The 56843-nt window shown below is 70.3% G+C and carries 56 protein-coding genes and 1 pseudogene (2 of these 57 cut by a window edge); 17 read left to right on the top strand and 40 right to left on the bottom strand.

Features of this window, described 5'->3' with window-relative positions; all coding sequences use genetic code 11:
* From O7600_RS28500 to O7600_RS28470, 7 genes are all read right to left on the bottom strand, one after another.
* Positions 1 to 73 carry the beginning of a DUF2461 domain-containing protein gene (locus O7600_RS28500; protein ID WP_281591442.1) on the bottom strand. Its footprint begins 608 nt before the window's first position, so the window shows 73 of its 681 coding nt (coding positions 1-73); the start codon lies at positions 71 to 73; its stop codon lies off the left edge, out of view.
* A gap of 5 nt (positions 74 to 78) precedes the next feature.
* Positions 79 to 510 carry a TfoX/Sxy family protein gene (locus O7600_RS28495; protein ID WP_281591441.1) on the bottom strand — a complete coding sequence of 144 codons (432 nt, stop codon included), beginning with the start codon at positions 508 to 510 and terminating at the stop codon, positions 79 to 81.
* Between the two features lie 139 nt (positions 511 to 649).
* Positions 650 to 2260 (bottom strand): DHA2 family efflux MFS transporter permease subunit, encoded by a 1611-nt coding sequence (locus O7600_RS28490; protein WP_281591440.1) that lies wholly within the window; start codon positions 2258 to 2260, stop codon positions 650 to 652.
* 111 nt (positions 2261 to 2371) lie between these two features.
* Positions 2372 to 2704, bottom strand: coding sequence for a YciI family protein (locus tag O7600_RS28485; RefSeq protein WP_281591439.1), 333 nt, complete (start codon positions 2702 to 2704; stop codon positions 2372 to 2374).
* 127 nt (positions 2705 to 2831) lie between these two features.
* Positions 2832 to 3614, bottom strand: a complete 783-nt coding sequence (locus O7600_RS28480; protein ID WP_281591438.1) for a class I SAM-dependent methyltransferase — start codon at positions 3612 to 3614, stop codon at positions 2832 to 2834.
* Positions 3615 to 3660: 46 nt separating this feature from the next.
* Positions 3661 to 3993 carry an SCP2 sterol-binding domain-containing protein gene (locus tag O7600_RS28475; protein ID WP_281591437.1) on the bottom strand — a complete coding sequence of 111 codons (333 nt, stop codon included), beginning with the start codon at positions 3991 to 3993 and terminating at the stop codon, positions 3661 to 3663.
* A gap of 128 nt (positions 3994 to 4121) precedes the next feature.
* Entirely contained in the window at positions 4122 to 5024 is a 903-nt protein-coding gene (locus O7600_RS28470; protein ID WP_281591436.1) for a BTAD domain-containing putative transcriptional regulator, read from the bottom strand.
* A 740-nt stretch (positions 5025 to 5764) separates the two neighbouring features.
* Here O7600_RS28470 and O7600_RS28465 point away from each other — a divergent pair.
* Positions 5765 to 6139, top strand: a complete 375-nt coding sequence (locus O7600_RS28465; protein WP_281591435.1) for a nuclear transport factor 2 family protein — start codon at positions 5765 to 5767, stop codon at positions 6137 to 6139.
* Positions 6140 to 6166: 27 nt separating this feature from the next.
* Here the strand turns inward: O7600_RS28465 and O7600_RS28460 are convergent, their stop codons facing one another.
* The 14 genes from O7600_RS28460 to O7600_RS28395 all read right to left on the bottom strand — a co-directional run bounded on the left by O7600_RS28460 (position 6167) and on the right by O7600_RS28395 (position 26629).
* A complete protein-coding gene (locus O7600_RS28460) occupies positions 6167 to 7078 on the bottom strand; it encodes a BTAD domain-containing putative transcriptional regulator (protein WP_281591434.1) in 912 nt (303 codons plus the stop codon).
* Between the two features lie 72 nt (positions 7079 to 7150).
* Entirely contained in the window at positions 7151 to 7420 is a 270-nt protein-coding gene (locus tag O7600_RS28455) for a 4Fe-4S binding protein (protein WP_281591433.1), read from the bottom strand.
* A 66-nt stretch (positions 7421 to 7486) separates the two neighbouring features.
* Positions 7487 to 8728, bottom strand: a complete 1242-nt coding sequence (locus O7600_RS28450; protein WP_281591432.1) for an NAD(P)/FAD-dependent oxidoreductase — start codon at positions 8726 to 8728, stop codon at positions 7487 to 7489.
* A gap of 96 nt (positions 8729 to 8824) precedes the next feature.
* Positions 8825 to 9760 (bottom strand): DUF1702 family protein, encoded by a 936-nt coding sequence (locus tag O7600_RS28445; protein WP_281591431.1) that lies wholly within the window; start codon positions 9758 to 9760, stop codon positions 8825 to 8827.
* A complete protein-coding gene (locus O7600_RS28440) occupies positions 9757 to 10788 on the bottom strand; it encodes a DUF1702 family protein (RefSeq protein WP_281591430.1) in 1032 nt (343 codons plus the stop codon). The genes O7600_RS28445 and O7600_RS28440 overlap by 4 nt, the downstream gene beginning before the upstream one ends.
* 13 nt (positions 10789 to 10801) lie before the next feature.
* Positions 10802 to 12136: a cation:proton antiporter gene (locus tag O7600_RS28435; protein ID WP_281591429.1), complete on the bottom strand. Its 1335-nt coding sequence runs from the start codon at positions 12134 to 12136 to the stop codon at positions 10802 to 10804.
* A complete protein-coding gene (locus O7600_RS28430; RefSeq protein ID WP_281591428.1) occupies positions 12133 to 13101 on the bottom strand; it encodes a DUF1702 family protein in 969 nt (322 codons plus the stop codon). Before O7600_RS28430 ends, O7600_RS28435 begins: the two co-directional genes overlap by 4 nt.
* Before the next feature lie 36 nt (positions 13102 to 13137).
* The gene (locus O7600_RS28425) at positions 13138 to 14076 is read right to left on the bottom strand and encodes a DUF1702 family protein (protein WP_281591427.1); all 939 of its coding nucleotides are present in this window, start codon (positions 14074 to 14076) and stop codon (positions 13138 to 13140) included.
* Positions 14073 to 19727, bottom strand: a complete 5655-nt coding sequence (locus tag O7600_RS28420; protein WP_281591426.1) for a type I polyketide synthase — start codon at positions 19725 to 19727, stop codon at positions 14073 to 14075. Before O7600_RS28420 ends, O7600_RS28425 begins: the two co-directional genes overlap by 4 nt.
* Positions 19720 to 20622 (bottom strand): alpha/beta fold hydrolase, encoded by a 903-nt coding sequence (locus O7600_RS28415; RefSeq protein ID WP_281591425.1) that lies wholly within the window; start codon positions 20620 to 20622, stop codon positions 19720 to 19722. Before O7600_RS28415 ends, O7600_RS28420 begins: the two co-directional genes overlap by 8 nt.
* Positions 20610 to 22382: an FAD-dependent monooxygenase gene (locus O7600_RS28410; RefSeq protein ID WP_281591424.1), complete on the bottom strand. Its 1773-nt coding sequence runs from the start codon at positions 22380 to 22382 to the stop codon at positions 20610 to 20612. Before O7600_RS28410 ends, O7600_RS28415 begins: the two co-directional genes overlap by 13 nt.
* Complete coding sequence (locus O7600_RS28405) at positions 22382 to 24136, bottom strand: tryptophan 7-halogenase (protein WP_281591423.1); 1755 nt, start codon at positions 24134 to 24136, stop codon at positions 22382 to 22384. Before O7600_RS28405 ends, O7600_RS28410 begins: the two co-directional genes overlap by 1 nt.
* A complete protein-coding gene (locus O7600_RS28400; RefSeq protein ID WP_281591422.1) occupies positions 24102 to 25940 on the bottom strand; it encodes an NAD(P)/FAD-dependent oxidoreductase in 1839 nt (612 codons plus the stop codon). The genes O7600_RS28405 and O7600_RS28400 overlap by 35 nt, the downstream gene beginning before the upstream one ends.
* Before the next feature lie 263 nt (positions 25941 to 26203).
* Positions 26204 to 26629 (bottom strand): VOC family protein, encoded by a 426-nt coding sequence (locus tag O7600_RS28395; protein WP_281591421.1) that lies wholly within the window; start codon positions 26627 to 26629, stop codon positions 26204 to 26206.
* A gap of 418 nt (positions 26630 to 27047) precedes the next feature.
* Here O7600_RS28395 and O7600_RS28390 point away from each other — a divergent pair, with 418 nt between their 5' ends.
* From O7600_RS28390 to O7600_RS28380, 3 genes are read left to right on the top strand one after another with little or no spacing between them, the layout of a single operon-like run.
* The gene (locus tag O7600_RS28390) at positions 27048 to 27467 is read left to right on the top strand and encodes a PPOX class F420-dependent oxidoreductase (protein WP_281591420.1); all 420 of its coding nucleotides are present in this window, start codon (positions 27048 to 27050) and stop codon (positions 27465 to 27467) included.
* 37 nt (positions 27468 to 27504) lie between these two features.
* Complete coding sequence (locus O7600_RS28385) at positions 27505 to 28095, top strand: DinB family protein (RefSeq protein WP_281591419.1); 591 nt, start codon at positions 27505 to 27507, stop codon at positions 28093 to 28095.
* Between the two features lie 44 nt (positions 28096 to 28139).
* Positions 28140 to 28709 carry a hypothetical protein gene (locus tag O7600_RS28380; protein WP_281591418.1) on the top strand — a complete coding sequence of 190 codons (570 nt, stop codon included), beginning with the start codon at positions 28140 to 28142 and terminating at the stop codon, positions 28707 to 28709.
* Here O7600_RS28380 and O7600_RS28375 read toward each other — a convergent pair.
* Positions 28675 to 29172 carry a YcxB family protein gene (locus O7600_RS28375; protein ID WP_281591417.1) on the bottom strand — a complete coding sequence of 166 codons (498 nt, stop codon included), beginning with the start codon at positions 29170 to 29172 and terminating at the stop codon, positions 28675 to 28677. The two genes, O7600_RS28380 and O7600_RS28375, sit on opposite strands and share 35 nt — an antisense overlap.
* A 383-nt stretch (positions 29173 to 29555) precedes the next feature.
* On the opposite strand from O7600_RS28375, the gene O7600_RS28370 reads away from it, so the two are divergent.
* Both O7600_RS28370 and O7600_RS28365 read left to right on the top strand, forming a co-directional pair.
* Positions 29556 to 30851, top strand: coding sequence for a cellulose binding domain-containing protein (locus tag O7600_RS28370; protein ID WP_281591416.1), 1296 nt, complete (start codon positions 29556 to 29558; stop codon positions 30849 to 30851).
* A 143-nt stretch (positions 30852 to 30994) separates the two neighbouring features.
* Positions 30995 to 31330: a nucleotide pyrophosphohydrolase gene (locus tag O7600_RS28365; protein WP_281591415.1), complete on the top strand. Its 336-nt coding sequence runs from the start codon at positions 30995 to 30997 to the stop codon at positions 31328 to 31330.
* A 58-nt stretch (positions 31331 to 31388) separates the two neighbouring features.
* Here the strand turns inward: O7600_RS28365 and O7600_RS28360 are convergent.
* The 4 genes and pseudogenes from O7600_RS28360 to O7600_RS28345 form a co-directional block, all read right to left on the bottom strand.
* Positions 31389 to 31739: pseudogene (locus tag O7600_RS28360) on the bottom strand (transposase); the annotation flags it as partial.
* The gene (locus O7600_RS28355) at positions 31723 to 32304 is read right to left on the bottom strand and encodes a DinB family protein (protein ID WP_281591414.1); all 582 of its coding nucleotides are present in this window, start codon (positions 32302 to 32304) and stop codon (positions 31723 to 31725) included. The pseudogene O7600_RS28360 and the gene O7600_RS28355, both read right to left, overlap by 17 nt.
* A 26-nt stretch (positions 32305 to 32330) precedes the next feature.
* On the bottom strand, positions 32331 to 33377 hold the full coding sequence (locus O7600_RS28350; protein WP_281588100.1) for an IS30 family transposase: 1047 nt from the start codon (positions 33375 to 33377) through the stop codon (positions 32331 to 32333).
* A gap of 229 nt (positions 33378 to 33606) precedes the next feature.
* Positions 33607 to 35484, bottom strand: a complete 1878-nt coding sequence (locus O7600_RS28345; RefSeq protein ID WP_281591413.1) for a BTAD domain-containing putative transcriptional regulator — start codon at positions 35482 to 35484, stop codon at positions 33607 to 33609.
* Positions 35485 to 35798: 314 nt separating this feature from the next.
* Between O7600_RS28345 and O7600_RS28340 the strand changes: the two genes are divergently transcribed.
* From O7600_RS28340 to O7600_RS28330, 3 genes are all read left to right on the top strand, one after another.
* The gene (locus O7600_RS28340; RefSeq protein ID WP_281591412.1) at positions 35799 to 36773 is read left to right on the top strand and encodes a zinc-dependent metalloprotease family protein; all 975 of its coding nucleotides are present in this window, start codon (positions 35799 to 35801) and stop codon (positions 36771 to 36773) included.
* Positions 36774 to 36896: 123 nt separating this feature from the next.
* Positions 36897 to 37448, top strand: coding sequence for an RNA polymerase sigma factor (locus O7600_RS28335; RefSeq protein WP_281591411.1), 552 nt, complete (start codon positions 36897 to 36899; stop codon positions 37446 to 37448).
* A 140-nt stretch (positions 37449 to 37588) separates the two neighbouring features.
* Positions 37589 to 38236: a hypothetical protein gene (locus tag O7600_RS28330; RefSeq protein WP_281591410.1), complete on the top strand. Its 648-nt coding sequence runs from the start codon at positions 37589 to 37591 to the stop codon at positions 38234 to 38236.
* 104 nt (positions 38237 to 38340) lie between these two features.
* Here O7600_RS28330 and O7600_RS28325 read toward each other — a convergent pair whose 3' ends face one another.
* Positions 38341 to 39606, bottom strand: a complete 1266-nt coding sequence (locus O7600_RS28325; RefSeq protein ID WP_281591409.1) for a cellulose binding domain-containing protein — start codon at positions 39604 to 39606, stop codon at positions 38341 to 38343.
* 115 nt (positions 39607 to 39721) lie between these two features.
* Between O7600_RS28325 and O7600_RS28320 the strand changes: the two genes are divergently transcribed.
* Together O7600_RS28320 and O7600_RS28315 are read left to right on the top strand one after the other, a co-directional pair.
* A complete protein-coding gene (locus O7600_RS28320; protein WP_281591408.1) occupies positions 39722 to 40108 on the top strand; it encodes a hypothetical protein in 387 nt (128 codons plus the stop codon).
* A gap of 48 nt (positions 40109 to 40156) precedes the next feature.
* On the top strand, positions 40157 to 40588 hold the full coding sequence (locus O7600_RS28315; RefSeq protein WP_281591407.1) for a hypothetical protein: 432 nt from the start codon (positions 40157 to 40159) through the stop codon (positions 40586 to 40588).
* Between the two features lie 92 nt (positions 40589 to 40680).
* Here O7600_RS28315 and O7600_RS28310 read toward each other — a convergent pair whose 3' ends face one another.
* Positions 40681 to 41340: a DUF6082 family protein gene (locus tag O7600_RS28310; protein ID WP_281591406.1), complete on the bottom strand. Its 660-nt coding sequence runs from the start codon at positions 41338 to 41340 to the stop codon at positions 40681 to 40683.
* Between the two features lie 318 nt (positions 41341 to 41658).
* Between O7600_RS28310 and O7600_RS28305 the strand changes: the two genes are divergently transcribed.
* The 4 genes from O7600_RS28305 (at position 41659) to O7600_RS28290 (ending at position 44348) form a co-directional block, all read left to right on the top strand.
* Entirely contained in the window at positions 41659 to 42273 is a 615-nt protein-coding gene (locus tag O7600_RS28305; protein ID WP_281591405.1) for a hypothetical protein, read from the top strand.
* Positions 42274 to 42373: 100 nt separating this feature from the next.
* Positions 42374 to 42910 (top strand): PadR family transcriptional regulator, encoded by a 537-nt coding sequence (locus tag O7600_RS28300; RefSeq protein ID WP_281591404.1) that lies wholly within the window; start codon positions 42374 to 42376, stop codon positions 42908 to 42910.
* The gene (locus O7600_RS28295; protein ID WP_281591403.1) at positions 42891 to 43532 is read left to right on the top strand and encodes a GyrI-like domain-containing protein; all 642 of its coding nucleotides are present in this window, start codon (positions 42891 to 42893) and stop codon (positions 43530 to 43532) included. Before O7600_RS28300 ends, O7600_RS28295 begins: the two co-directional genes overlap by 20 nt.
* Before the next feature lie 255 nt (positions 43533 to 43787).
* Positions 43788 to 44348, top strand: a complete 561-nt coding sequence (locus O7600_RS28290) for a peptidoglycan-binding domain-containing protein (protein ID WP_157779099.1) — start codon at positions 43788 to 43790, stop codon at positions 44346 to 44348.
* A gap of 118 nt (positions 44349 to 44466) precedes the next feature.
* Here O7600_RS28290 and O7600_RS28285 read toward each other — a convergent pair whose 3' ends face one another.
* From O7600_RS28285 to O7600_RS28230, 12 genes are all read right to left on the bottom strand, one after another.
* On the bottom strand, positions 44467 to 45276 hold the full coding sequence (locus tag O7600_RS28285) for an SAM-dependent methyltransferase (RefSeq protein WP_281591402.1): 810 nt from the start codon (positions 45274 to 45276) through the stop codon (positions 44467 to 44469).
* A gap of 97 nt (positions 45277 to 45373) precedes the next feature.
* Entirely contained in the window at positions 45374 to 46621 is a 1248-nt protein-coding gene (locus tag O7600_RS28280; RefSeq protein ID WP_281591401.1) for a DUF6357 family protein, read from the bottom strand.
* Between the two features lie 7 nt (positions 46622 to 46628).
* Positions 46629 to 47282 (bottom strand): hypothetical protein, encoded by a 654-nt coding sequence (locus O7600_RS28275; protein ID WP_281591400.1) that lies wholly within the window; start codon positions 47280 to 47282, stop codon positions 46629 to 46631.
* Positions 47230 to 47706, bottom strand: a complete 477-nt coding sequence (coaD, locus tag O7600_RS28270) for a pantetheine-phosphate adenylyltransferase (RefSeq protein WP_281591399.1) — start codon at positions 47704 to 47706, stop codon at positions 47230 to 47232. Before coaD ends, O7600_RS28275 begins: the two co-directional genes overlap by 53 nt.
* A gap of 44 nt (positions 47707 to 47750) precedes the next feature.
* Positions 47751 to 48284 (bottom strand): DUF6817 domain-containing protein, encoded by a 534-nt coding sequence (locus O7600_RS28265; protein ID WP_281591398.1) that lies wholly within the window; start codon positions 48282 to 48284, stop codon positions 47751 to 47753.
* A 131-nt stretch (positions 48285 to 48415) separates the two neighbouring features.
* Positions 48416 to 49348 (bottom strand): carbohydrate kinase, encoded by a 933-nt coding sequence (locus tag O7600_RS28260; protein ID WP_281591397.1) that lies wholly within the window; start codon positions 49346 to 49348, stop codon positions 48416 to 48418.
* Positions 49349 to 49350: 2 nt separating this feature from the next.
* Positions 49351 to 50430 (bottom strand): glycosyl hydrolase family 32, encoded by a 1080-nt coding sequence (locus O7600_RS28255; protein ID WP_281591395.1) that lies wholly within the window; start codon positions 50428 to 50430, stop codon positions 49351 to 49353.
* A gap of 140 nt (positions 50431 to 50570) precedes the next feature.
* A complete protein-coding gene (locus tag O7600_RS28250; protein WP_281591394.1) occupies positions 50571 to 51605 on the bottom strand; it encodes a LacI family DNA-binding transcriptional regulator in 1035 nt (344 codons plus the stop codon).
* 72 nt (positions 51606 to 51677) lie between these two features.
* Positions 51678 to 52805, bottom strand: a complete 1128-nt coding sequence (locus O7600_RS28245) for a glycoside hydrolase family 172 protein (protein WP_174526161.1) — start codon at positions 52803 to 52805, stop codon at positions 51678 to 51680.
* A gap of 31 nt (positions 52806 to 52836) precedes the next feature.
* Positions 52837 to 53673 carry a carbohydrate ABC transporter permease gene (locus tag O7600_RS28240; RefSeq protein WP_281591393.1) on the bottom strand — a complete coding sequence of 279 codons (837 nt, stop codon included), beginning with the start codon at positions 53671 to 53673 and terminating at the stop codon, positions 52837 to 52839.
* Entirely contained in the window at positions 53673 to 54635 is a 963-nt protein-coding gene (locus O7600_RS28235; protein ID WP_281591392.1) for a sugar ABC transporter permease, read from the bottom strand. Before O7600_RS28235 ends, O7600_RS28240 begins: the two co-directional genes overlap by 1 nt.
* Complete coding sequence (locus tag O7600_RS28230; RefSeq protein ID WP_281591391.1) at positions 54632 to 55960, bottom strand: sugar ABC transporter substrate-binding protein; 1329 nt, start codon at positions 55958 to 55960, stop codon at positions 54632 to 54634. The genes O7600_RS28235 and O7600_RS28230 overlap by 4 nt, the downstream gene beginning before the upstream one ends.
* A 320-nt stretch (positions 55961 to 56280) precedes the next feature.
* Between O7600_RS28230 and O7600_RS28225 the strand changes: the two genes are divergently transcribed.
* Positions 56281 to 56568, top strand: a complete 288-nt coding sequence (locus tag O7600_RS28225) for a DUF5984 family protein (protein ID WP_281591390.1) — start codon at positions 56281 to 56283, stop codon at positions 56566 to 56568.
* A gap of 50 nt (positions 56569 to 56618) precedes the next feature.
* Positions 56619 to 56843, top strand: partial view of a transposase gene (locus O7600_RS28220; protein ID WP_281591389.1) — the 5' portion only. The gene runs 672 nt beyond the window's last position; the window shows 225 of its 897 coding nt (coding positions 1-225); its start codon is at positions 56619 to 56621; the stop codon falls past the right edge of the window.

Here is a 56843-nt window from a genome sequence, read left to right as displayed (position 1 = left end):
CCTTCGTGTTGTCCTTCTCCAGGCCCTCGTAGAACGTGAACGCTTCCTGCGGAAATCCCGTGAACTCACCCATCCGGCTCACTCCCCGGTTGATCTGCGGCCGGACTTCGCCGTCGCCTTCTTCGCCGTCGCCTTCTTCGCCGTCGCCTTCTTCGCCGTCGCCTTCTTCGCCGGCTTCCCGCCGGTGACCTTGGCGTTGAACTCCAGCGCCACCTCGACCCAGAAATCGAGGTCGGCGTCCTCAGCGACCTCGTCGGCCGCCACCACGAGCCAGCCCTTGCTCATCGTGCGGCCACTCATCTGCGCCCACTGCGCCGGTGTCTCGTCGACGAGCGCGTCGACCCGGGCCGGGTCGCATCGGACCATCAGGTCGCCACTGGTGTTCGCACCGATGGTCATCTTCTCGTTGACCATGAAGGAAAGGCCCCCGAACATGCTCACTTCCCGGACGACCGGCTGCGTGGAGAGCGCCGCTCGGATTCGCTCGGCGAGGTCTCTGTCGTAAGCCATGCTCGGGGGCCTTTCTCACATCGATCTGCTGGCGGAGGGATGGGCACCATGCCGGGTTTCATCCCCGTCTATTCTCCCATCCACCACGAGATCGCTTCAGGACGACGCGCGTGTCGGCGGGATTTCTCCGACTGCCGGCTCACGCCCTGGCATCAGCCCGCTCGGATGCCTCCTCGGGCCCGGAGGACCGCGCACCCGCGCCGGGACCCGACGTCCCGCCGGGAGCGCCGGGCCGCGCCCGGCCCAGGAACAGCGCCGCGAGCACCCCCGCCACCAGCATGCACACCGCGCAGATGACGAATACGGTGCGCACGGAGTCCACGAACGCCGCGTTGATCGCGGCGGACGCGTCGGCGGGAGACAACGGCACCCGATCGCCCAGCGGCAGGCTGCTGGCGTAGGCCCCCGAGTCGGCGATCTGCGAGGCCACGGCGTCGCCGACCGGCGTTGGCACGCCGCGCTCGCTCAGCCTGCTCGGGATCGCGTCGGTGAACCGGGCCAGCACCACCGTGCCCAGGATCGCGGCGCCCGCGGTGAACCCGACGATCCGGAAGGTGTTGATCATCGACGAGCCGAGTCCGGCGCGGGCCTGCGGCGTCGCGGCCATGACCGCCACCGTCAGCGGCGCGAACATGCAGCCGATCCCGATGCCGACCAGGCCCAGCCGCCACCACACGCTGCCGTAACTCGACCCGGGTTCGATCGTCGACAACAGGGCGAAGCCGATCGCGACCAGCACCGCGCCGACGACGATGGGCGGCCGTGGGCCCACCCGACCGGTGATCCGGCCGGCCGGCGGCGACATCACGAAGATCCCGAGCGTCAGCGGCAGCAGCCGCAGGCCGGCATCGAGCGCGCTGCCGCCCTGCACCGCCTGGAAGTACTGCGCCATGAAGAACATCGCACCGACGGTGATGAAGCCGAGCAGGCTGGCGATCAGGCAGGTGACCGAGAACGAGGCGTTGCCGAACAGTTCCAGCGGCAGCAACGGCTCGCGCACCCTGGCCTCGACCACGACGAACGCGACCAGGAGCACCCCGGCGGCGACGAGCAGGGTCAGGATCGGCGCCGAGGCCCAGCCCTGCCGCTCGCCCTGGATCAGCGCGTACACCAGGCAGATCAGCCCGCCGGTGACGAGGATCTGACCGGACACGTCGACCCGGCGTGCGTCCGGGTTGCGCGACTCGATCAGCTTGGGCAGGCCGAGAATCAGCGCCAGCGCACCGATGGGCAGGTTCATGAAGAAGATCGACGGCCAGTCGAACGCCTCGATCAGCGCGCCACCGACGAGCGGACCGGTCGCCAGCGACACGCCGGACACCGCCGTCCAGATACCGATGGCCTGAGCCCGCTCACGCGGGTCGGTGAAGGTCGACACCAGCAGCGAGAGGCTGCCCGTCGAGATCGCCGCGGCCCCGATTCCCTGGACGATCCGGCCGAAGATCAGCCAGGCCAGGGTGGGCGCGAACCCACACAACGCGGAGCCGATAAGGAACAGGAAGAGTCCGACGAGAAAGACTCGTTTTCGGCCCAGTCGATCGCCGAGCGTTCCGGCCGCCAGCATCAGCGCCGCGAAGGGCAGGGTGTATGCGTCCACGGTCCACTGCAGATCGGCGAGCTGCGCCTGGAGGTCTGCCTGAATGGTCGGCAGCGCCACCAGCACGATCGAGCCGTCCAGCAGGACCATGAAGGACCCGAGGCTCGTCACCAGCAGTGTGACCACTTTGCTGAGGCGGGTTGAACTCTCCATCAATTGTGTCCTTAGGTGGGTGTGACTAGGGTGACTGTCACTGCCGCACCCGGCGCATGCGCCACAATCGCCCCGTCACGAGGAAGCGATCGCGGCGCACGCGCCGGATCATCAGGCTGCGGCCTCCTGCGGCTGATGATTCGGGAACAGGCTCAGGAACTGGGGCGGCACGAGGAACGGGTGCACCTCGACCCGCTCCCACACCTTGTTGACGATGTAGGGCTCCTCCTTGAGCCACTCGTCAACCTGCTCCCGCCGGTCGAACTTGACGACCAGGACGCCACCGGCCATCTTCCCGGCGCCGTCGATGATGGCACCACCGAAAAGGAAGTTGCCATTGGCCATCATCTTCTCGCCGTTGGCCATGTGCTCAGGCCGAATCGCCATTCGTCGCTCCTGCGTGCCGGGCGCCGTTCCGTCGTGTGCGATGACTACGTAGAGCATCTTGCCCCTCCCATGTGCTGTGCACCAGGTCTTCTGTCCGGTGATTTCCAACCGACCGTCCCTATCGGACTTCGCCATCCGGATCGACCGATGTGAGAAGCCTTCACGGAACATTCGGTAATCGTTCTCAGAACGGCTTCCGACCCCAGACCGACACCGTGATCGGGGTGTAGACGGTCAGGTCGGAGGGCTGCTCCAACAACTCGAAGGCGCGTCCCACCTCGCCCTCGCTCATCAGCCCGGCCTGAATGATCACCGGCGCGAGCTTCGCCAGGCTCAGCGAGATCGTCTGCATCTCGGGCGTTCCCGCCTGCACGGCGGTGAGCTGGCAGTCGGTGCCGACATCGACCAGCCCGGTCTTCTTCACCGCCGGCATCAGCGTCAGCCCGTAACCCGGATCCGCGCCGCCGAAGTAGAAAAACGTCGCCAGCGCGCTGGCCGCCCGGGTCAGCAGCGGCTCGGGCGGGGCGCAGGTCTGGATCGAACGGATGTCCGCCTCCTCGACCAGCAGGTAGCCACCCGGCTTGAGCGCCGCGACGAGCTGCTGGAGGACCTGCTCACGCTCGGGCAGGTGCATCAGGAGGATCTTCACGTGCACGAGGTCGTAGCTGCCCGGTTCCAGCGGCGTGACCACGATGTCCTGCTCGCGCACCTCGAGATTGGGCGCGCTGAGGTGGGTCAGATAGTCGGTGTTGATGTCGACGGCGACCACCTGACCGTCGGCGCCGACGCGCCGCGACAGCCATTCGGCGATCGAGCCGGCGCCGGCACCCACCTCGGCGCATCGCCAGCCGGCGGTCACGCCGATCTTCTCCAGGTAGCGAATCGTCGCCGGGTCGGTGAGCAGGGCGATGCTCTCCAGCCGCTCGCGCTCGGAGTCGGCGGTCGGCTCCAGCACACTTTGGGTCATGTGGCTTCCTCTCACGCGTGGATTGCCGGGCGAAGGCCTGTCGGCGCTACGCCTGCTGCACCTTGAACAGCTGAGGCACCTTCATGGCGAGCATCATGTCGCCGTTGACCTTGAGCTTTCCGGTCATGAACGCCTTCATCGCGTCCTGCCGGCCCTCCGCGATCGACATCCAGGTGGCCGCGGTGGTCGTGAAGGTGGTGTCCGGCTTGTCGACGCCCCCGGGGATCAGCCGCCCCTCACCGTTGACGATCTCGAACGCCCAGACACCCGGATCCTCGTCCTTGATGTGCCACTGCAGGGTCTTGTTCATCCCCGCAGCGGCGGAGCTGTTGAAGCGGGTCGACAGAGCTTCGAAGAGCTCACCCACCGTCATGGTCATGACTGGTCCCTTCCCGGTCTCTCCAGGCCGCCGGCTCCGGAGCTCGCCGAACTTCCGGACTCGGACGCACCCCTTCCGTCCGACGCCGTGCGTGCCACACACGGCGCGGTCACGGTACGAAGGACGGCTTACGCCGGAGTTACCGCACGGGAAAGTGCCGATTCGCCCGGGCGCACCCCACGCGACAACGCCGATCGCACGCGCGCACGCAACTCACGCAGCTCCCCGGTGGGGCACACCCCCAACTCCCGCTGCACGCCCTCCCAGAAGACCTGCAGCCGGCGGTGCGCCTGCGCGGGTTGGTCCAGCTGCAGGAGCGCATCGACGACGATGCGCGTGGCGGCCTCGTTGTACCGATCGATGTCGAGCATCTGATAGGCGTACTCCAGCAGTTCCTCCGGCTCGCCGCTCTCGGCGCTGAGCTGCATCAGCCTCGTCAGCGCCTGACTGTGCATCTCCCGGAAGCGCCGGCGGTGCGGCAGCAGCAGCTCCTCCGTGGTGTCGTCCTCGGGGAGCAGGCCACGGGCGCAGTAGCCCGCCACCCGGCGGTAGTAGAAGCGGGCACGGTGACGCAGGTCCACGGCGTCGCTGGCCTGCGCCTGGTCGAACAGGCTCTCCGCGTCACCGACATCGGTCCACCAGCGATCGCTCCGCTCGAAGCGGTAGAAGTTGTGTGGGCTGCGCCGGATGAACGTCGACTCCTGCCGGGCAGTCAGGTCGGACTCCAGAATCCGCCGCAGCCGGTGCATGGTGACGTGGAAGTTCGTCAACGCCCTCTGCGGTGGGCTGTCGGGCCAGAACAGCTCGATGAACTCGTCGGCCGAGCAGGGCTTGCCCGGGTTGAGCAGGAACCATTTGAGGATCAGCAACGCCTTGGTGCGCCGCGGCGACTCGTCGACGAGTTGCCGCCCGCCCCGGTAGATCCGGAACTGTCCGAACAGGTACGCGCGGTAGGCGGCTTGCGCCTCCCGCTCGTGGAGCTGCACCAGCTCTCGCGCAGCTGACGGCAACGTCAGGTAGTCGGTCCTCATCTGGCCCCCGGGTTCGTCCCGCCGACCCGGCCGCCGGCCGCCCGAGGCGGGCTCGCACGCTGCGTTTCGTGGCACGCAGACGTTGACCGGGGCCTGTCCGGCTCATTCTGCTGAATCGCCGATTAATTTCTCGAATAATTGAGTCGGGAATTAGGGCGCCCACGCCATTTCGATATCGACAATTCCCGACGATACAGCCGTCGCCGAGGCAGGCGCAATACTTGCGAGGAGGACTATCCGTTGCTCCACGGCACGACCCCGAAAGGACCATTGACGGTGCCACGAAAGCGCATAACACCTGATCAGGGCGCATGCGTCCCGCCCGCCCGAACATGGTTGGCTTTCCTCGACGAATCGAACCATCATCATCGGACATTGACCGCCTTATACAACTATTACCGCCCGTCAGTCATCGCCTGCCCACTCAACGTGACGATTGCCGTGAGTAATCTTCAAGGGCCGAGTTGGGGGGAATGCAGAAATTCGACACCTCCCTCGGTGACCGTGGGTGTCGGCGAGATCCGGTGACCGATGCCGATACGGGTTGCGCCGGGGGCGCCGCCCGGCCCGGGAGAGTCGGATCCGCAACCCGGCGCCGTACACGGAAGCCAACCCGGGAACTGGCCCCCGGCGGCCAGCAAAGTGTCGGCATAGGCGAACCCGCCCGGCGTCACCGATTTGTGGGCCATCCGTTATGTCTGCGACAGGTCAGCCCTCAAGTCGTAGAAGGCGGAACAGCGATGGAAGACAACAGCACGCCTGCCCTCAAGGTGGCCCTCGCCTACCACCAGGCGTGGACCAACAAGGACACCGAGCTGGCGATGAGCTACATCTCGCCGAACATCGTCTGCGAGGCGCCGGCCGGACGCATCGAGGGCCTGCACGCCTATCGAGGCTTCATGGGCCCGTTTATCCAGATGCTCGTCGACTCGCGCCTGATCGCGGCATTCGGTGACGAGGAGAAGGCACTGGTCATGTACGACACCAAGACGGCACTGGTGGACCGGGCACCCGGCGCCGAATGTGTGGTCGTGCGCGACGGCAAGATCGTGCAGAGCACCTTCATCTTCGATCGGACCCCGTTCGACGCCGCCCGCAAGGCCATGGCGCGGTAACGCCCGACCCACGGACCACCGCGACGGCTACGACATCGTCAGGCGATAGCGAAGCGCCTGGAGCTTGGTGTCCGGATCGACGCCGAGATGCTCGCGCAGCACACGCAGGTAGTCGTCCAACTGGCGGATGGCCGCGGTCAGATTGCCCTGGCGTCGGTGGACGTCGACGATCGAGAGCACCGCACGCTCGTGGTACGGATCGATCGCCAACACCGCCGACGCGCACGTCAGTGCCCGGGGCAACTGGTCCGCGGCCAGATGCAGTCGCGTGAGCTGCACCAGGGCGTCGACGTGCGCGGTCTCGAACTGGGTCCGATAGGTGGCGAAGACATCCTCGTAGACGTCCTCGGGCAGGAAGCCCAGCCGGTAGTAGCCGACCGAGCGCCGATACAGGGCGATCGCGCGGTCGGTCTGGCCGGCCTCCGCGGCACACCGCGCGGCCGCCGACAACTGCCGGACCTCCTGCACGTCGGTCCACCAACGGTGGTTGAGGTCGAACCAGTAGAACTTGCGGTCGTCACGCCTGATGAAACTGGACCGGCCACGGGCGGGCAGGCCAGGCTGCAGCACGTGGCGCAGGAAGTGGACGGTCACGTGCAAGTTGTTCACCGCCTTCTCGCGGCTGCGATCGGGCCAGAGCAGCGTGCACAGGTGCTGCTCGCTGACCGGCGTGGACGGATTGAGAAGAAACCACTTGAGCAGCGTCTTGGCCCGGTTGCGGCGCCAGTTCGGCTCGCCGAGCGGCTGCCCGTCGCGCCAGAGCCGGAAAGCGCCGAAGAAGGAGGCGCGGTACACCGCCCCACCGGTGCTCCCCGGGCACGTGGCGGCCACCCCCGCGCCGTCCCCAGACGTCGCCGCGCCCGGTGCCGTCCCGGCATCCGTCGACACGTCACGCGCGATGTTCATGGAACGCCCCCAGCGTAGATGCACATCGAACATGGTCGCTTTTAGCACGCCTACGTGACCCGGCTGTGTCCGTAAGGCGATCCGTCGATGACCGCCGCCGCACCCTCACCCCGGCGGCCGTCGGAAGAAGTCCGCGTTGACCTTGAGGTAGGACTCCCACTCCTCGGGCAGCTCCGCCTCCGGGTATACGGCGTCGTGCGGGCAGACCGCCTCGCACGCGCCGCAGTCGATGCACTCGGTCGGGTCGATGTAGAGCTGCTCCGCGCCGGCGAAACCGGCGGCGTCCGGGCTCGGGTGGATCGCGTTGACGGGGCAGACGTCGTAGCAGGAGGTGTCCTTGTGCCCGACGCAGGGCCGGGCGATGACGTACGTCATGGCGGTGTCCCTTCCAGTGGTGGACGGGCCGCCCGCCCCGCTGCCGACACAGGCGGCCCGAAACGGTCAGGCCATCTGCTCGGTGGGCGCCGGAAGGCCCATGATCTGCGACAGGTTCGCCGGCGAGAAGAACTCCGACCAGGGGATCGTGTTCTGGATGACCCCGAAGAACCGGTTGATGGCGTCCTGGTTGCCACGCATCGCGGCCAGCACGTCCTGAAAGGCGACGTCGAACGGTTCCATCGCCGCGTGGTCGACGATGAAGTCGTAGAGCGGCTTGAGCGCGTCGTTGCGCCGCTCCTCGTAGCCTTGCAGCGCCTGGTCGAGCGACTGCCGGCCGGAGAAACCCGCGTCGATCGCCTGCGCCAGCAGGTCCGCGTCGCGGAAGGCGTCGGTGATGCCCTGCGCGGTGATCGGGTCCTTGTGCACGGCGGCGTCGCCCACCAACGCCCAGCCCGGCCCGTACGGCTTGCGGAAGAAGTTGGCGCGGTTGCCCGCGCCGACGATCCGGTGCGCGAGCGACCCGGAACGCACCCGGGTGGCCAGGTCCGGGGCGATCTTGTCGATCGTGGCGAGGTAGTTGTTCAGGAGGTCGGTCCTGAACTCGGCGAAGTCCCGCTCCGGGCGCTCGATGAAGACGGCCGACTGTCCGTCGTTCGTCGGAAAGGCGATCACCGTGCTGCCGGGCCGGGTGTAGAACTCCAGGCCCTGCAACGGCACGTCACGCCAGTACGAGTAGTAGCCGAACGCCAGTGGCGGCGCCGTGTAGTACTTCGGCGCGTCCACAGCCTCGGCCAGGGTCGAGCGCATCCCGTCCGCGCCCACCACCAGGCGGGCGGTCTCCGTGACCGTGGTGCCCTCGGCGGTGCGCCCCCGGATGCCCACCACCTTTCCGCTGTCGTCGGTCAGGATCCCGGTGACCGAGAAGCGCTCGCGTACCTCCGCGCCGGCGTCGGCCGCGGCATCGATGAGCAGCTTGTCGAGCACGGTCCGCTTCGGCGCGTAGATGGCGCCGAACCCGTCGTCGATCGGGGGCGGAAAGCCGGTGAGCGTGAAGTGTCCGTACCGTTCGAAGTCGAGGTCCAGCACGATGTTGGTGATCGGCGGGCAGCCGGTCGCCTCCACCTGCGGCAGCAGACCCCAGCGGCGCAGCTGGGCGGAGCCCTCGACCGTGATCATGTGGGTGGAGACCGTGTCACTGGGGAAGCTGGCCTTGTCCACGACCAGGACCCGATAACCCTTGCGGGCCAGCAGCATCGCCGTCGGTGAGCCGGCGACGCGTGCCCCGATAACGATCACGTCGTACATGGCTGATGTCCTCTCTTGGTGGGCCGGGCGGGCGGCCTGCCCGGCACCGTTTGGCGAACAGGATCAGGGGGCCGGCTCGGCGGCCCACGACGGCGGTCAGACCGAGAGCAACGCCTCCGTCCGGCGCCGCCACGCCTCGTAGACCGGCTCGGCGGTGCCGGTGGCGGCGGTGGGCAGATCTCTGCGGGCCCGGTCGAGGGTGTCGGCGGCCTCCGCCGCGGACATTCCGCAGTAGACCTGGCAGGCCAACTCCGTGTGGGCGGTTTGGTTGCCGGCGAGTTCACGTCCGGCGGCGGCGGTCGCCGCGCCCCGTGCCAGCTGCGCGGTGTAGGGCTGGGCGTGCGCCTGCACGGCTCGCAGGCCGGTCCGGTCCGCTCCCCCGCCGTACGCGCTGGCCAGTCCCACCCCGCTCCACAGGTCGCCGTGGCGCTGCTCCGGAAAGCCGTCGACCAGGCGCACGACCAGCGGTACGACCCCGCCGCAGGAGAACCAGATCGCTCGGCCCATGCCCTGGTCGAACACCCGCTGGGCGTAGGACGACAGGTGGCCGGGAGTCTGCCGCCGTTCCAGGTAGCGCCGCCGCTTGAAGAACGCCTCATGGAAGCCGTACCCGTCGACGACGATCCAGCCCAGGAGCGGGTCCAACCGGCGCAGGTATGCCTCCGGGTCGCGGCGCAGCCGCGCCAGAGCCAGTCCCACGCCGACGTAGACGGGGTAGATGTGCGCCGCGCCCGGTCCCTGCACGAACTGGGTCAGCCGACGGTCGGTGAACGTGAGCAGATCCAGGGCGGCCAACCCCATCCCGGCGCCCTCGTAGGCGAACCCGTGCAGCTCCCGATCCACCGCCTCGAGCCGCGGCACCAGGCGATCCAGCCGGCTGTCCTCCAGGGTGGCATGGTAGCCGGCGACCAGTGAGCGGGCCACGGGCGCGAAGCGCTGCCAGGCCTCCGGCGCGAACCCGGGCCGGCTGAACACCGCCTGGGCCGACGGTACGCCGAATGCCAGCCGGCGGACCTTGCCGATCGCGCTCACCGGTCCGTCCCCCCGTAGGTCGGCGTCGGGGTCTCCCGGCGCGTGCTCGACGACGCGTCGGGCGAGGGTTGCGAACCGGCGAGCCACCGGTCCTCGATCCGGCGACGCCACTGGGCGTAGAGCGGTGGCGCGTCCGGGCCGGTGTCCAGGCCCAGCCGGGTCTCCTCGGCCACCGCGGCGACCTGGAGACTGTCGCGTCGCCACACCACCTCGCAGGCGAGGTCGGTGTGTGGGGCGGCATGCCCGGACTCGGCGCGGAACACCGACGCGATCGCCGTCCCGACCGCCACGTGGGCCCGATGCCGTCCGGCGGCCTCGAACAACCGGCTGACCGCCACCCGGTCCATGACGCCGGCAGCGTAGGCGCAGGCCACGCCGATTCCGCTCCACAGGTCCGGTTGTCGCGACGGCTCGAACCGGTTGATGGTGCTGATGATCCGGTCCACGTTCGCGCCGGTGGAGAACCACAGGCTGCGTCCCACGCCCTGATCGAAGGCCTGCCGGGCGTAGCCATGCAGGCGGCGTGGAACCCCGTGCGCCTCGATGGTGCGCCGCCACGAGAAAAAGCCCTCGTAGAAGCCGTAGCCGTCCATGACGAACCAGCGCAGCAACGGATCCTGACGGGCCAGGAAACGCTCCGGCCGGCGCGGCACCCGCGGCAGGACCAGGCCGGCGCCGATGAGGACCAGGCAGCGGTAGGGTGCGCCCGGGCCGGCGAGGAACGAGGGCAGACGCGTGCTGCCGGGCAGCAGGCTGTCCAGCAGCGTCACCCCCATGCCCGCGCCCTCGTACGCGATGCCCCGCAGCTCGGGGTCGACCGCGTCCAACTTGGCCGCGAGCTGGTCCTGACGCCGGTTGTCGATGGCCAGGTAGAAGCTGTCCACCAGGGTCCGGGCCACCGGTTCGAAGGTCCGCCAGGTGCGGTCCATGTCCTCCTGCGCGCCGAACCGCTGCGCTGCGAGCCGCGGGAACGCGTCGGCGGACAGCCGGAACACCGGCCTGAGGAAGGTGCTGAGCGTGGCTGACATGGTCGACTCCTTGTCAGGACAGTGACGTGCGGGCGGCCACCGCCGCCTCGGGAGCGGGCTCCGGCCCCAGGTCGGCTCCGGCCTGGCTCGCATCGGCGGCCGTCGCCAGCCGACGGCGGTGACGGCCGTAGCCGAACTCGAACAGCGGCGTCGCCATCAGCGTGGTGAGCACCGCCATCAGGACGAGCATGGTGAACAGGGTCGGGGTGATCAGGCCCGCCTGGAGACCGATGTTGAGCAGGATCAGCTCCATCAGGCCGCGGGCGTTCATCAGGCTGCCGATGGCGAAGGCATCCCGGTGGGGCTCCCGGTTCGCCCGCGCGGCGAGATAACAGGCCACCCCCTTGCCGAGCATCGACACCACCACCACCAGGAGCGTCATCGCCCACAGCTCGGGGCTGTCCACCAGCCCGAGCTGGGTGTTGAGCCCGGAGAAGACGAAGAACAGCGGCAGCAGGATGCCGGTCACGACCGGCTCCAACGTCCGGCGCACCTCGCGGGCGAACAGTCCTCGGGGCATCGCCACCCCGAGGAGGAACGCGCCGAAGACCGAGTAGATGCCGATGTAGTCGGTGAGCCAGGCCGAGGCCATCAGCAGCGTCAGCACACCGGCCAGCAGCGGCTGCGGCACGCCCTCGTGGCGCTGCGCGATCGGGCCGAGCCGGGCCAGCGTCCGCCGGCCGACGGTGAGCATGCCGACGGCGTAGAGGAGTCCCCCACCGATGGCGAGCACCGCGATCAGGGCGTTCTGCTGGAAGGTCGCCAGGACGACGGCCAGCAGGCACCAGGAGATCGCGTCGTCGGTGGCGCCGGCGGCCAGCGCCAGGGTGCCGAGCGAGGTGCCGGACAGGCGTCGCTCGGAGATGATCCGGGCCAGCATCGGGAAAGCAGTGATGGCGATGGCGGCGGTCATGAACAGCATCGCCTGCCCGGCGGAGACGTCGGCGGCGAAGTACTGGCCCTGCTGGCCGATCAGGACGACGGCCAGCGCGCTGCCGAGCAGGCCCGGCGTCAGCACGCCGGCCAACGAGACCGACGTGGCGCTGCGTGCCCGGTGTCGGATCAGCCCGGTGTCGAACTCCAGCCCGATGCAGAACATGTAGAGGGTCAGGCCGACCTGGCCGACCACGTACAGGATCGACATGGACGGGCCCGACGGGAACAGCGCGTCCTTGACCCCGGGCGCGAGCAGGCCGAGCAACGACGGGCCGAGCAGGACGCCGGCGATCATCTCGCCGACGACCTGCGGTTGGCCGAGGCGGCGGGCGAGCAACCCCACCACCCGGCACACGCCGAGGATGACGGCCAGTTGCAGGAAGAAGTGCATCGCGAGTTCGGTGGCCTTCACGCTGCGTCCCCCTCGGTGACCATCCGGCGCGGCTCGTCCCGAGCCGTCGTCGTCACCGGCGCCTGGGCGCGAATGCGACGGCGCCACCGCTCGTACGCCGGGACCGGGTCCCCGTCGGCGCCGTCCAGCAGACCGTCGAGAGCGGCCTCGGCGATCCTGGTCACCTCACGGCTGGAACGGCCCCACACCACCTCGCAGGCGTCCTCGTTGTGCAGCGCCGGGTTGCCCACCTCCTGCCGGGCCTTGGCCGCGATCGCCACCCCGACGGCCAGGTCGGCACGAAACCGGCCGGCGGCGGCCGGCACCCGCTCCACCGTGGCCCGGTCCACGCCGCCGGTGTAGCCGCAGGCGAGCCCCACACCACCCCACAGGTCACGCTGGCGAGGCTCCGTGAAGGTGCCGATGGTGGCCCGGACGGCCTCGATCCGGGCGCCGGTGGCGAACCAGATGCTGCGCCCGAGCCCGTGGTCGAAGGCGCGGAGGGCGTACCCACGAAGCTTGCTCGGCACCCGCCGCTGCCGCACGTACTGCCGGTGCCGGAAGAATCCCTCGTGGAATCCGTATCCGTCGAGCACCACCCAGCTGAACACCGGGTCCGCCAGGCCGGCCCGCAGCGGCTCCGGGTCGCGCCGGATGCGGGCCAGCCCCATGCCCGCGCCGAGGTAGATCGCCTGCCGGTACGGCCCGCCGGGACCGGCAACGAAGTCGCGGGTACGGTGGCGCCACGGCAGCATCGTGTCCAGCGCGGCCAGACCCACCCCGGCGCCCTCGTAGGCGAATCCCCGCAGCTCGTCGTCGTAGGCGTCGAGCCTCGGCACGAGACGGTCGAAGCGGCTGTGGAGCAGCGCCAGTTGACAGCATTCGGTGACCGTGTAGACGACCTGCTTGAGCCGCCGGGTGGTGGCGTTGTCCTCGGCCGGCAGCTCGGGCAGGTCCTTGGGTGTCACCTCGAACAGGGGTCTCATCAGAGTGCCTACGAGTGTCACGACGTTTCCTCCGGTCTACCGGTACGCGGCGGACAGTTCGCGCTGCAGCCACTGCTGCAGCACCTCGTACAGCGGCACCGAGCCGCCTGCGGGCAGCGCCGCGAACGCCTCGTCGACGAGCCGCGCGGCCTGCTCACTCGGCATGCCGCACAGCACCTCGCTGGCCAGGTCCGTGTCCGGCACCGGGTTGCCGGCGCGCTGGCGGCCCTTGGCGACGAAGGCGGTGCCGACCGCCATCCGCGGTGCGTGCGCGCCTGCCACCCGACGCAACTCGACGACCACGGACCGCTCGACCCCGCCGACGTAGCCGCACGCCACCCCGACGCCCAGCCACAGGTCCGCGTGGCGGCCCGCCGGGAAGCGCGAGATCGTCTCCGCGATGCGGTTCACGTCGGCCCCCGACGTGAACCACACGCTGCGCCCGATGCCCTGGTCGAACACCCGCCGGGCATACGGCGACAGATGGCCGGGCAACCCCTGCCGGACCACGTACCGGTCCGGCTTGAAGAAGCCCTCGTGGAAGCCGTAGCCGTCCATCACCAGCCAGCGGAGCACCGGGTCGTCCAGCCTCGCCAGGAAGGGCTCCGGCCGGCGGCGCAGGCGGGCCAGCGCCTCCCCGGCCCCGATGTGCACCATGTAGACGTGCGGTGCGCCCGGGCCGGCCAGATAGGCCTTGAGGCGGGACCGGCCGGGCAGGAAGCAGTCCAGGCCGGTCAGGCCCATCGCGGCACCCTCGTAGGCATAGCCGCGCAGCGGCAGCGGCGTACGGTCCAGTCGGGGGATCAGGTCGTCGAGTCTGCTGCCGTCCAGCACGCTGTGGTAGCCGCCCACGGCCGCCAGGACCGCCGCCTCCAGGTGGCGCCAGGTGGGGGTGTCGCCGGCGCTGAACGCGGTCGCCTCGGCGAGTGGCACCCCCATGACGCGACGACGCAGCCGGCTCATCAGATCACTCACTGCTCGCTCCTCACCTGGTCCCGCTCGATCTCGCTGAGCAGTAGTTCCAGTTCCTCGTCGGTGGTTTCTGCCAGCAGTTGCTCCAGTTCGGTGGCCTGGGCCTCGACCGTCGGCGCCGGCACCGCTTCGGCGTTCGCGTCGGCGCCGTCGGGAACCGCGACGTCCTCGAACGACGACCCGGCGACGATGCGGGCCGCGAGGCCGGCGATCGTGGCACCCTGCAACAGGTCGAGCACCGAGACGTCGGCCTGCCACACCGCCTCGACGCGCTGCTTGACCTCGATCGCCAGCATCGAGTCCATGCCGAGGCTGCTCAGCGACTCTTCGCCGGTGAGCCCGCCCGGGTCCAGTTGCAGGACCCGGGCCACCATGTCGCGCAGGTGGTCGGCGACGAGGCCGAGCCGGTCCCCGGGCGCTGCCGTCCGCAGTTCCGCCAGCAACGACCGGCTCGGGTCCGGATCGTCGGCCTCGGACTCAGCGGCGTCGAGGACACCCAGCCGCGAGAACATCGCCGGCAGGTTCCCGGCCGGCGCGCTCTGCCGGGCGACGGCCCAGTCGACACCGATCGCGGTGAGGTAGGCCGGGCGCTGGCCGAGGACGCGACCCAGCGTCTGCATGCCGGCCTCAGGCGTGATCAGCTCGATGCCCCGGCGGGTGTAGAGCTGTTCCAGGTTGAGCTGCTCGACCATGCCGATCGACCACGGCCCCCACCCGATCGACAGGGCCGGTAGCCCGAGCGACTGCCGGTGGTGCGCGAGCGCATCGAGGAAGGCGTTGCCGGCGGCGTAGTTACCCTGGCCGGGTGAGGCGATCACCGCCCCGACCGAGGAGAACAGCACGAAGAAGTCCAGCGCCCGGTCGCGGAAGAGGCGGTGCATCAACCAGCCGCCGCGCACCTTGGGCCGCAACACCTTCTCGAACGTCTCGGTGCTCATGCGCAACAACAACTCGTCCGCGACCACACCCGCGGCGTGGACGACACCTCGGATCGGCGGCCGGGCCTGCCGGTCGTAGCGGTCCAACCAACTCGTCAGTTGCTCCTCGTCGGCGACGTCGACGGTGGCCAGGTGCACGGCGGCGCCCAGGCGCTCCAGTTCCAGCAGCCGGCCGATCAGCGCGTGCCGCGGGTCGTCGGCGCCGACCTCACCCCACTGGTCGCGTTCCGGCACCGGGGTCCGCCCCATCAGGACCAGGTGCCGGGCGCCGTGCCGGACGAGATAGCGCGCGACCAGCAGACCCAACGCGCCGAGACCGCCGGTGACCAGGTATGCACCATCCGGACGCAGGGCCACCGGAAGGGCCGGGGTCAGGGCGGTCGGCTCGACCAGGCGGGCGACGTATCGCTGACCGTCGCGGAAGGCGACCTGATCCTCGGCCAGCCCGTCGGCGGGGCCGCCGCCGGCTCGGATCTCCGCGTACAGTTCGTCGGCCTGCTGCGTCACCGGCGACTCGTCGAGGTCGACCAGCCCGCCCCACATGCTCTTGAACTCCTGGTGGCCGACGACCCGACCCAGCCCCCAGACCGAAGCCTGGGTGACCGACAGCGACGTAGGCACGTCGCCGACCGGCTGCGCACGCCGGGTGACCAGGTGTACGCGCGGCAGCTGCGCGCCGCCGTGGGACAGGGCCTGGAGCATGTGCATGATCGACAGCGGGCCGAGCCGCTGGTCGGCGTCGAGGGCCGCCAGCGGCGCGGTGTCGCCGAACTCCGCGTCCAGCGCCCACAGGTGCACGATGTGGGTCAGCGGGCCGCGCTCACCGAGGTGGGTGAAGAGCGCCCGGAACTGGTCCGCGTCAGTGGGGTCCAGCACGGCGGACTCGCCGTCGAGAGGGGTGCCCGCACCGCCGGCGGCGTGGGCGACGGTCACCGCGGCGACGCCCGATTCGCGTACCCGTCGGGCCAGCGCCTCGCCGACGCCGCCGCGGTCGGCGAAGATCAGCCAACCGCCGCCGGCCGGGGGCTCGTCGCCGGTTCCGGCGTCCACTTCCGTGGCGGCGTCCGCCGGCGGGTCGAGAGGTTGGGCGAGCCAGGCCAGTTCGTACAGTGACCGGTCGATGCGGTCGGTGCTGATACGCACGGAGGCGTCCAGCGATTGCGCGGTGAACCCCTCGACCTCGACCAGCACGGTGCCGTCCGGGTCGGTGATCCGGATGTCGCTGACGATGTGCCGCTCGTCGGCCTCGACGACCTCGGCCACCACCCGCATCTCCGTCGCCGGCGGTCCGAGCAGGCGCAGCCGGTCGATGGCGACGGGCAGGTACGGGCTGGCCGGAGGCGCGTCGTTCGCCTCGCCGTCCGACGTTCCACGCCCGGCGGCGACGAGCAGGACCTGGAAGGCGGCGTCGACGAGGGACGGGTGGAACCGGTACCGGTCGAGGTCGGCGCCGACGGTGTCCGGCACCCGCACCCGTCCCACGGCGAGACCGGGGCCGGCGTCGACGTGCTCCACCGCCTGGAACGCCGGACCGTACTGGAACCCCATCCGGGTGGTGTGCTCGTAGAATGCATCCCGGTCGATGGCCTTGTCGCAACCGCGGCCAAACTCCGCGAGGTCGACCGCCGCGGTGGCGGCGCGGCGGCTACGCAGCCGGGCCGCGACGTTCAGCGTCCACTGGGCCGGGCCGCCCGCGGTCGGCAGATAGCTGCTGATCTCGACCGTGGCGTGCTCCGGGTGCAGAACGGTGCGTACCCGGGGATCCGCCCCCGGCGGCAGCACCAGCGCCTTGATGAACCGGATGTCCTCGAGCGCGTGGTCACCGGCGCCGTACACCGCACGGCCCGCCGCCTGCGCCATCTCCAGCAGCGCGGCTCCGGGCACCACGACACCGTCCTGCACCCGGTGGTCGGCCAGGAACGGCGCCTGGCCGGCACCGAGCTCCCGCTCCCAGGTCGGATGGGTGGCGTTCAACCGCTGCCCGAGCAACGGGTGCTCCTCCTGGTAGTGGCGGTCCTCGCGCGCCTCGGGCGACTCGGTCCAGTAGGTCTTCAGATGCCAGGGGTACGGCGGCAGCGTCCGGAACCTGCGGTCGTCGCCGTAGAACGTCGACCAGGCGACGTCCGCCCCGAGCGTGTAGAGCCGGCCGAGCGACGCGCGGATCGTCTGCTGGTCGGATTCCCGGCGTCGTAGCGACGGCACGACCACGCCCTGCTGGCCCTGGTCGGCGAGGATCTCGTTCAGCGAGGCGGCGAGCACCGGGTGGGGGCTCAGCTCGACGAAGACGGTGTAACCGTCGGCAACCATCTGCGCGGCGGCAGCCGCGAACAACACCGTGCCGCGCACGTTCTGCCACCAGTAGTTGGCGTCCGCCTTGGCGCCGTCGATGCGGGTGCCGGTGACGGTGGAGTAGAGCGGCATCCGGGCGCTGCGCGGGGACAGGTCGGCGAGTCCGGCCAGCAGGTCGTCGCGCAGCGGGTCCATGAAGTGGCTGTGATAGGGCACCTTGACCTGGAGGAAGCGGTGGAAGACGCCGAAGGTCTCCAGCTGCGCGGCCATGTTCTCCAACGTCGCCGCGTCACCGGCGAGGGTGACACCGTTCGGGCTGTTCACGGCCGCGACCGACACCTGCGGGCCGGCGTCGCGCACCGCCAGGTTCAGCGTCTGGGCGGTCAGCCCGACCGCCAGCATCCGGCCCTGGCCGGTGGTGCGTTGCTGCAGGCTGCTGCGGTAGTAGGTGACCTTGACGGCGTCCTCGAAGCTCAGCACGCCGGTGAGGTACTGCGCGGCGACCTCGCCGGTGCTGTGCCCGACGACCGCGTCGGGCGTGACGCCCCAGGACTCCCACAGTGCGGCGAGGCCAACCTGGACCGCGAAGTTGGCCGGCTGGGCGACCTCGGTCTCGGCCATCCGCGAGGAGTCCTCGTCGGCGTTCATCGCCGCCAACAGCGACCAACCGGCGTGCTTCGCGAACTCCGCGTCGCAGCGCCGCACCGCGGCGTGGAACACCGGTTCGGTGGCGAGCAACTCACGGGCCATCGCCCACCACTGGGGACCCATGCCCGAGCACACGAACGCGATCTTCGGCCGGCCGGTCGGTGGTACCCGCCCGGCGACCACCCCGGGCTGCGGCGTGTCCTGCACGAAGGCGTCGAGTTTGGCGGCGGCTTCGGTGGCGTCGGACGCCACGACCGCGAGCCGGTGGTCGTGATGGGCGCGGCGCCGACTGGCGGAGTACCCGATGTCGGCCAACTCCTGCCCGTCTTCGAGCAGCAGGTCACGGTAGGCGCCAGCCATCGAGGCCAGCGACTCGGGGCTGCGGGCGGACAACGGCAGCACGAACGGCCTCGCGGCGTCGGCGGCGACCGGCGCGGGCTCGACCCGGGGCGACGGCTCAGGCGCCTGCTCCAGCACCACGTGGGCGTTGGTGCCGCCGAAGCCGAACGAGTTGACGCCGGCGCGGCGGGGCCCGGCGGTCTCGGGCCACGGCTCCACTGTGGTGGGCACCCGCAGCTTCAGCTCCTCGAACGGAATGTCCGGGTGCGGCGCGCGCAGGTGCAGATGCGGTGGGATCTGCCCGTGCCGGATCGCCAGCGACGCCTTGATCAGGCCGGCGACCCCAGCGGCGGCCTCCAGGTGACCGATGTTGGTCTTGACCGACCCGACGAGGCAGGGTTGGTCACCGCGGCCGGTCGACAGCACCGATCCGATGGCCCGGACCTCGATCGGATCGCCGACCGGCGTGCCGGTGCCGTGGGCCTCGATGTACTGGATGTCGCGGGGCGCGATGCCCGCCCGCTGGTAGGCGGCGCGCATGGCGGCCTGCTGCGCCTCCCCGTTGGGCACGGTGATGCCGTTGGTGTGGCCGTCCTGGGTCACCGCGCTGCCCCTGATGACCGCGTAGATCGGGTCGCCGTCGGCCCGGGCCCGCGACAGGGGCTTGAGCACGACCACGGCGGCGCCCTCACCGCGGGCGTAGCCGTCGGCGGAGGAGTCGAACGTCTTGCACCGGCCGTCCGAGCTCAGGAAGCCGCCCTTGGACTCGGCGATCGTCATGTTCGGCGCGATCATGACGTTGGCGCCACCGACCAGCGCCAGGGAGCACTCGCCGTCCCGCAAGGACTTCACGGCCAGGTGCGTGGCGACCAGCGACGCTGAGCACGCGGTGTCGACCGCCATACTGGGGCCGCGGAAGTCGAAGACGTACGACAGCCGGTTGGCCAGCATCGTCATCATCATTCCGGTGGCCGAGTGGGACTGCAGTTGGTATCGGCTGTAGACGCCGTAGTTCTGCAGCAGCTGGTAGTCGAGGGTGAAGCCGCCGATGAAGACGCCCGTGTCACTGCCGGCGAGGTCGGTGGGAACCTGGCCGCCGTCCTCCATCGCCTCCCAGGCCACCCGCATCAGCAATCGTTGCTGCGGGTCGAGCCAGACCGCCTCACGCGGGGAGACACCGAAGAACGCGGCGTCGAACTGGTCGATCCGGTCCAGGTAGCCGCCGTGGAAGGTGTTCATCTTGCCCGACTTCTGCGGGTCGGGGTCGTAGAACTTACGGACCTCCCAGCGCTCCTCGGGCACGTCCCGTGTGGCGTCCACCCCGTTCGTCAGCAGTTGCCAGAAGGCCCGCGGAGTGGTGGCCCCGCCGGGGAAGTGGCAGCCAATGCCGATGATGGCGATGGGTTCCTCGGCGACGTTGGTACCGCTGTGGTCAGGCATTCGACGTCTCCTTATCGGCTGTCGGGTCGTGCACCGCGGGCCGTCCCGGCGCGGACCGGCCGCCGTCGAGAACCTCGGCGATCGCGGCCAGCAGCAGGTCCTGGGCGCTGTGCACGAAGAAGTGCCCGCCGGGCACCCGGGTGAAGGTGCAACCGGCACCGGCGTGCGCGCGCCAGCCGTCGAGGTCGCCGGCGCTGATCCGGACATCCTCCGTCCCGCCGAAGATCGACAGCGGGTAGTCCAGCGGTGGCTCCTCGCGGTACTCGTAGGTGTCGCACAGCTCGAAGTCCGCCCGCAGCGTCGGCAGCATCGCCCGCATCAGCTCGTCGTTCTGCAGGATGCGCTGTGGGGTGCCATCGGTCTGCAGGACGACCTTCAGCACCTCGTCCGGAAGGTGATAGATCTTGATATTCGGGTTCGGCAACTGCGGCGCCCGGTAGGCGGCGAGCATCAGCCGATCCGGCTGCGGCAGATGCTCCCGCCGCAGATGCCGGGCCAGTTCGAAGGCGACCAGGGCGCCCATGCTGTGCCCGAAGAACATGAACGGCCGATCCAGATGCGGTCTGATCGCCGTCGCCAGCGCGTCGACCAGCGGCCCGATCCGGGTGAACGGCTTCTCCCCCACCCGGGCCTCCCGGCCGGGCAGCTGCGCGGCGAGCACTTCCACGTCCGGCGGCAGCTCGTCGGTCCAGGTGCGGAACACCCCGGCGCCGCCGCCCGCGTAGGGAAAGCAGAACAGGCGCATCCTGGCCTGCGGGTCGGGCCGGCGCCGGAAGAACCAGCGGTCCGATGCGGCGTCCGGCGGGGCCACACCACGCCGGCGCTGCAGGCGTTGCAGCAGCGCCGCCTGTTTCTCCGCGGGCAGCTCCGCGATCCGCTGGGTCAGCGCACCCATGCCGGCTCCTCGGTCGTGGCACGGCGGTCGACGCCGGGCAGGTTGAACCACTCGCCGCTGACCGGGTTGTGCCGGTGGCGCTCCCGGTACCGCTCGACCAGCTCGCGGAGCCCGTCGTCGGACTCCCACGCGGCCAGTTGCGCCGCGACGGCCTCGGCGTCGCCGGCATCGCCACCGGCTACCTGCCCACCCGAAGCCCGCGCCCGGCACTCGTCCATGACGGCCGCGACCATCTGCCCGGAGATCTGCTCGATGAAGTCGACGTTCGCGCCGAACGTCGTGGCCAGGTCGGCGTCGTCGAGGCCGGCGGTCATCCCCACGTGCAGCTCGCGCATGAAGTCGAAGTCGTAGAAGCCGACGAACCGGTCCGCGTGGACGGACCGCTCGATCGCGTGCCACTCCCGGAAGAACCGCTGGATCAGCTCACTGGTGCCGGTGAAGCGGGCCAGATCGGTGACGATCTGCGGGAAGTCGGCCAACCGCCGCACCGTGTCGTGAAAGAACAGCAGGCCCGGCACCGCCCAGTAGACGGCCGTGTCCCAGATGATCTTCGCGAGCATGATCCGCGCGTTGCCCATCAATGGGTACTGGTGCTCGTAGATGCGCAGCCAGCCGTTGGCGATGAGCAGGAAGACCTGGTTGTGGATGGCCGCGAGATCCTCGACGTCCTCGCCGTCGAGCGCCCGGGTCACCAGATCGGTGATGAGGCCGTTGCTGATCGCGATCAGGTCCAGGCCGGGCGAGTAGAACGGGTCCAGGAACACCCCGGCCTCACCGGCGAGACACCACCGCTGGTCGGAGAAGACCTGCTCGCAGCCGTACGAGTAGTCCTTCATCACGCGGAAGTCCTGCACCTTGTCCCGATGCCGCTCGACGACGGCGGCGCACTGCGGCTCGTGCACGCGCAGCCAGTCCAGCGCCCGCTCGAACCGGTTCATCTCGTCGAAGCGGTGCGAGTCGTCGTCGGTGACGATGCCGATGCTGATGGCGTCGGAGGCAAGCCGGATGAGCCACACCCAGTAGCCGTCGCCCATCAGGTGGTTGGTGGACAGCTCCCGTCGGCCCTCGCGGATCCGCGCCCGCCATTGCGGGTCGTCGGACCAGTCGTTGATGTCGATCGGGTGGGCGATCCGGAACCACACCGCGTTGGCCCGGTGTGCCGTCTTCCTCGCCAGGCCCAGCTGCCGCTTGAGCACCGAGGACCGTCCGGTCGCGTCGACCACCCAGGCGGCGGTCAGCTCCTCGGCCCCGGCAGAGCCCTCGCCGTCGTCCAGTCTCAGCCGGTGCGGCTGGTCGCCGCTGCCGAGCGTGATGTCCACCACGCGCCGGCCGGTGCGCAGATCCACACCGTCCCCGGCCAGACGCCGACCCAGCGCGTTCTCCAGGCGCCCGCGATCGATCTGGTAGGTGCCCACGCCGTACGGCGGGCAGACGGCGTGCCCCAGCTCGACCCGGCGGGTGATGTCGTGATTGCCGTTGCTGCTGAAGAACACGCGCAACCCGAACTTGTTCAGCTGTTCCTGCCGGAGGTGGTCGCCGAGCCCGAGGACCTCGCGCAGGTAGAACCCCGCGATCTCCACCGTCGACTCGCCGACCTTGTGGGTGATGGTCGGCACCGGATGCCGTTGCCGCTCGATCACCACGACGCGGGTGTCGGGGCGCGCGTTCCTCACCTGGAGCGCGAGGGTCAGACCGGCGGCACCGCCACCGACGATCGCGAGGTCGTAGTGGGCGCTGGTGACGCTCTCGTTCCCGGCCATCACGCCACCTCCTGCCGCTCGCGGTCGTGGTGCCCGAGCGTGATCCAGCTGGGGTCGATCGGGTTGGCGGGATCCTCGTCGCGGTAGACGCTCACCAGATCGGTCAGGAACTCCTCGTCGCGCCACGCGTCGAGCTGCGCCGCGGTGGCCGGGTCGGCCAGCGCCTGCGGGGCGAGCCGGTCGATCACGGTGCTGACCAGTTGCCCGGAGACCTGCTCCAGCAGGCGGACGTTGCGGGAGAACTGTCGCTCCAACTCGTCGTCCGGCAGCTCGGCGGCCATGCCGTTGTGCAGGTCGACGATGAATTCCAGCAGCGAGTAGGGGTCGGCGAACTGATCCGCGGCGGGTGGGTTGTCGATCGCATGCCACTCACGGAAGAACTGCTGCACCCGCGCGTGCAGGTGCCAGGTGCGCAGCAGGTTCTGGAACGCCTGCGGGCTGGCGCCGAGTCGGCGGAACTTGTCGTGGAAGAACAGCAGTCCGGGCACCGCCCAGTAGATGATCGTGTCCCAGATGACCTTGGCGACCATCACCTGCGGGTTGCCCATCACCTGGTACTGACCTGCGTAGGCGACCAGCCATACGTCGGCGAGCACCAGGTAGACCTGGTTGTGCGCGACGGCCAACTCGGCGATGTCCTCGCCACACCGATCCCGCTCGATCAGGTCCGTGATCAGCCCGTTGCTGATCGCCATCAGGTCTCCGCCCGAGGAGTAGAGTGGGTCGATCGACACGCCCGCCTCTCCGGTCAGGCACCAGCGGTCGCCGGAGTAGACCTGCTCGCAGCCGTACGCGTAGTCCTTCATGACCCGGAAGTCCTGCACCTTGTCCTGGTGCTTGTCGACCTCCTGCGCCAGCTGCGGCTCGTGCTCGCGCAGCCAGTCCAACGCCCGCTCGAACCGGTTGAAGCCGTCGAAGCTGTGCGCCGTGGCATCGGCGACGATGCCGATGCTGATCGACTCGGAGGAAAGCGGGATCATCCACACCCAGTAGCCGTCGCCCATCAGGTGGTTGGTGGAGAGGCGGCGATCACCGTTGACCACACGCGACCGCCACGCCTCATCGGTCGACCATTCGTCGATGTCGATCGGGTGGGCGATCCGGAACCAACTCGCGTTGGCGTGGTGGGCGATCGGCTTGGCGAGGCCGAGCTGCCGCTTGAGCAAGCCGCTGCGGCCCGTCGCGTCCACCACCCACCTGGCGGCGATCTCCCGGCTCGCACCGTCGCGGGTCAGCCGCACCAGGTGCGTCTCCTCCTGCGGGCGCAACGTCACCTGCTCCACCCGGCAGCCGGTCAGGAACACCACCCCGGCCTCGCCGACCAGGGTGCCGAGGTGGTTCTCCAAGCGGCCACGGTCAAGCTGGTAGGACGGCAGTGGCGCGGGTTTGATCTGGCCGTACTCGACCCGGCTGGCGATGTCCGTGTTGCCGGCGTGGCTGAAGAACATCCGCAGCCCGAACTTGTGCAGTTGCTCGGTGTCGAGGTGCTCCTGAAGGCCGAGCACCTCGCGCAGGTAGTGCGCCTGCACCTCGACACTGGACTCACCGACCTTGTGCGCCGCCTCGGGGACGGGGTGCTGCTGCCGCTCCGCCACGACAATGCGCAGGTCAGGCAGGGCGCGGCGGAGCTGGCGGGCGAGGGTCAGCCCGGTGATGCCGCCACCCAGGATCGCCACGTCGCAGCGATCCTCGAGCGTCGCCCACCCCGAGGCCGCCGCGCTAGGCGCCGACGTGCTCGACTGGTTGCTGCTCACGGGCCTGTCCCTCCTGTCGTGTCGCGGGTTGCGCGCCGCCGGCGCCCAGGGCGATCCAGCCGTCGCTGGTCGGGTTGTGCCTGCTCTCGCGCCGGTATGCGGTGATCAGCTCGGCGATCAGCGGTTCGGTCTGCCAGCGCTGGATCTGCGCGAACACCTGCTGGTCGGCGGTGCTCGCCTCGGCGTACGTCGCGATGACCGCGCTGATCAGCTGCCCGGCCATCTGTTCGAAGAGCCGCACGTTCGCGGCGAACTGCTCGTCGAACGCCGCCGGCGACAGCTCGGCGGCCATGCCGTGATGCAGCCGGACCATGAAGTTGAGCGGCGCGTAGAGGTCGACGAAACCGCTGCGTACGACCGGCGTGTCGATGGCGTGCCACTCGCGGTAGAAGGCCTGCACCCGGTTGCTCAGCTCGGTCAGTCGCGCCAGGCTCGCCGCCACCTTCGGCCGGTCCACGAGGGTACGGAACTTGTCGTGGAAGAACAGCAGTCCGAAGACGCCCCAGTAGAAGGCCGTATCCCAAATGATCTTCGACACCATCACCTGGGCGCTGTCCATCAACGAGTACTGCTTGGCATAGATGGCCAGCCAGATGTCGACGACGCTGAGGAAGGCCCGGTCGTGGACCTCGGCCAGGCCGCGCACGTCCTCGCCGGCCAGCGACCGGGTTACCAGATCGGTCACCAGCCCGTTGCTGATCGCGATCATGTCGAGCCCGGGTGAGTACAGCGGGTCGAGGAACACCCCGGCTTCACCGGTCAGGCACCACCGGTCGCCCGAGTAGACCTGTTTGCAGCCGTACGCGTAGTCCTTCATGACCCGGAAGTCCTGCACCTTGTCCAGGTGCTCCTCGACCGCCCGGGCACACTGCGGCTCGTGCCGGCGCAGCCACTCCAGGGCCCGGTCGAGGGTGTTCATCTCGTCGAAGCGGTGCTGGTCGGCATCGGTGACGATGCCGATGCTGATCGAGCCGGAGGCCAGCCGGATCAGCCAGACCCAGTAGCCGGCGCCCATCAAGTGGTTCGTGGACAGCGCCCGATCGCCGAGCGGGATGCGTGCCTGCCAGGCCGGGTCGTCAGTCCACTCCTTGACATCGATGGGATGGGCGACGCGCATCCACACCGCGTTGGCCGCGTGGTCCACCTCCTTGGCCAGGCTCAGCTGCTTGCGCAGCACCTGGCTGCGTCCGCTGGCGTCGACGACCCACCGTGCCCGGATCACCCGCTCCCCCTCGGGCGTGCCCACCGTGACGAGGTGGTGGGTCTCCTCGGGACGGAGCCGGACCGAGACGACCTTGCACCCCGCGAGGAACTCGACACCGGCGTCCCGGACACGATCGCCGAGCGCATTCTCGAGCCGACCACGATCCAACTGATACGTGGACAGTGGTGGGAAAATGGAGGAGCCCAATTCGAGACGCTCGGAGATGTCCTTGTTGTCACCGTTGCTGAAGAACATCCTGAGACCGAATTTGCGCAGCTGCTGCGCGCCCAGGTGATCATCCATCCCAAGAATGTCCCGCAGATAGTGCGCGGCGATCTCAACGGTCGACTCGCCGACTTTGTGGGCCGCCTCGGGAACCGGGTGCAGCTGTCGTTCGATGACCGCGACACGGATGCCCTGGTGGGCCCGGACCAACTGAAGTGCGAGCGTCAGGCCCGCCACCCCACCACCGAGGATCGCAACGTCGTACCTACCGTGTGACGCGTCGTTCTGGCTCTGCTGTAGCCTCAACTGGCGCAAGAGAGCCGCGCGCTTGTCAGCCGGAAGCGCCGCGATCCGGCTCGATATCTCGCTCGACATGAACCCTCCCCTCGAGCATCGATACTTGCCAACCACGCTTACCGCCGACTTACCCGGCGGGGAAGAACACATCGGCTCGCGACATTGTGTATATGTGGCGGACAATCATCCGAATTGCATGCTCGGGCGGCCATCCGTCGAGGCCGGACACACGAAAGCCGGCCCGCGTCACGCGGGCCGGCGGGGATCGGGAGGAACCGCACCCAGGCCGGCCGGTTTCCCGGCCCGGGACGCCTCTCGGTCAGCGGTGGCGGCTCACTCCGTCAGTCCATCCCGATCCGACGCTGAATCTCCCGGAAGTGCGGGTAGACGTCGAACACCTGGATGAAGTTGCCCGACGGGTCCATCGAGCCGAAGGTCCTGCCCTTGCCCATGTCGAAGACGTCGGTGCGCAGGGGAATGTCGCCTCGCGCCTTCCACTCCTGGTAGACCGCGTCCGCGTCCTCGACCTCGAAGCCGAGCATGACGCCGCCACTCTCGTTGGGGATGTGCGCGACGGTGGGACGTCCGGCCTTCTCGGCGGCGTTGAACAACGCGATGCTCGCGCTTCGCTTCTTCGAGCGCAGCCAGGAGAAGCTGCTCCCTCGGGAGAACTCGGGCACCTCCTCGAAACCCAGCAGGTCGATGTAGAAGGCCTTGGTGCGGTCGAGGTCGTCCACCAGGAGCGTGACAAGATCAAGATGAGACATCAGGTCCTCCTTGTAGCTCTACCGTGCTGACTCCGTCACGCATGCCGCGATGGACGGAGATCCATTGACGCTTCATCGGCAGGACGGTTCACACCGGTCGCGAACGAGGCGGAGCCCGTCGTCGTTCGCGTTCCCATGCTCGGCGTCGGACTTACCCGCGGCTTACCTGCCGAGGAAGAAGACAAGCGCCGGAGTGCCAGCTCTACCGAGACCGCAGCAGACCCTTCCCGGCCATGAAGGCGCGCAACGTCTCGTCGTCCCCGGCCGCACCTCGTACGGCGCCCGCCGCCCGCCGGCACAACCAGGCCGCGCGCATCCCGGGACCGGCGGTCCCACCACCGCCGGTCGACGCGCATCCCCGGCGGCAGGCCCGATCGGTACGTACAGTGCGAGGACAGCCGTCGCGAAGAGGAGAGCCATGTCGAAGCCGCCGCTGCCCGAGCCCGCCGTCGCCATGCTGCGCAAGCCGAACCCCGCGGTCATCGCCACGCTGCGGCCCGACGGTCAACCGGTCTCCGCGGCCACCTGGTACCTGTGGGACGACGGCCGGGTCCTGGTGAACATGGACGAGGGCCGCCGCCGGCTGAGCCACCTGCGCAACGATCCCCGGGTCACCCTGACCGTGCTGGACGAGCAGGGCTGGTACACCCACCTGAGCATCCTCGGGCACGTGGCCGAGTTGCGCGACGACGAGGACCTGTCGGATATCGACCGGCTCGCCCGGCACTACACCGGAAACCCCTACCCGCGTCGCGAGCGGGCGCGGGTCACCGCCATGATCGAGGTCGACCGCTGGCACGGGTGGGGTGAGCTGAAGGACAACAGCCAGGTGGGCTGACCCGACGGTGTCCGACCCGTACGCGAGACTGGCGGGCATGGCTGACCTGGACGACGTGAAGAACGCACTGCACTTCTACCTGCGGGAGACCCGCGAGGACCTGATCTGGAAGCTCGACGGGCTGAGCGAACGCGACGTCCGGCTCCCCCGCACCGCGACCGGCAACAACCTGCTGGGCATCGTGAAGCACTGCCTCAACGTCGAGGCCGGCTACTTCGGGCCGACCTTCGGCCGGGAGTTCCCCACCTCGGGCGAGCTGGTCCCGATGGCGGAGTTCGACAAGGACCCGCAGGCCGACTGGTACGCGCGGGAGGACGAGACCAAGGACGGCCTGATCGACCTGTACCGCCGAGTCGCGGCGTTCGCCGACCAGACGATCGACCAGCTCCCGCTCGACGCGCCGGGGCAGGTGCCGTGGTGGCGACCCGGTCGGCAGGCCGTGACGCTGCACCGGATCATCGTCCACGTGACCGTGGACCTCGCCCGGCACGCCGGTCACGCCGACATCCTGCGCGAGCAGCTCGACACGACGATCGGCCTGCGGCGGACCAACACCAACGTCCCCGACGAGTACGACTGGCCCGCGTACGTCGGCAGGTTGACCACGCTGGCGGACCGGTTCGCCTAGGAAATCGGCTGGCGTGCCCGGCGGGGCTGGTTCACTCTGGCGGGGTGATCCTCATCCAGCGGGTTCGGGTCCGGTGGCCGGCCGCGGCGGGCGGCGCGCCGGCCGCGAACGCCCGACGCGGCCTCAACCAGCCGGTGGCACTGCCCCGGGAGCTGCCGGAGGCCGAGGTGGTGATCCACGACGTCCTGGTCGACGAGGCCGATGGCTACGCGCCCCGGCACGAGGTGCTGGCCGGCAGCCCGGGTCGCGCGCACGCCGTCGGTCTGTGGCTCAGCCGCCGGGAGGTGACGGTCGGCGTCGACCGGCTGCCCACCTGGGCGGCCTACCCGCACCCCCGCGCGTCGACCCACCTGTTCGCGCTCGCCCCGGGGCAGGTGGGCCGCTACCGGGCCAACTTCCGGTTCACCGGCTGCTCGTGCAGCCCGAGCTGGTACTTCGAGGACTGGGTCGTGCACGTCAGCCACGGCTGGGCGGACCGCGACCACTTCGAGCGGGGCCAGCCGGAGCGCGACCTCGACCACCGCGTGCACCTCTACGGCGGGACGGGCCGCCCGGCACGCCGGCCGTGCCCGCCCGCGCTCACCGGCGCGGGAGCAGCCCTCGTCCGGCCATGAAGGCGCGCAACGTCTCGTCGTCCCCGGCGGACATCAGTCGGCGCGGGATCACGGTCGCCGGCATCCGGCCGACGTAGACGATCCAGAACTCCGGCGTCTCGTCGACCCGGGCCACGCCGTCCCAGGCGATGCCGCCGGACTCGGAGCCGCTGCGCATCATGATGTTGTCGTCGGTGATGTCGTAGCCGCCCTCGACGGCGTAGCCGGCGGAGCGGCGTCGGGCCCGCCACCGCACCCACGGCGCGTAGAGCATCGACAGCACGCCGCCGACGAGCAGCGCCAGCCAGAGCGTCGAGAAACGGTCGCCCCACCCGGACGTCCGGGCGACGACGAGACCGAGCGCCCCGACCGCCGCCAGCACGGCGCCGATCCAGCCGAACCGGCGCAGCCGCACGCCGCTGAGCACGGCGGCCACGCGGCCCGGGTAGGCGGGGTCGGCCGGGACGTCGAAGCGAATGTGCACGCCCGAACGATAACCGCCCGGCGGGCCGAACCGACCGCCAGCCGAAACCTGTTATCGCTCACACCTGCCCTGCTCGCCGTCGGGGCGGTTGAGTATGTTATCGATAACCTGCTATCTTTTGGCGCGGGAGCGCCAGGGCACGCTCCCGGTCACCCGCCACTCGGCACGGCGCTTCGAGGCACCTGCTCTCGCCGCCCCACCGGCCGGCCGGTGACCAGTCCGGGCCGATCCGCCGTTGCCAACCGCCACAGGTGGCCGCCGGACGCGTCAGGCCCCGGCCGCACGCCCACGCCTCCACGCCACCTCGCGGGCGATCCCGGCAGCGACGGACACCCCTGCGCGCACCGCCGGCACCACACCACCCCACGGCACGGAGGCAAGCAATGGTGAAACGTACACAGCTCCTCTCATCCCTGGCCGCGGCGGCCGTCCTCCTCGCGGCGACCGCCGGCGCGCTGAGCGGCGGCCTCGGCAAAGCGGCGGAGGCCGCGACGAACGGCACGCTCGCGGCGACCGCCGGCTGCGGCAAGGCCCCCACGCTGACCAACGGCACCCGTACCATCACCAGCGGCGGACAGAACCGCAGCTACATCCTGCGGATCCCGGACGGGTACGACCGGAACCGCCCCTACCGGCTGATCTTCGGTTTCCACTGGCTGAACGGCTCGGCGAACAACGTCGCCTCCGCCGGCTACTACGGGCTCCTGCCGCTGTCGAACAACAGCACGATCTTCGTGGCGCCACAGGGCATCGACAACGGCTGGGCCAACACCAACGGCCGGGACCTGACGCTCTTCGACGACATCTCCCGCCTGGTCGAGAACGACCTCTGCGTCGACACGACCCAGCGCTTCGCCCTCGGCTGGAGCTACGGCGGGGCGATGAGCTACGCGGTCGCCTGCGCCCGACCGACGGTCGTCCGCGCGGTCACCGTACTGTCCGGCGCCAACCTCAGCGGCTGCAACGGCGGCACCCAGCCGGTCGCCTACTTCGGCATCCACGGCATCTACGACAGCGTGCTGAACATCTCGATGGGCCGGTCCCTGCGCGACACGTTCGTCCGCAACAACGGCTGCACCGCGCAGAGCCCGCGCGAGCCGAGCCGCGGCAGCCTCACCCACGTCACCACCACCTACGCCGGCTGCCGGGCCGGATACCCCGTGCAGTGGGCCGCCTTCGACGGCGACCACACGCCCAGCCCGGTCGACGGCTCACCCAGCCCGAACGACTCCCGGACCTGGACGTCGGCGGAGATCTGGCGGTTCTTCTCCCAGTTCGAGTCCACCACCCCGCCCACCACCACGCCGCCGACGACCACGCCGCCGACCACCACTCCCCCGACCACCACGCCGCCCACGACGCCCCCGCCGACCGGCGGCCCCTGCGCGGCCACGTACCGCAGCGTCAACACCTGGCCGGGCGGCTTCCAGGGCGAGGTCACCGTAGCCAACACCGGCACCGCCACCCTCAACGGCTGGACGGTCCGGCTGACCCTGGCCGGCGGCCAGGCCATCAGCAGCCTCTGGAGCGGCGTCAACACCGGCACCACCGGCACCGTCGCCGTCCGGAACGCGCCCTACAACGGCACGCTCGGCCCGAACGCCTCGACCACGTTCGGGTTCACCGCCACCGGTGACGGCGCCACCGCGCCGAGCGGCCTGACCTGCACCAGCCCCTGAACGTGACCCGTCCCCGGTGCCCTGCGGGCACCGGGGACGGGTCACCTACCGCTTCGCAGGCCAGAAGACGCGGACCGAGCCGCCGTGTCGGCATTGAGCAGGCAGCAGCACGTCGGCCGGCGTAACCGCTGTAGGTTGCGCAGATGGATCTTGAAAGCCTGCGGCGGAGGGCCGTTGCCATCGCCGACTCCTACGATCGTCACAACATCGCAGCCGGCCGCGCGGTGTGGAACACCGGCGACCTCGCGTTGGGGTTCGTCGGTGACGTCGGTGACCTCGCGAAACTTGTCATGGCTGTCGACGGACGCCGGGAGATCGCCAACGCTCGTGAACGGCTCGGGCACGAACTGGCCGACTGCCTGTGGTCGATCCTCGTCCTCGCGGACCGGTACGGCGTCGATCTGGCCGCCGAGTTCGCTCGAATGACCGCCGGAATCGAGGAGCATCTCGGGAACCGTCGACCGGACGAATCCGACTAAGGCGTGTTTCATAAGCTGGTCAGAGCCACTCGGTGATGATCGTGATGGTCAGGTCGGCTTGGAAGCAGGCCAGATGAGTATTGGTGGTCAGCCCGCCGCGCGATCGGCCCAGCGCATGATCGGCAGGCTCGTCGTGCACACCGCATCGCCAGCCGCCTGCAACGCCGACAGGATCCTGTCCCAGGTTCCGTCGCGCTGCCAGCGACGGAACAGGCCGTAGACGGTAGGCCAGGGCGCGTACTCGGCCGGGACGTCACGCCACGGCGCACCGATCCGGATCCGCCACCGGATCGCCGCGATGAGCTGCCGTTTCTCCCACTTCGGCGGACGACCCCGTCCTCGGCGCGGCAGGCAACAGCGGAGCCAGAACAGCCCACTGCCCGTCGGTCAGGTCATGCCGCCTCGTCAGCCGACCTGGCGGCCTGCTCGATCTTCGCGCAGTAGGCTGCACGGGCTTCCTCGTCGATCTGGTTCTCGTGTTCGGCGCGCAACCCGGTCCGGCCGTCGAGGCCCTCGCGCAGGATATCGGCGTGCCCGGCATGCCGGATGGATTCGCCGAGGACATGGACCATGACGGCGAACAGGTTCGTGTCGGCATAAGGCTCCGGCCACCACGGCACGTGGCCGGGGGCGTCGAGGGGAAGCGCGTTGATCGTCGCGTCCGAGTGTTCCCACATACGCCGGTAGAACGCGATGATCTGATCGCGGGTCTCGTGCTCGGTCGCCCACAGATCGCTGCCGTTGGAGTCCTGCCATCGAGGCAGCGATTCCGGGGAAGGGCGGTCGAAGACCTCGCCGAAGTACCTGGCCTCGACGGTGGCCACGTGTTTGACCAGGCCGAGGAGGTTGGTCCCGGTCGCTGTCAAAGGTCGGCGGGCGTCGTATTCGGACAAGCCGTCGAGTTTCCAGAGCAGCGCCTTGCGGTCCCGCCGCAGTCTCCCGTGCAGGTTGGCTTTCGCGAAATCATCGATCATGCGGCATGAGCCTGCCATGGGCGGACTCAATCGGTGGTTGCAACACCTAGTAGCTGGGTCATCTTCTCACCGGGGGTGGCCCAGCCCAGGGTCATGCGGGGGCGGTCGTTGAGTTCGTCGGCGATGGCGTTGAGGCCGGTTTGGTCGATGGTGGTGAAGTCGAACTGGCCTTTGGGGAAGTACTGGCGTAGTAAGCCGTTGGTGTTCTCGTTGCTGCCGCGTTGCCAGGGGCTGTGTGGGTCGCAGAAGTAGACCGGGCAGTCGGTGGCGATGGTGAAGTCGCGGTGCCGGGCCATCTCTGTGCCCTGGTCCCAGGTCAACGAGGCCCGCAACCGCTGCGGTAGCCAGGTCATCGCCGCAGCCAGCTGAGACACGACGTGTTCGGACACCTTGCCCTCGGGCAGCCCGACCAGGATCACGAACCGGGTAGCACGTTCCACCAGGGTCGCGATCGCGGAACCACCGCGTCCACCCCGACGTACTCCCTCGAGCAGGTCGCCCTCCCAATGCCCGGGCACCGCCCGATCGGCGACCTCAGCGGGTCGGGCGCTGATGTTCAACCCGAGCCACGGCCGCACGGAGCGAACCGCCGCCGCGGCCACCGGCCGGCGCCGACGCGCCGCCCGCCCAGACCGCAGGGCCACCTGACGGGACAACTCGGCACGCAGATTCCCCCGCGCCTGCAGGTAGATCGCCTGATAGATCGTCTCGTGCGACACATGCATCTCCGGCCGCAGCGGGTACTCCAGCCGCAGCCGAGCGGCGATCTGCTGCGGCGAACGACGTCGACGCAGCATATCCAGCACCGTCTGACGCAACAGCCCGTCAACAGCTAGCCGCGGCACACGCTTGGCGCGGTTATGCCGCAGAAACGACGCCCACTGCGCCATCGACGGCTGATACCGCTGCCCGTAACGCTCGAACCGGCCCACCTCCCGCGAGACAGTCGACACCGCCCGCCCCAACCGACGCGCGATCGACCGCAACGACTCACCAGCCGCCCGACCCAACCCAATCTGCTCCCGCTCCAGCGGGCTCAACCTCGACGCCACAACCACCCCAACGAAGATCATCCGAAGGGTGTTGCAACCACCGGTTGAACCCGCCATGGGCTACTCGTGGTCTCAAGATCCCGTACGTGGTCCGCAACGACCGGCAGAGCCGAGCCTGGCCATGGCCACCGCCCTGATCTGCTACAAGAAGTTCGCGAGACTTGCCACGTGAGACAACCTCTTACGTAACACGCCTTAGAGTTCGATCCGGACCGAGGCACGGCCGTCACGCCCGGCGGCCCTCTTTCGATCATCGTCCGGCATGCACCTGCGTCGGGTCGACGGTCTGCCGTCCGCGCACGCGAAGCGCCCGCCTTCGACGCCGCCTCCGCTGGACCGACTCGGCACGGTCGTTCGCGTACTGCCGGAGCAGTTCGTGAAAGGTGAACCGGTCGGGCACGTGTTCGTTGATCAGATGGGCCGCAGCCAGTTCGTCCAGCAAGGGTGCAACCTCCGCCGGGGTGGCGGCGCTGAGCGAGGCGGCCACGGCAGCGGCGAAGTCGGTGCCCGGCGCTCGTCCGAGCAAGCGGAACAGGCGTCGGGCTTCAACGGACACCGACCGGTAGGACAGATCGAACGCCCCGCTGACCGCCGCTTCCCGGTCTCCGTGCGGCGAGAGGACGGCGAGCCGGTTGCCATCGCGAAGCTGGGCCACCTGGTCGGCGATGCCAAGGTTCGGGCGGCAGATCAGTTTGGCGGCGGCGACCCGCATCGCCAGGGGCAGATAGGCGCAGGCCTCGGCGAGTTGGGCGGCGGCATCTGCCTCGGCGCGGACACGATCCCGGCCCAGCAGTCGTTCGAGCAGCACCTGAGCCTCCCCGCTGGTCAGCACATCCAGGGCGAGGTGATGGGCACCGTCGCGGGCGACCAGTCCACCGAGCCGGTCACGGCTGGTGACCAGCACCAGGCAGCCGGCGCTCCCGGGCAGTAGCGGACGGACCTGGTCGGCCGACCGGGCATTGTCCAGCAGCACCAGCACCCGCCGGCCGGCGAGGACGGAGCGGTAGAGCGCCGTAGCCTCCGCCAAATCGACCGGCACCTTCGTGCTCGGCACACCGAGCGACCGCAGCAGTTCACCGAGGGCGTCGATCGGGCGCGTCGGCCGGCTGGAGGCGTACCCCTGCAGATTCAGGTGCAACTGCCCGTCCGGAAAGCGCCCGGCCGCCCGATGCGCCCACTGCACAGCGAGCGCCGTCTTGCCGACACCGGCGGTGCCGACGACCGCGACCACCGTGCAGGCCGCCGCATCCCGGGCCGCGAGCGCCACGGCGTTCAACTGGCCAAGGCTGTCCGACCGGCCGGTGAACGCCGCGACCGCAGGCGGGATCTGGGCCGGTCTGGTGCCGGCAGCGGTCGGGTGATCGCTCCCGGCCGCGCTCGTCGTGACCGGACCTGCCCGCAGGATGCTCAGGTGGACGGCCTGGAGTTCACCGCCCGGCTCGGTGCCGAGTTCGCCGAGCAGCCGCCGGCGAACCTGGGCGTAGAGGTCCAGCGCCTTCCCGCCGCGTCCGGTGCTGTGCAGCGCTCGCATCAGCGCGGCGAGCAGGGGTTCGTCGAAGGGGTGCTGTGCGACCAGTTCGACCAGCGGGCCGACGACCGGGGCTCCGACGCCGAGCCGCAGCTCAGCGTTCGCCCATGCCACTGTTGCCTCCAGATGCTGCTGACACCACGCTGACCGCGTCCGCGCCGCCCACTCACCGCGAAGCTCGATCAGCGGCGTTCCGTGCCACAGATCCAGCGCCTCACGCAACAGCGTCGCCCGCACCGCAGGGCCCGAGGTGTCCCGCATCCCGGCGGCGACCAGCCGCCGGAACCGGTGCACATCCACCAGGTCGGGGTCCACCTCGAGCGCATACCCCCCTGGACGCCGGACCACCAGCGCAGATCCCGCGCCGGCGACCGCCACCCGTTCCAGCACCCTCCGGAGCCGACTCACATACGTGTAGACGGCATTGCGGGCATCGAGCAGCGCCCCATCGGCCCAGACCCGCTCCGTCAGATTCGCCACCGTGACCGTACGTCCCGCGTCGGCCAGGAGAACCGCCAACACGAGTCGCTGCTTCGTCGACCCCAGGTCGACCGCGGCGTCGGCCAGGTGAAGGCCCGACGGACCGAGTAACCGGAACATGCCCACCCCCGTGACGCATCGTCCATCACCGATACTTTCACACCCGTCGGACGCTGTCCGGCCCCTTCGACGGCGAACGGCGTCGGCTAGCCGACCGTTCAGGCACGCGCGCACTCCTGCAAGGCTCCTGCAAGGCGACGTCAAGGCATCCCGTCCACCATGGATCCAGACCGGTCCGACGACATGGGCCGGACGGACACCCCTCGGCATTCGCCGCAGCCGAGCAGACCGAAGCGGCGATCACACCCTCTACGGAACGGGGACGAACGATGCTCAGAGCACAGGGTTCCGCACGGCCACGACGAGTCCTCGGCATGGCGGCGGCCACCGCCGTGCTGGTGTCACTCGCCATGGCTGGCACCGCGCACGCCGACGCCACCACGGGAGCGGCCGCGACCGTCACACCGGCCACGACGATCGACCCGGAACAGCAGTACGCGGACTATCTGGCGACCCGGCGGTCCGACGGCAGCTGGCCCGGTGCGCCCGACCCGGGCATCAAGGCGAAGAGCCCGACGACCTCCTTGAACACCTACCCAAAGCTCACCGAACGGCAACTCGCCGAGATGCGCGGCCGGACGGGCCAGGTCGTGACGACCGATCCCGCGGTCGATGCCACCGTCGAGACCGTGCGGGTCACCAAGGACGCCACGATCGTGCAGACCTACCTGCCGGCGCCCGGGGTCACGCCGGACCAGCTGGCAGCCGGCCTGCGTGCGCAGGGGCACGGCGACGTGCGGGTGGCCCGAGCGTCCGCCTTCTCGACGGCGGCTCCGAGTTCCTGCTCCTACGGTAGTGCCCGGACGGTCACCTGCCCGGTGTCGTTCTGGCGGAACAACGGACACGAGGACCCGATCGTCCGGTTCAACGACCACTCCGGATCCAGCTGGCCGGTGAGCAAAGCGGTGCCCAAGTGGAACCAGGTGGCGAACATCGACAGCTGGTACTACTGGAACAGCTGCCCGTCCCTGGCCGGTGCCCGGTGCGTCGACGTGTTCTCCGGCAACTACGGCGCCACCGGCTGGGTCGGACTGGCGACGCGGGCCTACCCGTCCGGCGCGACCAGCGGCGCCTTCGCCGAGTCCGGTCACCGCATCCAGCTCAACGACAATTACTCGCCCACGACCTTCACCCGCAACAACGTGGCCACCCACGAGGTCGGACACACCCTCGGCCTGGGTCACAACGTGTTCAGCAACGACGTGCTCTACTACGTCGCGAACACCCGGGAGGACATCGGCGGCGAGAATCCCGTACTTCTCGCCGGTCTCTACTCCATCACCCGCTGACCGATCCGTGCGGGCCGGCGCCACGCCGGCCCGCACGTCGATCCCGGGGCGGGGTGTAACGCTTCCGGTGGATCCGGACATCTCACAGTAGGCGCATCCAGCGAGGCTGAAGTGAGGCGAGGCATGCGGGCATCGGATGGCACGGCCAGCCGCGGCAGTCCTCGCCCCGACCGCGCCGGGTTCGAACGCCTCTACGCCGCGCACTACGAGCTGATCATGAGTTACGCGCTTCGCCGTGCGCCGTCCCCCGACGACGCCGCGGACGTGGTGGCCGAGACCTTCCTCGTCGCCTGGCGTCGCCAGGACCAAGCACCCGACGGGTCCGCCGTGCGGCTCTGGCTCTACGGCATCGCGCGTAACGTCCTCGCCAACCAGGCGCGCGGCGCTCGGCGACGCGAGCGGCTGGGCGCTCGGCTCCGCGCCGGCGTGGCCGAGAACGGACACGATGCCCGTCCGGCCTCCGCGATCGCCGGGACCCGGATCGCCATCGCCCGCGCCTTCGGCCGGTTGAAGGCCGACGACCGTGACTTGCTGACGTTGGTGGCGGCGGAGGGTCTGAGCACGGGCGAGATCGCCCGGGTCCTGGACTGCACCACCACCACCGCTCGGGTACGCCTGCACCGGGCCCGGGCCCGGTTCGCCCGCGAGCTGGCTTCCGAGGGCTTGCCGATGTAACGCCACGGCCAGCCCGGACATGAACAGCTGTCGAGGCCAACCGCCCTCGGCGGACAGGAGGGCTTCCGATGACGCGCAGACGCGAGCGCCTGGACGAGTACGTCCGACAGGCGACCCGTCTCGACGGCGACCGATCCACGTTGCTCGCCGACGCCGACGCCAAGCAGGCCATGTTCGACAAGATCAGCCGGATGAGCCTCGACGGCCAGCCACCGGCCCCCCGCTCCCGGGGTCGGCGCCTCGTCGGCCCGGTGGCCGTCGCGGCGAGCGTTGTCGTCGTGTCCGTGGGGGTGCTCGCGTGGAGTGGCCTGACCGGCCCCGACGGCCGAGCGCCGCTGGCGACGACCGCCCCGTCCCGATCGGCGCAGCAGACGCCGGCTCCAGCCCGGCAGGGTGACGCGTTCGCGCCTGGTGTCACGACCTCATGCCTTGAGGCGTACAGCCGGACGACCCTGGCAGGCCGCACATTCGCCTTCGACGGCACGGTGCTCAGCGTTGCCGACCGGCCGGCCGACGACGACGGATCCGACCCGTACGTGTCGGTGACCTTCACCGTCACCCGCTGGTATCGGGGTGGGCAGGGAGAACAGGCCACCATCGCGATGTTCCCGCCCGGCACGCACGCCTCCGAATCCGGCGCCGGCTACACGATCGGCTCGCGGCTCCTCGTCTCCGGCGCGGACCGCTGGGGCAGTGCCCGGCTGCGCGATCCGATCGCGTGGGCCTGCGGCTTCACGCGCTGGTACAACCGGACTGACGCACAACTCTGGGAACAGGTCTTCCGCTGACTGACGGGTAGCCGGCGGAGAGTCAGGGGTGACCCGCCCGCCGGGCCACCCCTGCCATTCCAGCGTGACTCGACCCGTTCACCGCTGAAGGTTTCTCTCCGGGGTCAGCAGCCGATCCGGCTGGACCCGACCGCGACGTCGTCGTACCAGAGGGTGTCGGCCCCGCCGCCGTAGCTCTCCCAGCCCAGCTTCAGGTCGGTGAGCTGCGGTCGCCAGGTGCGGTTGTACCACTGGCCGTCGATGTCGTGCGTCGGTACGCCGTCGGCGGTCAGCCCGGTGACGGCGGACCCGTCCAGCCAGGTACGGAGCTGCCCGGCCGCGCCGTCCACCATGAACTCCACGCAGGCCCACCGGTTGGTGGGCAGCGGGACGCTCTGCGCCACCCCGGCCGGGCTCTGCTCGGGCAGGGTCGCGTCGTCGGACGCGCGGTTCCACTGCAGGGCCCCGTTCTGGCCGCCCATCCGCAGGTCCTTGTTGCCGTCGGCGGCGTCGGTCATCGCGATCATCGTGGTGTGGTCGGTGGGTTGGGCGGTGGTGTGCCGGACCCAGAGCCGGCCGTAGCGCACGCTGCCCAGGCCGGCGAGGTTCCGCGTCGACCGGATGAAGACGTGGTTGCAGTACCCGGCGGCGCCGGTGATCCGGATCGCCCGGCCGCCGCTGTGCGTGGTGCTCGTGTCGACGGTGGCCGTGCCGGCGCCGGAGCAGTCCGGGTTGACCACGGTCCAGTCGCCGGACGGCGTCGAGCCGGTCTGGGCCTCGAAGCCGTCGCAGAGCACCGCCCCGGCGCACCCGGCCGGCGGCGGGGGCGGCTCGGTCGTGGGCGGGAGCGTCGTGGGCGGGAGCGTCGTGGGCGGGAGCGTCGTGGGCGGCGCGCTGGTGGGCGGGGCCGTGGTGGGCGGGGCGGTGGTCGGCACCGTCGTGGTGGGCACTCCGGTTGGCGTGGGCCCGACGCCGTTGCAGGCCACGCCGTTCAGGCTGAATCCGGTCGGCGTGCCGCCGCCGGTGCCGTACGTGCCCTGCACGCCGAACTCGGTGGAGCCGCCGGCCGGGATGCTGCCGTTGTACGACAGGTTGCGGGCGGTGACCGTGGCGCCGGACTGGCTGACCGTGGCGTTCCAGCCGTTGGTGACCCGGTCGTCCCCGGCGTACGTCCAGGTGACGGTCCAACCGGAGACGGCGGTGTCGCCCGGGGAGACCTTGACGGTGGCGGTGAATCCGCCGGGCCACCGGTTGGGGGTGTAGTCGACCCGGCAGCCCTGCGCGGCCGAGGCAGGGCCGGTGAGCACCGCCGTTCCGGTCGCGGCCACGGCGGCGGCCAGTGCGGCGACGACCGCCAGGGTCGGGGTGGGGCGGGCGCGGAGAATCGTCATGGGAAGTCCTTCTGCGTCGAGCGGGCGGAGGCGGCGCGGCGGCGCGCGTCCGGCGGGACGCGGCGCGACGACGTGCCCTGGGTGCGGCGCGGCGGTGCGCCACGGCGACTGGTCGGTGCGTACGACCGACGTGCCCGGCTCGGGTGGACCTGTCAGCCGCCGACGGCCCGGTCACCCGGGCCTCGGCGGCGCCCACCCACAATCTATTGACCGATGCCTATCTAATCAAGCGGTCGGCTACTTCGGTGGACCGCCGTCGTACCTGGGTCGGCTCGGCGCCGAGGAGACCGCGGCCGGCTGGCGGATCGGCGGGGTGCTGCCGGCCCGGCTCGAACCGGAGGCGCAGCGGCGGCTGCCGGACCTGTCCCGCGGGGATGGACTGTGGTCGTCGACGTCCGGCGGCGATCGTCCGGTGTCCGGCGATCCGCCGTGCCGGCCCCGCACCGACGGCAACCCGTTCGACCGGGTGGAGTATCTGCGCTTCCTCGCCCGGCGGTCCTGAGTACGCCGACTCATGCCCGTCGGATCCGGACCGTCCAGGCTGGACCGCATGTCCTCGGAAGCGGTCGGCACGGGCCGACGTGGTGGTCCGGTCGTGGCGTTCCTGGTCCTGCTCTGGGTGTGCGGTCTGATCGCGGCGGCCGTGTGGTGGGTGGGCATCGGCCTGGAGCAGTGGAGCGTCAGCTACGGCGACCGGCCCGGCGAGTTCCAGGACCTTCAGCGCCGGGCGAGCCTGGCCCTGCTGGTCGGCGCACTGGTGGCGGCCGCCGGGCCGGCCCTCATCGCGCTCGTCGCGTATCACCTGCGGCTGGTCCGCACCGCGGTCGCCTTCCTGGTGCTGACCGTCGTGATCGCCGTGCCCGCCGTACCGTTCGCCGTGCTCGCCGGCCGGGACCTCGATCCGGCCCCGGCGACGACGCCCGGCCCGCCGGGGCACTGCGTGGAACACAGCGGCGGCGACACCCGTTGCCCGGGTGGCTGACCGGACGTTTCCGTCGGACCGGCGTGCCATGATGCCGCTCACCCCATGGCGAGGAGCACGGCGCGATGGCCACGGTGAGAGCGTCACGGTCGTCACGTACCCGGCCGATTGTCCCGCGTACGGGCTGGTCGTCGCCGGCGCCACATCAGCCCCGCCGAGACACCCGCCGCCACGCCGAGGACGACGTAGCTCAGCACCGGAGCGGGACCTCGGACGGCATCGGGACGATCGTCGGACACCGCCCTGCGCGCCGTCGGTTCGGTCGGCGCCGATCTCGCGTACTCCTCGTCGACGACGAGAAGAAAGCGCCGTCCTCGTCTCGTCCCCGCCGTGCCCGCCGCCCAGGACGCCCGCGCCATCGGCCAGAAGCGCCGAGCGACGTCGCCTCGGAACATGCCGGCCAGCATGTCCCGGAGCAGCGGTTCGGGGATGGTGCCGATCTCGTAGCCCATCCAGGCGTACTGCACCAGGAGGTTGGTGTAGATGTGCTGCCGCTTGGCGGTGTCGTCGGGCAGGTCCAGCGGACCCCAGCAGGGCAGGTAGACCGGCAGGTCGTCGAGCTGCATCGTGATCAGGTCGGTGTGGAAGCCGCGGATGGCCTGGATCCGGTCTGCCCTGGCCTGGCGGGCCTGGAGCAGCAGCGACGCCGCGACGCCGCCGAGCGCGAGCGCCGACAGGACCGCCGACGTGGCCCCGTAGGTCTGGCCGATGTCACTCAACCGGCTCCAGTCCTCGTCCGTCCCCCTGCTCACCGCTCTCAGCGCGACGGGCGACAGGACCACCAGCCCCACCACGACGAGGACCGCGACGACCGCGGCCGACGCGTGGCCGAGGCGACGGCCCGGGCTTTCCCCTCCGGTCGCCGGACCTGGCGCCGAGGCACCGCCGACACGGCGTCCGTCCGCACGGTCCCAGCCCTTGGCGTCTCGGCGCATTCCGGAATTCTGCCGTCCCGTGCCACTCGCCCGCTGACCCGTGACGACTGCCCGCCTGCTGGCCCGTACCGCTCCGATGTCGACCGATCCTCCCGTCTAGGCTCCGCCTTGATCACCTTTCGAGAGGGCCCCGTCGTGACGACTCACCGAACCGGGACGGCGCGCGCCGCCGGCGTGACCGCCTCCCTGCTCGCCGCCGTGCTCCTGGTGGCCGCCGCCTGCACGTCGCCGGCGCCCGGTACGGACGCCGCGTCGTCGACTTCCCCTCCACCGGCCTCGGCGAGCGCCCCGCCCTCCCGGAAGCTGTCCGCGCCGACCACGCTCCTCGGTCTCCCCAAGACGAGAAGCAGGCATCTGTACGGCGCCGCCATCCAGCAGTTGGAGCAGCTCAAGCGCGAGGTCGGCCAGGCGACCAGCGCGATCGGCGAGGCCTACGAGGACGGCACGGCCGATGGGGACATCGTCTTCGTCAGCGGAGCGTCCGGATCGATCGGCGATCCGGCCGGCGTCCTGGAAAGGGCGCTCAGGCCGTACCGCATCACCAACGTCACCGCCGTCGATGCCGGCGCCCTCGGGGGTGAGGCGCGTTGTGGGCGCGGACGAACCGAGGACGGCAGTTACCTGACCACGTGCGGCTGGGCCGACCGGGAAACGGTCGGCGTGGTGAGTCTCACCTCGTCGAGGCCCCAGACCGACCACACCGCCGACTTCCTCACCGTGCGGGACATCGTGAGCCGCCCGACCGACTGACGACGTCGGCCGACGTTCCCGCCCGCGTCCACTCCGGACGACGCCCCTCGCCTGCCCAGGAGGGCCACGCGAGCCACTATTCCAGTGCTAGAGTATTGGGGTGGAGCTGACTCCCGCCGAGCTGACCGTCCTGGGCCTGGTGGTCGAACGGCCGCAGCACGGCTACGACCTGGAGCGGGTCATCGAGCAGCGGGGCATCCGGCAGTGGACCGACATCGGGTTCTCCTCGATCTACTACCTGCTCGCCAAGCTGGAACAGCGCGGCCTGCTCCACGTCCCGGAGGCACCGGCCGCCGCCAGGTCCCGCCGCGTCTTCCACCCCACCGACGAGGGCCGCCAGGTCGCCGCGCAGAACACGCTGGCGGTCATCGCCGAGGCACGCCCGCACCCGCAGCCCCTGCTGGTCGGCGTCGCCAACCTGGCCCTGCTCACCCCGCAGCAGTACGAGCAGGCGCTGCGCACCCGGCTGACGCAGCTCGACGACCGGATCGCCGCGGTCCGGGCGGCGCAGCACGCGCAAGGCTCCCTCCCGCACGCGGCCCGCGAGGTCTTCTCCTACTCCCTGAGCCTGATGCAGGCAGAGAGGCAGTGGCTCGCCCACCGAGTCCAGGTGCCCCATGACGAACCCGACCACTGAGAAGATCGACTTCAAGAAGACGCTCGACGCCTACCGCGCACAGCAGGGCCGGTTCCGGCTGGTCGAGGTGCCCGACATGCGCTACCTCATGATCGACGGCCACGGCGACCCCAACACGTCGCCCGCCTTCACCGAGGCGATCGAGGCGCTCTACCCGACGGCGTACAAACTGAAGTTCGCCAGCAGGCGCGCCCTCGGGCGTGACTACGTCGTCCCGCCCCTGGAGGGCCTGTGGTGGGCCGAGGACATGACGTCGTTCACCACCGCACGGCAGAAGTCACAGTGGAACTGGACGCTGATGCTGATGGTCCCCGACTGGATCGCGCCACAGATGGTCACCGACGCCGTCGAGCAGGCCGGCGCCAAGAACCGACCGGCCCGCCTCGACGACGTCCGCCTCGAAGCGCTGTCCGAGGGGCGGTGCGTGCAGACGCTGCACGTCGGGTCCTTCGACGACGAGGCCGAGGTGCTCGACCGGCTGCACCACGAGTACGTCCCCGGCAACCGGCTCCGCATGACCGGGAAGCACCACGAGATCTATCTCAGCGACTTCCGCAGGGTCGCACCCGCCACACAGCGCACCATCCTCCGGCAGCCGGTCGCCCCCGCCCCGGCGAGCTGACCGTCGGAGGTGAGTAATCCGCTCGACCGTTGCCCGGGCCGGTTGGCGAATCGGTGTGACGCCCCTGGCGCCCGTCCCCGACGAGAGGAGGACCCTGGTCGTCGCTTGCCGACCTCCGCCATGAACTAGCAACATCAACTCATGCCAATAGGACATATCAGTGGTATTTATGCTGTGGCGAAAAAGCTGCCCCCCACGCCTTAGACGGATGCGATAACCTCCGCCACACGCTATACGTCACGAGGGGATGTTTACGTGAGCGTTCTTACCGCCATTCGTCCGAGGAGTATTCGGCTGCTGGCAGCCGCTGTCACCGCGGTCTTGGCCAGTGGCTTGATCCACACCCCAGCGGCCCATGCCTCCGTCTCCTACGGCTACATCTCGGGAGCGAGCACCGTCACCGACGACTTCGGGGACGAAGGCACGCTCAAGCGCGGTGGGAGCTACGCCTACACCAATGCGACCGCGCTGTGGCAGTGGATTCTGTACGCCGAGGGACTCATCAGCAAGAGCGGCATCGACTGCCAGTTCGGGCCGGGCACCGAGACGGCCACGAAGCAGTTCCAGTCTCGCTATGGCCTCTCCGCCGACGGCGTGGTCGGACTCAACACCTGGAAGACGGCAGACAACCGGCTGAGCCTCACCGATTCCTCGTATCCGGAAGCGGACGTGGTCACCTACACCGGCAAGAACGGCGGCAAGGCGGTGTTCAACCGAGCGAAGGCGGGCGAGAGCTACTACTCGTTCCGCGTCGACCCGTACAACTGGGCGGGAGCCGCGTACTTCGCCGCCTCCCGGTACTGCGGCGGATTCTGATCATCGTGGTGCCTGGGGTGTGGGTGTCCCACACCCCAGGCACCACATCAACGCGGACCGGTTTTCCCACCGGACGCCGGATATGACTGTCGCGGCGGCGTGAAGCAGTCCTCTGCGGTCACGGCTTGCGGGCGACCCCGCAGTAGCCGTCCACGACAGCGGTAGGCTCGCTCTCCGGACGCCACCGGCCGAGCGGAACGACACCCGGCTCGACGAGGTCGAGGCCGTCGAAGAACGCCGCGAAGTCGGCCACCTCACGCAGGTGGTACGGCACGGCGCCGCTCTCGTTGTACTGCCGGTGCGACTCGATCACCCGCTCGCTGGTGGCCGTGCCGTCGGACATCGTCAGGAAGCTGCCGGACGGCAGGGTGGAGACCAGGGCGTCGACGATGGCCCGCGCCTCGGCCGGTTCCCGCACGTGGCCCATGACACCGAGCATCATCAACGCGATGGGCTCGCTGAAGTCCAGCGTCTCGGAGGCGCCCTGGACGATCTTCTCCGGGTCGCGCAGGTCGGCGTCGACGTATCGCGTGGCGCCTTGCTGGCTGCTGGTCAGCAACACCCGGGCATGGGTGAGGACCATCGGGTCGTTGTCGACGTACACGATGCGCGCCCGCGGCGTGATTCCCTGGGCGACCTGGTGGGTGTTGTCGGCCGTGGGCAGACCGGTGCCGACGTCGAGGAACTGACGGACCCCCGCCTCGGCGGCGAGGTATGTCACCGCCCGGCGCAGGAACGCCCGCGAGTATTGCGCCGCCTCCACGATCTCGGGGAAGACCGCCCGGACCTGGTCGCCGACGGCCCGGTCCGGAGCGAAGTTGTCCTTGCCGCCGAGCCAGTAGTTCCACACCCGCGCCGAGTGGGGCACCGTCGTGTCCAGCTTGGAAGCCAACTCCTCGACGGGCTGGTCGCCTCGCCCCTGCGACATGTCGTTCTCCCCCAATGGCTCGCGGCGTCAGGGCCGTAGCCTAATACCCCATCGGCGGGCGATGGGGTGTGCCGGTGGCGACGGCCGGTCTCCGGGGCTACCGGGCGTCGCGCCGACGACGGGCACGCTCGAACTCGGCGACGTCCGACATCCAGGGCCCGTGCCGGTCGAGCGCGGCGCAGCCGCCGCGGACGAAGGCGCTCACCATGTTCCGGTATCCACCGATCCCGTCGACCAGGCTGTACTCGACCCGGTATTGCGGATCCGACCCTGCCTCTCCGGGTCGCACGGTCGTGATCCGGGCGACGGAGTCCGCGTAGAAGTGCAGCTGGATCCCCTCACCCATCTCCTCGTCCTCGATGGTGAACACCTCGTTGTCCCCGGCGGAGCGGTCGGCGACGAACTCCCAGAACTCGCCGGAGGCGGTGCGCGGGCCGTCCCGTCGCCACGTCCGCTCGCCGCCCTTGTCGTCGGTGAACGTCAACGCCGCCTTGGCGCCGTCACCGAAGTCGACGTGGTCCTCGCGGTCGTCCGCCGGGGTGCTCCTGGAGCGGTCCGCGGCCTCCGAGCACATCAGAAAGCTCACCGTACGCACCGCGTCGTCGACGATTTCGGGATGCGCCCGGCGCACGGCCGCGTCGACCGTGGTCGCCATCCGATCCCAGTCGCGCTTGTCCGTGGCCCGGTGTCCCCGCCTCGGATCGAGGCCGATCCGCATCCCGGCGCACGCCTGCTCCGCCGTGGCGATCACACGCATGACCTGGGGCAGCAGTGCGGGGTCGACGGCATCGGGTGTTCGCCGTGGGACCGTCGCGCCGTGCAGGTACTGGCCCGTGTATCTCAGGATCGCCGCGTCGAGCGGCCCGAGGACCGTGCCGCGCGCGGCGCGACGGCGGTTCGCGTGATATTCCTGGGCACGTCTCTCGTTCGATCCCTCGGTCGCCGCGCGCATCGCCTGGCAGACCTGACCGCGCTCCAGCAGAGCGATGTCGGCGCCATGGGCCACCGGCCGACTCCGGTCCCACGGGATACGCCGGAACAGCGCGTCGACGTCCGCCGGCGGGGCGAGCAGGACCGGATCCAACAGGGCGACGGCGGCGTCCTCGTCGAGCCGGCCCCGGGTCCCGGCGGCGTCGCAGAGCGGAAGGACCGCACTCCACAGCAGCAGGTGCCGGGCCAGGTCCTCGCGGATCACCGCAAGGTGGGCCTCGGAGATCGGGAAGGTGAACTCGCGAGGTTCATGGTTGGCGTCGGCCCCGGCGGCGAGCATCAGCTTCAGCCGGCCGTCCTCGTGGATCACCTTCGGGATCCAGCCGCTGCCGCGCGTGAAGACGATGTCCTTCATGATCCGTTCACGCCCACCGGGCGCATCCGGCGTCGAGGCGTGGTTCGGCGCGTACCCAGACCTCGCCGTCGGTGGCCCCGGCCGGGGCGTCGACCCGTTCGAGGCCGAGGAACTCGATCAGCTGGAGCAGTTCGGCCCGTTCGGCGCGGTCTTCGTCGAGACCGTGCGAGTCGAAGAAGATGTAGAACTGGTCGGTCGGGTCGACGTAGCCCGAGTCCGCCCAGATCCGGAAGACCTCGTCCATCGCTGCTGCTTGGGTCGTGATCGTGGCAGCGCGGGCGGCGCCGCGGGCCTCCGGCGACGCGTCGAGGTCGGAGAGGTCGGAGAGCCACTGGCCGAAGTAGTCGAGGCCGGCGTATCCGTTCTCGAAGAACAGCATCGCGCCCGAAAGGTAGCGGTTGCCCCTGTCCTCCCGGAGGTGTTCCGACCGAGGTGGGTGCCCATCCTCGATCCGGGAGATCACCCCCTGCCCGGGCATGAGGATCAGACTCTGCCTCGCCGGTTCGTCAGTGATGGTGTAGGTGTCCGACTCTCGTTCCCGGACGAACGCGGCGAACGCCTCGTAGGCCTCCTGAGCGTCGCCCACCGAGACCTGTTGACTGGCGCCGTCACCGGCGGCGAAGACGAACTGCTTCGGTCCGGGACTGTAGGGGCGGGCCATATGCGTCCTTCGTTCGCGTGTCCGGGCTCCGCGAGCGTAGTGCTGTCGACGAGACCGAGACCAGTTCGGGCCGCGCGGGCAGGAACACCGTGGCGACGCCGAGCGACTGGTTCATCGCGGCGAGCCGGTACTCGGCCTGGAGGTCGCTGGTGTTGCGCAGGCCGCGAACGATCACCCCTACCTCGTGGCGCCGGCAGTAGGTGGCGGTCAACCCGCTCCAGGCCGCCACCGTGACCGAGGTCCAACCGGCCGGCAGGGCGGCCCGGACGGCGGCCGCGCGTTCCTCCTCGCTCCGGCCCGGATGCTTGGCGCTGTTGACCGCGACGAGCACCACCAGCTCGTCGAAGAGGTCACGTGCCCGGCGCACCACGTCCAGATGCCCGGGGGTGACGGGATCGAAGCTGCCCGGGTAGACAGCACGCACGCGTGCGCGACCGACGCCGGGTGCCGCCGGACGCGGTTCGGCCGTCACGACCCCAGCACCCGCCGCGCGTCGTCAAGGACCCGCGCCGAGGCGAGCGGAGCCCAGGAGGCGAACAGGTCGCGGAAGTAGGCGCCGTGCCGCTCGGCGATCCCCGGATCCTGCTCGATCACGTCCAGTTCGTTGACGACGCTCAGGTCCACGAGCGCCCGGAGCCGATCCGGATCCGGCGTCCGCACCTGCCCGGTGAAGCGGTCGACCACCTGGCCGGTCTCGGCCAACGTCCGCCAGCTGCGGCTGCGGTCACAGGCGCCGTACAGGTGGACGAGTTCCTCGGCGCCGGCGCCGACCAGGTCCCGCAACACCGCGCGGTCGGCCCGATCGAGCAGGGCGAGGTCGAACCCGTCGGTGCCGTAGGCGGCGTGGGTGAGGCCCGCGGTCTGGACCTCACTGCCGCAACCGAGCACGGCGAGTCGTTCGCCGACCCGGCACAGGTGGGCGTAGAGGGTGCCCCCGGGATGCGCGATCCGGTCGGCGCCGCGCCGGCGGAGCCAGCCCCGCACGTCCGTGTCGGTGCTCATGGCTCGACTGTAGGCACCGGCCGTCGGACGCACCGGCCCGGAGCGTGGGCGATACGTCACAGCGCCTGGACGACCACGATGTGCGTGCGGGCTGCGGAGTTCTCGTACCGCGCCTCCGTCCGCTCGCACCGTCAGCCGAGGGCGGTCAGCTCGGCACGGTGGGGTGGGTCGGCGCCGGCGCGCGTGCAGGTGACCGCCGCGACCCGCGAGGCCCGGTCGAGCACCTGCCGCAGTCTCCCCTCGGTCAGCTCACCGACCGCCGACGGGTCGGCGGCGTCGGCCTCGACCAGGGCGTCGAGCAGCCCGGCGGTGAACGCGTCGCCCGCGCCGACGGTGTCTACCACGGGCACCAAACGGGCCGGGTGGTGCAGGCGCAGCCCGCCCGTGAGCGCGTACGCGCCGTTCGCGCCCCGGGTGACCACCACCAGCCGTACTCCCAGGTCGCGCAACCGGCCCGCGGCGGTCTCCATCGACGCGCCCGGGAAGAGCCACGCCAGGTCCTCGTCGCTGGCCTTGACCAGGTGCGTGTGCCGGGCCAGGGCGAGCAGGCGATGCCGCGCACCGTCCGGGTCGGTCAGCGTCGCCGGGCGCACATTCGGGTCGAGGCTGATCAGCACTCGGCCGGTGGCGTGCTCCCGGGCCGTCAGCTCGGCCACCCGGTCCGCGCCCGGCGGGAGCAGGGCGGCGAGCGAACCGGTGTGCAGCACCCGGGTGCCGGCGGGGAGGACGGCCAGTTCCTCGGCGGTCCAGTGCCAGTCGGCGGTGCCCTCCAGGTAGAAGTCGTAGCTGGCCGCCCCGGCCGGGTTCAGCGACACGACGGCCAGGGTGGCTGGCCGGTCGTCGGCCACCGCCGCGGTCACGTCCACCCCGTTGCTCTCGGCGTGGGCGCGCAGGCGGCGGCCGAAGGCGGTGCGGGAGAACCGGGCCAGCATCGCGGTGGGGCGGCCCAGCCGGGCCAGTCCCACCGCGACGTTCAGCGGGCTGCCGCCGGGATGGGCGGCGAGCAGGTCGCCGCCGTCCGCGGGCGCGAGGTCGATCACCGCCTCGCCGAGTACGGTGAGCACGCTCAGGCCCTCGCCGTCACGGCGTCGGTGGCCACCTCGTCGGCCTGCTCCTGGGTGGGTGCCGTCGGGCCCGCCTGGGCCGGGTCGGGCGCGACGTGCCGGCGCCCGTGCACCGAGTACGGCGTGCCGGGCTCGGCGTCACCGAGCAGCACGGTGCCGTCGGCGCGCACCCGGACCGGGATCGGGTCGCTCAACTCACCGACGAAACGACCGTCCTCGTCGTGGTTGAGGAAGGCCAGCAACTGCCAGGCCCCGTCGGCGTCGCGGACGAGCCGTCCGCTGTAGAGGCTGTCGTCGGTCAACCGCTGTGCCCTGCCGGCATCGAACGGGCCGAGCAGCGAGTCGCCGGGCACCGCCCACACCCCGCAGGCGCGGGCGTCGCGGCACCGCTCGGCGAGGTGGTCGCGCAGGCAGGAGAAGATCAGGATCGGCTGGCCGTCGACGATCTCCACCTGCGGCACCTCCAGGTGGCCGAAGCCGCTGCCCGGTGCGGTGACCGGTGGCTGCGCCTCCCAGTGCACCAGGTCGTGGGAACGGGCGTGGGCGATCACGCCCCGGTCGTCGACCGGGCCCTCGTTGGACCGCGCGGTGATCAGCATGTGCCAGCCGTCGCCGTCCGGGTCGGCGAACACCCACGGGTCCCGCCACGCCTCGTCCGGCCAGGTGGAGTCGCCGAAGCGCTCGTACCAGCGGCCGGCGGAGGTGAGCACCGGGGAGCTCGGGTGCCGTTCCCAGGTGACCAGGTCGGCCGAGGTGGCGAGGCCGATCCGCTGGACCAGCGCCCGTTCCGTGCTGCCGGCGCCGGTGTAGAACATGTGCCAGCGGCCGTCCGGGCCGGGCAGCACGGAGCCGGTCCACGTGGCCACGTCGTCGAAGGCGGGCCGGTCGGCGGGGACCAGGGCGTCGGCGAGCTGGGTCCAGTCCCGCAGGTCGGTGGAGACCGCGTGGCCCACGCTGGCGCGGAAGTGCCGCCGGTCCGGATCACCCAGGGCCCGGGACGCACGCAGGAAGTAGAGGTGGTGGGTGTCGCCCTCACGGGCGAACCAGAAGTCCCAGATCCAGGCGTCGGGAAGTCGCAGCACGGTGGGTCCTTTGGCTCGGCCGCCGTTCGTCCGGCGGCGGTGCGTCGCCGCCACGTCGGTCGCGGCGGCGGTGCGGTAGTCCGCCGCGCGGCGGGGGGTCGGCGCGGCGGGGATACGGGGGTGGGGTCCGGCAGGGACGATCAGTGCGCAGCGGTGGCGACCGATCGGCGCCGGACCAGCGGGCAGGGCATGACGACTCGCCGGGCGGTGCGCCGTCGGGCCCCCTTGGGCTGGTCGAGCATCTCGACCATGGTCTCCACGGCCCAGGCGCCCATCTCGTAGTGCGGCAACGCCACAGTGGTCAGACCGGGGAACAGGCCCTCCGCGATGAGTTCCTGGTTGTCGAAGCCGATCACCGACAGGTCGTCGGGGATCCGCAGGCCGAGTTCGGTCGCGGCCCGGTAGGCGCCCATCGCCATCCGGTCGTTGAAGCAGAACAGCGCGGTGGGCCGGTCGGGGCGGTCCAGCAGCGCCCGGGCCGCCCGGTGCCCCCCGTGGGTGTCGGAGACCTCGGCGAGCACCAGCTCGGGCCGGAACGGCACGCCCGCCCCGCGCAGCGCCTCCTGGTAGCCGCGCAGCCGACCCCGGGTGGCCGGGATGTCGTCGGTGTTGGTCACGAAACCGATCCGGCGGTGGCCGGCGTCGAGCAGCTCCTGGACGGCGACCCGACCGCCGCCGGTCTCGTCGGGAACCACCGACGGCACGGTCGGATCGCCGCTGGACGCGTCGAGCAGCACCACCGGCATGGGGCGCAGCTCGTCGGGGAGCGCGACCTCCCGGTGGTACATGGTGGCGTAGAGCACCCCGTCGACCCGGTGCTGGGCCAGGGCCTGGATCTCGCGCCGCTCCACCTCGGGGTCACCCCCGGTGGTGAGCAGCATGAGCACGAAGCCCCGTGCCGACGCGGTCTCCTGCGCGCCGAGGATGATCCGACCGGCGTGCGGGGTGGTGGCGATGACGTCGCTGAGCAGGCCCAGGGTGTGTGAGCGCTGCAGCCGCAGCCCCCGGGCCAGCCCATTCGCCGCGTAGCCGAGCTGGCGTGCCGCCGACTCGACGCGTTCGCGGGTCTCCGGGCTGACCCGGGTGCCGGACTTGTTGTTCAGCACGTGGGACACCGTGGTCACCGAGACCCCCGCCGCGGCGGCGACGTCCCGGATGCTCACCTTGGATCCCATCAGCTCACCATCGCACTGGTCGCGGGGGTCGGACCGTCCGGATTCGACGGCCGGCCCACGGTATCGGACGGGTCACTCGTCCCACAGGCCGTGCTCGGGCCAGCGGCGCGGCAGACGCTCCTCGACCGGCGGCAGCTCGGGCAGCGGCTTGTGCGGGTGGTGCTGGTACCAGTACGCCACCGACGAGAAGTCGTTGCCCTGGTCGTTGGCGTGCCCGTGCTCGATGGTCACCTTGATCGACTTTGAGAAGCGCACCGGATCCTCGATGTGGAACCGGTACATGCTCCACAGCCCGAAGTGCTCCTGCGGGCTGCTGGCCAGGCTGATGCCGTGGTACGGCCCGGCATACGCCCCGCTCGGGAAGCCCCACGCGGCGTTGAAGTAGTCCTCCGTGCCGGTGCCGTGCAGCGACGGCGGCCACTGCTCACCGTCGATGAAGATCATGTCGTCGCCCTCGCCGGGCCAGGTGTACGGCTGGTTGGACGCGTTGTGGTTGTCGATGCTGAGCACGCAGCCCACGTAGTGCCCGGCACCACCGTCGGTGTCGAGGATGACGTAGTTGTCCTCGCCGGTGAGGTTGACCCCGGGCAGGTCCCAGGGCGCCGGCACCTCGCCGGGGGCGAGGCCGTTCGGCACCGGCGTGCACGGCTTCTCCTGCCGGTAGTACGCGTGGAAGTACGCCACGTCGTCCGGCTTCGCCTCGTCGGTCAGGTCGTAGTCGACGTAGTAGAACAGGTTCTCGATCGGCTTGTCCGACTCGTTGCGGATGACGATCTTCGCGCTGCTGCCGAACGGCATCGGGAAGTAGGAGTTCATCGCGGCGGCGAACGGGCCCTTCGGGCCGCGTCGCGGACCGAACACCATGCTCAGCGGCAGCGACACGTAGTGCGTGCAGGTGGCGTGCCCGACACCGAAGAAGTCGCCCAGCGGCGAGCGCACGCTCGGGTTCTCCTCGCCGTCCCAGTACATCTCGATGACCAGCTTGCGCAGGTACTTCTCCGAGTAGCAGCGGGTGGTCAACCAGATGTGCTCGATGACCCCGGTGCCGGTGATGTCGGCCAGCACGTGGGTCTCGCCCGGCGGCACGACCGCGAAGTCACGGTTGCCTCCGGTGCGGTCCCAGCTCGACTCGCGCTTGGAGCGGCCGGCCTTGACCCGGGTGAGGCCCGCGAGCGGGCTGGTGGGTCGCCAGAACGACATGGTGGTTCCTTTCCAGGGGTGAGGTGGTGCGTCAGCCCTTGACGGCGCCGAGGCTGAGTCCCGCGACGATCCGGCGTTGCAGCAGCAGCGTCAGGACGACCGCGGGCAGGGAGTAGAGGGTGGCCAGCGCCGTCATCGGGCCCCAGTCGAGGCCGAACTGGCTCTGGAAGTTGGCGATGGCGATCGGGGTGGTCTGCGCCCGGATCGAGGTGAGCAGCAGGGCGAAGAGGAACTCGTTCCAGGAGGCGAGGAAGGCGAAGATGGCGGTGACCGCGACGCCGCCGGAGACCACCGGCAGGATCACCCGCAGCAGCGCGGTGAACCGGCCGCAGCCGTCCACCAGCGCCGCCTCCTCGATCTCCCGCGGTACGCCCTCGAAGAAGCTGGCCAGCAGCCAGATCGACAGCGGCAGCGCCACCGTGGTCTGGGCCAGCGCGAGACCGGTGGGGGTGTCGGTGAGCCCGACCGCGCCGAGGATGGTGACCAGCGGGATGCCGATCGCCACCGCGGGCGCCATCCGGACCAGCAGCGAGCCCGCCATCAGCACCCGGCCGGCGCGGGTCCGGTAGCGGGTGATGCCCCAGGCGGCCGGGACGGCCAACGCCATCGACAGCAGCGTGGCGATCGCCGCGGTGCTGACGCTGTTGACGAACGAGGCGGTCACCCCGGGGCGGTTCAGCGCGGTGACGTAGTTGTCCAGGCTGAACCGCTGCGGCAGCACGGTCGGCGGCACCGCGATCGCGTCGACGGCCGGCTTGAACGAGGTGAGCACCAGGTAGACGAAGGGGAAGCCGTAGATCACCACGACGGCGACGGCGGCGGCCCAGAGCAGCCCGGTCCGGATTCTGCCGGCGAGCAGGTGCGACATCAGGACTCCTTGCCCGGTCGCCAGATGGTCAGCACCGCGACCATCGCGACCACCATCATCACGATCATGAACAGTGTGCTGGTGGCGGCGGCCGTGCCGGGGTCGTTGTAGCCGACCATCGTCTTGTAGATGGTCAGGCTCAACGTCTCCGAGGCCGACTGTGGGCCACCGTCGGTCTGGATGAGGATCACGTCGAACGCCCGGGCGGCGTCCACTCCCCGGATGATCAGCGCCACCGCGATCACCGGTCGCAGCAGCGGCAGGGTCACGCTGACCAGCAGCCGCAGTCCACGCGCGCCGTCGATGCGGGCCGCCTCGTAGAGGTCCGGCGGGATGGCCTGCAGGCCGGCGTAGAGCACCAGGGTCATGAACGAGGTGGTGAGCCAGATGTCGGGCAGGGCCACGGAGAAGAGCACCAGGTCCGGGTCGCTGAGCCAGGAGATGTCCCCCGGTCCGTCCAGGACGCCGACCCGGGTGAGCAGCTCGTTGACGATGCCGACGTTGTCGATCATCAGGAACCGCCAGAGCAGGCCGGCGACCACGGGCGCGATCATCAGCGGATAGAGGAAGAGCGTCTGCAGGATCCGGGCCTTCGGCCCGAGCCGGTGGAACAGCAGCGCCACGGCGAGGCCGAGCAGCAGCTCGGCCGTCACGACGATGACCGTGTACGCCAGGGTGCGCCCGGCCGCCGCCCGGATGCCCGGGTCGGTCAGCGCCGTGAGGTAGTTGTCGAGCCCGGCGAAGCTGCGCCCGTCGCCCAGCCCGGAGCCGGAGTAGAGGCTGTCCACGGCCAGCTTGACCAGCGGCCAGCCGACCAGCGCGAGCAGCACCACCGCGGCCGGCGCGGTGAGCAGGGCGGCATACCCGGCGTCCGACAGCCCTCGGCGGGTACGGCGCCGGCCGGCCCCGGGCGGTGGGGACGGTGCGGTCCGCGGCGGTGCTGCCTGCGCTGTCGGGCTCACTTGACGATGCCCTCGATCTGGGTACGGGCGGCCTTGAGCAGGGCGGCGTAGTCGGCGCCCGGGGTGAGCGCCTTCTGGATGGTCGGCACCAGGACGCCGTCGACGATCCGCTGCCAGTGCGGGCTGGCCGGACGCGGCCTGGTGGCACTGGCGTTCAGGGTGGCCAGCAGCGGTCCGAACGACTCGAAGCCGGGCTTCTCGGCGAACGACTGGTAGGCAGACTTGCGGGCGGCCAGACCGAGGCTGGTCTCGATGCTCAGCGCGTTGTTGTCGTACGCCGCCTTGATGAACTGCTTGGCCAGGTCGGCCTTGCCGCCGCCCTGCGGGATCGAGAGGTACCAGGGGCCGGGGATGCCGGCCACGCCGGCGGTGCCGCCGATCATGGGGGCCGCGCCGACCTTGCCGGCGACCTTCGCGTCGGCCGGGATCTGCCGGTACGCGTGCGCCCAGAACCGGGTCATCGCGGTCTGGCCCTGGTTGAACAGGTTCTGCGCGGCGTTCCAGTCGGTCTGCGCCGCGCCCGCCGGGGCGACCTTGTGCTTGTTGTTCAGGTCGGCGTAGAAGGTCAGCGCGGCGAGGTGCTGTGCGTTGTCGACGATGACGTTGCCGCTGTCGTCGAGAACCACGCCGGGAGAACCGGCCTGCAGGACGTGGGCCAGCCACTCGGTCTCCACCGCGCCCTTGACGTCGGTGCCGTAGAGCTTCTGCTCGGGCCGGGTGAAGAAGGTGGCGATGTCGGTGAACTGCTGCCACGTGGTGGGCGGGGCGAGCGGGTAACCGTACTTCCGCTGGAAGGCGGCCTTCTCCTGTGCGTTCTCGAACAGGTCCTTGCGGTAGAAGAGGATCTCGCTGTTGGTCCAGACCGGCATGCCGATGAACCGGCCGTCGGACTGGGCTTCCTGGACCAGGGCGGGGAAGAGGTCGTTCTTCACGTCGGCGGTGAAGAGGTCGTCCAGTTTGTCGAGCTTGGCGGCGAACAGCGGAATCCAGACCGCGTCGACGGCGCAGACGTCGAAGGACGGCTTGCCGCTGGACAGCTCGCTGGTGAGCCGGTTGAACAGGCCCTCGTAGGGCAGCTCGACCAGGTTGACGGTGGCGCCGGTGTCCTTCGTGAACTTGTCCGCCACCGGCTGGAGCTCGATCTTGCCGCCGCCCTCACAGGCCACGGTGAGGGTCTTGTCGCCACCGGAGTCGCCGGTGCTGCCACCACCGGCGCCACACGCGGCGGTGCCGAGCAGCGCCGCCGCGCCGGCGCCGATGCCGAGACCGAGGAAACCGCGGCGGGGCCAGCCGCCGGTTGTCGTCGGGATGCCGTCGAGGGCCATGATCTGTGCTCCGTTCAGGGATCGCCGGGCGCGTGGGGGCGCGCGCCGGAGCGCGTGGGGGAATCGATCACCGTAGGTGCCAAAACCTTTTGGCAAAAGCTTTTGGCACAATCTAGGAGCGTGTTTCGTAGCAGTCAAGTGTCGAATCTGTGACGGCGGTGGAGCCGACCGCCCCGGGTCCGACCCAGGCGCATCGACCCAGCGGGCAGGACAACCGATCGACCCGCGCGCCGCCGTCAGCAGTCCATCGAGACGGCCGCGGATACTGCTTCGGTGATCAGGTTCCGATTCGAGCTGTGCCCTTTGAGCGAGGTGTCGCCGTGGGGCGCTGGGAAGACGTCATCGCCCTCACCCCCGAGGTACGGGAGCCGGTGCCCGACGATCTGGTGCCCTTCGTCGAGTCCCGCCCCGCCCAGTGGACGTGCGACCCGTTCGGCTTCGAGCCCGAACCTGAGGAGCAACCGAACGCCGGCGGCGATGCGGACCGGCCCGACCATCCCGCCGTCACGGCCACGATCTGGCACGGCGAGCGCTACCTGGATCTCGGTTACCTGCGCAATCCGCCCGAGCTCCGGCTATCGACCTGGGGGTCAATAGTGGTGTGTTGATGTGATCGGCGACTTGATCGAGACGGGACGGGCCGCACGGTCTGTTGATTGTGTCGATCAAGAAGGCCCGTGCGGCCCTGTCTCGTTCTGTCTTTACCGGAATCTCAGGCAACCACCTGGACCGGCTCGTCGCCGAACTGGCCGAACCGTTCGGCGCGGCCAGGGAAGGGCGGCTGCACCGCCGACACGGCGAGCGGGACCGTCACCGCTGGCCCGGTGCCGGGGCCCCCGAGACCCTGACCTTGCGCGACCGGTTGCTGGTCACCCTGGCCTGG

Source organism: Micromonospora sp. WMMA1998 (assembly GCF_027497375.1).
Classification (GTDB): Bacteria; Actinomycetota; Actinomycetes; order Mycobacteriales; family Micromonosporaceae; genus Micromonospora; species Micromonospora sediminicola.
The sequence above is the reverse complement of the archived record's forward strand: the minus strand, read 5'-3'. Positions and strand labels throughout refer to the sequence as shown.

Coding starts and splice junctions, on each gene's coding strand:
- O7600_RS28495 (WP_281591441.1), bottom strand. CDS start 510: ATGGCTTACGACAGAGACCTCGCCGAGCGAATCCGAGCGGCGCTCTCC.
- O7600_RS28490 (WP_281591440.1), bottom strand. CDS start 2,260: ATGGAGAGTTCAACCCGCCTCAGCAAAGTGGTCACACTGCTGGTGACG.
- O7600_RS28485 (WP_281591439.1), bottom strand. CDS start 2,704: ATGCTCTACGTAGTCATCGCACACGACGGAACGGCGCCCGGCACGCAG.
- O7600_RS28480 (WP_281591438.1), bottom strand. CDS start 3,614: ATGACCCAAAGTGTGCTGGAGCCGACCGCCGACTCCGAGCGCGAGCGG.
- O7600_RS28475 (WP_281591437.1), bottom strand. CDS start 3,993: ATGACCATGACGGTGGGTGAGCTCTTCGAAGCTCTGTCGACCCGCTTC.
- O7600_RS28470 (WP_281591436.1), bottom strand. CDS start 5,024: ATGAGGACCGACTACCTGACGTTGCCGTCAGCTGCGCGAGAGCTGGTG.
- O7600_RS28465 (WP_281591435.1), top strand. CDS start 5,765: ATGGAAGACAACAGCACGCCTGCCCTCAAGGTGGCCCTCGCCTACCAC.
- O7600_RS28460 (WP_281591434.1), bottom strand. CDS start 7,078: ATGTTCGATGTGCATCTACGCTGGGGGCGTTCCATGAACATCGCGCGT.
- O7600_RS28455 (WP_281591433.1), bottom strand. CDS start 7,420: ATGACGTACGTCATCGCCCGGCCCTGCGTCGGGCACAAGGACACCTCC.
- O7600_RS28450 (WP_281591432.1), bottom strand. CDS start 8,728: ATGTACGACGTGATCGTTATCGGGGCACGCGTCGCCGGCTCACCGACG.
- O7600_RS28440 (WP_281591430.1), bottom strand. CDS start 10,788: ATGTCAGCCACGCTCAGCACCTTCCTCAGGCCGGTGTTCCGGCTGTCC.
- O7600_RS28430 (WP_281591428.1), bottom strand. CDS start 13,101: ATGAGACCCCTGTTCGAGGTGACACCCAAGGACCTGCCCGAGCTGCCG.
- O7600_RS28420 (WP_281591426.1), bottom strand. CDS start 19,727: ATGCCTGACCACAGCGGTACCAACGTCGCCGAGGAACCCATCGCCATC.
- O7600_RS28415 (WP_281591425.1), bottom strand. CDS start 20,622: ATGGGTGCGCTGACCCAGCGGATCGCGGAGCTGCCCGCGGAGAAACAG.
- O7600_RS28410 (WP_281591424.1), bottom strand. CDS start 22,382: ATGGCCGGGAACGAGAGCGTCACCAGCGCCCACTACGACCTCGCGATC.
- O7600_RS28400 (WP_281591422.1), bottom strand. CDS start 25,940: ATGTCGAGCGAGATATCGAGCCGGATCGCGGCGCTTCCGGCTGACAAG.
- O7600_RS28395 (WP_281591421.1), bottom strand. CDS start 26,629: ATGTCTCATCTTGATCTTGTCACGCTCCTGGTGGACGACCTCGACCGC.
- O7600_RS28390 (WP_281591420.1), top strand. CDS start 27,048: ATGTCGAAGCCGCCGCTGCCCGAGCCCGCCGTCGCCATGCTGCGCAAG.
- O7600_RS28385 (WP_281591419.1), top strand. CDS start 27,505: ATGGCTGACCTGGACGACGTGAAGAACGCACTGCACTTCTACCTGCGG.
- O7600_RS28370 (WP_281591416.1), top strand. CDS start 29,556: ATGGTGAAACGTACACAGCTCCTCTCATCCCTGGCCGCGGCGGCCGTC.
- O7600_RS28365 (WP_281591415.1), top strand. CDS start 30,995: ATGGATCTTGAAAGCCTGCGGCGGAGGGCCGTTGCCATCGCCGACTCC.
- O7600_RS28355 (WP_281591414.1), bottom strand. CDS start 32,304: ATGATCGATGATTTCGCGAAAGCCAACCTGCACGGGAGACTGCGGCGG.
- O7600_RS28350 (WP_281588100.1), bottom strand. CDS start 33,377: ATGATCTTCGTTGGGGTGGTTGTGGCGTCGAGGTTGAGCCCGCTGGAG.
- O7600_RS28345 (WP_281591413.1), bottom strand. CDS start 35,484: ATGTTCCGGTTACTCGGTCCGTCGGGCCTTCACCTGGCCGACGCCGCG.
- O7600_RS28340 (WP_281591412.1), top strand. CDS start 35,799: ATGGCGGCGGCCACCGCCGTGCTGGTGTCACTCGCCATGGCTGGCACC.
- O7600_RS28335 (WP_281591411.1), top strand. CDS start 36,897: ATGCGGGCATCGGATGGCACGGCCAGCCGCGGCAGTCCTCGCCCCGAC.
- O7600_RS28325 (WP_281591409.1), bottom strand. CDS start 39,606: ATGACGATTCTCCGCGCCCGCCCCACCCCGACCCTGGCGGTCGTCGCC.
- O7600_RS28315 (WP_281591407.1), top strand. CDS start 40,157: ATGTCCTCGGAAGCGGTCGGCACGGGCCGACGTGGTGGTCCGGTCGTG.
- O7600_RS28295 (WP_281591403.1), top strand. CDS start 42,891: ATGACGAACCCGACCACTGAGAAGATCGACTTCAAGAAGACGCTCGAC.
- O7600_RS28285 (WP_281591402.1), bottom strand. CDS start 45,276: ATGTCGCAGGGGCGAGGCGACCAGCCCGTCGAGGAGTTGGCTTCCAAG.
- O7600_RS28280 (WP_281591401.1), bottom strand. CDS start 46,621: ATGAAGGACATCGTCTTCACGCGCGGCAGCGGCTGGATCCCGAAGGTG.
- O7600_RS28275 (WP_281591400.1), bottom strand. CDS start 47,282: ATGGCCCGCCCCTACAGTCCCGGACCGAAGCAGTTCGTCTTCGCCGCC.
- O7600_RS28265 (WP_281591398.1), bottom strand. CDS start 48,284: ATGAGCACCGACACGGACGTGCGGGGCTGGCTCCGCCGGCGCGGCGCC.
- O7600_RS28250 (WP_281591394.1), bottom strand. CDS start 51,605: ATGGGATCCAAGGTGAGCATCCGGGACGTCGCCGCCGCGGCGGGGGTC.
- O7600_RS28245 (WP_174526161.1), bottom strand. CDS start 52,805: ATGTCGTTCTGGCGACCCACCAGCCCGCTCGCGGGCCTCACCCGGGTC.
- O7600_RS28240 (WP_281591393.1), bottom strand. CDS start 53,673: ATGTCGCACCTGCTCGCCGGCAGAATCCGGACCGGGCTGCTCTGGGCC.
- O7600_RS28230 (WP_281591391.1), bottom strand. CDS start 55,960: ATGGCCCTCGACGGCATCCCGACGACAACCGGCGGCTGGCCCCGCCGC.